At 67.1% G+C, this 57,465-nt stretch carries 48 protein-coding genes and 3 tRNA genes (2 of these 51 only partly in view); 8 read left to right on the forward strand and 43 right to left on the reverse strand.

Annotated elements, in window-relative coordinates; translation table 11 throughout:
- The 21 genes from rimP to ABIA71_RS09855 form a co-directional block, all read right to left on the reverse strand.
- On the reverse strand, positions 1-546 hold the 5' portion of the coding sequence (gene rimP / locus ABIA71_RS09755) for a ribosome maturation factor RimP (protein WP_038687250.1). The gene continues 45 nt to the left of window position 1, outside the view; 546 of the gene's 591 nt are visible here — the first part of the coding sequence; the start codon lies at positions 544-546; its stop codon lies beyond the left edge, outside the window.
- Between the two features lie 994 nt (positions 547-1,540).
- Positions 1,541-1,617: transfer RNA gene (locus ABIA71_RS09760), tRNA-Met, on the reverse strand.
- 182 nt (positions 1,618-1,799) lie between these two features.
- Positions 1,800-1,876: transfer RNA gene (locus tag ABIA71_RS09765), tRNA-Met, on the reverse strand.
- Positions 1,877-2,001: 125 nt separating this feature from the next.
- The gene (nuoN, locus tag ABIA71_RS09770; protein ID WP_128095988.1) at positions 2,002-3,462 is read right to left on the reverse strand and encodes an NADH-quinone oxidoreductase subunit NuoN; all 1,461 of its coding nucleotides are present in this window, start codon (positions 3,460-3,462) and stop codon (positions 2,002-2,004) included.
- A 36-nt stretch (positions 3,463-3,498) separates the two neighbouring features.
- Entirely contained in the window at positions 3,499-5,007 is a 1,509-nt protein-coding gene (locus ABIA71_RS09775) for an NADH-quinone oxidoreductase subunit M (RefSeq protein ID WP_128095987.1), read from the reverse strand.
- A 23-nt stretch (positions 5,008-5,030) separates the two neighbouring features.
- The gene (gene nuoL / locus ABIA71_RS09780) at positions 5,031-7,241 is read right to left on the reverse strand and encodes an NADH-quinone oxidoreductase subunit L (RefSeq protein WP_354285042.1); all 2,211 of its coding nucleotides are present in this window, start codon (positions 7,239-7,241) and stop codon (positions 5,031-5,033) included.
- A gap of 7 nt (positions 7,242-7,248) precedes the next feature.
- A complete protein-coding gene (gene nuoK, locus ABIA71_RS09785; protein ID WP_017355932.1) occupies positions 7,249-7,554 on the reverse strand; it encodes an NADH-quinone oxidoreductase subunit NuoK in 306 nt (101 codons plus the stop codon).
- On the reverse strand, positions 7,551-8,210 hold the full coding sequence (locus tag ABIA71_RS09790) for an NADH-quinone oxidoreductase subunit J (RefSeq protein ID WP_354285043.1): 660 nt from the start codon (positions 8,208-8,210) through the stop codon (positions 7,551-7,553). The genes nuoK and ABIA71_RS09790 overlap by 4 nt, the downstream gene beginning before the upstream one ends.
- A 6-nt stretch (positions 8,211-8,216) precedes the next feature.
- Entirely contained in the window at positions 8,217-8,705 is a 489-nt protein-coding gene (nuoI, locus tag ABIA71_RS09795; RefSeq protein WP_038687244.1) for an NADH-quinone oxidoreductase subunit NuoI, read from the reverse strand.
- A gap of 3 nt (positions 8,706-8,708) precedes the next feature.
- A complete protein-coding gene (gene nuoH, locus ABIA71_RS09800) occupies positions 8,709-9,800 on the reverse strand; it encodes an NADH-quinone oxidoreductase subunit NuoH (RefSeq protein ID WP_128095984.1) in 1,092 nt (363 codons plus the stop codon).
- Complete coding sequence (nuoG, locus tag ABIA71_RS09805) at positions 9,797-12,049, reverse strand: NADH-quinone oxidoreductase subunit NuoG (RefSeq protein ID WP_354285044.1); 2,253 nt, start codon at positions 12,047-12,049, stop codon at positions 9,797-9,799. Before nuoG ends, nuoH begins: the two co-directional genes overlap by 4 nt.
- Complete coding sequence (gene nuoF / locus ABIA71_RS09810) at positions 12,046-13,386, reverse strand: NADH-quinone oxidoreductase subunit NuoF (protein WP_128096409.1); 1,341 nt, start codon at positions 13,384-13,386, stop codon at positions 12,046-12,048. The genes nuoG and nuoF overlap by 4 nt, the downstream gene beginning before the upstream one ends.
- Positions 13,387-13,389: 3 nt before the next feature.
- Entirely contained in the window at positions 13,390-13,917 is a 528-nt protein-coding gene (nuoE, locus tag ABIA71_RS09815; protein ID WP_038687236.1) for an NADH-quinone oxidoreductase subunit NuoE, read from the reverse strand.
- Positions 13,918-14,011: 94 nt separating this feature from the next.
- Positions 14,012-15,241, reverse strand: coding sequence for an NADH-quinone oxidoreductase subunit D (locus tag ABIA71_RS09820; RefSeq protein WP_354285135.1), 1,230 nt, complete (start codon positions 15,239-15,241; stop codon positions 14,012-14,014).
- Positions 15,242-15,330: 89 nt separating this feature from the next.
- Positions 15,331-16,083, reverse strand: a complete 753-nt coding sequence (locus ABIA71_RS09825; RefSeq protein WP_354285045.1) for an NADH-quinone oxidoreductase subunit C — start codon at positions 16,081-16,083, stop codon at positions 15,331-15,333.
- Between the two features lie 32 nt (positions 16,084-16,115).
- A complete protein-coding gene (locus ABIA71_RS09830; protein WP_038687233.1) occupies positions 16,116-16,670 on the reverse strand; it encodes a NuoB/complex I 20 kDa subunit family protein in 555 nt (184 codons plus the stop codon).
- Positions 16,661-17,017, reverse strand: coding sequence for an NADH-quinone oxidoreductase subunit A (locus ABIA71_RS09835; protein ID WP_026069699.1), 357 nt, complete (start codon positions 17,015-17,017; stop codon positions 16,661-16,663). Before ABIA71_RS09835 ends, ABIA71_RS09830 begins: the two co-directional genes overlap by 10 nt.
- A gap of 113 nt (positions 17,018-17,130) precedes the next feature.
- Positions 17,131-17,215 (reverse strand) — tRNA-Leu (locus ABIA71_RS09840).
- Between the two features lie 64 nt (positions 17,216-17,279).
- Complete coding sequence (gene secG, locus ABIA71_RS09845) at positions 17,280-17,720, reverse strand: preprotein translocase subunit SecG (RefSeq protein ID WP_038691966.1); 441 nt, start codon at positions 17,718-17,720, stop codon at positions 17,280-17,282.
- A 55-nt stretch (positions 17,721-17,775) separates the two neighbouring features.
- Positions 17,776-18,531: a triose-phosphate isomerase gene (tpiA, locus tag ABIA71_RS09850; RefSeq protein WP_038687231.1), complete on the reverse strand. Its 756-nt coding sequence runs from the start codon at positions 18,529-18,531 to the stop codon at positions 17,776-17,778.
- A 655-nt stretch (positions 18,532-19,186) separates the two neighbouring features.
- Positions 19,187-20,122: an isopenicillin N synthase family dioxygenase gene (locus ABIA71_RS09855; RefSeq protein WP_128098097.1), complete on the reverse strand. Its 936-nt coding sequence runs from the start codon at positions 20,120-20,122 to the stop codon at positions 19,187-19,189.
- A 196-nt stretch (positions 20,123-20,318) separates the two neighbouring features.
- Between ABIA71_RS09855 and ABIA71_RS09860 the strand changes: the two genes are divergently transcribed.
- The 3 genes from ABIA71_RS09860 to ABIA71_RS09870 are packed head-to-tail and all read left to right on the forward strand — an operon-like array spanning position 20,319 to position 24,224.
- Positions 20,319-22,184: a DUF3413 domain-containing protein gene (locus ABIA71_RS09860; RefSeq protein ID WP_354285046.1), complete on the forward strand. Its 1,866-nt coding sequence runs from the start codon at positions 20,319-20,321 to the stop codon at positions 22,182-22,184.
- 32 nt (positions 22,185-22,216) lie between these two features.
- Positions 22,217-23,383, forward strand: a complete 1,167-nt coding sequence (locus ABIA71_RS09865) for a glycosyltransferase family 4 protein (protein WP_354285047.1) — start codon at positions 22,217-22,219, stop codon at positions 23,381-23,383.
- A complete protein-coding gene (locus ABIA71_RS09870) occupies positions 23,370-24,224 on the forward strand; it encodes a polysaccharide deacetylase family protein (protein WP_354285048.1) in 855 nt (284 codons plus the stop codon). Before ABIA71_RS09865 ends, ABIA71_RS09870 begins: the two co-directional genes overlap by 14 nt.
- Positions 24,225-24,356: 132 nt before the next feature.
- Here the strand turns inward: ABIA71_RS09870 and glmM are convergent, their stop codons facing one another.
- The 5 genes from glmM to trpB all read right to left on the reverse strand — a co-directional run bounded on the left by glmM (position 24,357) and on the right by trpB (position 29,546).
- On the reverse strand, positions 24,357-25,721 hold the full coding sequence (gene glmM, locus ABIA71_RS09875) for a phosphoglucosamine mutase (protein ID WP_354285049.1): 1,365 nt from the start codon (positions 25,719-25,721) through the stop codon (positions 24,357-24,359).
- Entirely contained in the window at positions 25,721-26,605 is an 885-nt protein-coding gene (gene accD / locus ABIA71_RS09880; protein WP_128095396.1) for an acetyl-CoA carboxylase, carboxyltransferase subunit beta, read from the reverse strand. The genes glmM and accD overlap by 1 nt, the downstream gene beginning before the upstream one ends.
- A 220-nt stretch (positions 26,606-26,825) precedes the next feature.
- Positions 26,826-27,641 (reverse strand): tryptophan synthase subunit alpha, encoded by an 816-nt coding sequence (gene trpA, locus ABIA71_RS09885; RefSeq protein ID WP_502961225.1) that lies wholly within the window; start codon positions 27,639-27,641, stop codon positions 26,826-26,828.
- A 1-nt stretch (position 27,642) separates the two neighbouring features.
- Complete coding sequence (locus ABIA71_RS09890; protein WP_354285050.1) at positions 27,643-28,332, reverse strand: hypothetical protein; 690 nt, start codon at positions 28,330-28,332, stop codon at positions 27,643-27,645.
- Complete coding sequence (gene trpB / locus ABIA71_RS09895; RefSeq protein WP_128097114.1) at positions 28,329-29,546, reverse strand: tryptophan synthase subunit beta; 1,218 nt, start codon at positions 29,544-29,546, stop codon at positions 28,329-28,331. The genes ABIA71_RS09890 and trpB overlap by 4 nt, the downstream gene beginning before the upstream one ends.
- 95 nt (positions 29,547-29,641) lie before the next feature.
- Here trpB and ABIA71_RS09900 point away from each other — a divergent pair, with 95 nt between their 5' ends.
- Entirely contained in the window at positions 29,642-30,535 is an 894-nt protein-coding gene (locus ABIA71_RS09900) for a LysR family transcriptional regulator (RefSeq protein ID WP_354285051.1), read from the forward strand.
- A gap of 41 nt (positions 30,536-30,576) precedes the next feature.
- Here the strand turns inward: ABIA71_RS09900 and ABIA71_RS09905 are convergent, their stop codons facing one another.
- The 13 genes from ABIA71_RS09905 to prmB form a co-directional block, all read right to left on the reverse strand.
- Positions 30,577-31,683: a toxic anion resistance protein gene (locus ABIA71_RS09905; RefSeq protein WP_354285052.1), complete on the reverse strand. Its 1,107-nt coding sequence runs from the start codon at positions 31,681-31,683 to the stop codon at positions 30,577-30,579.
- A 53-nt stretch (positions 31,684-31,736) separates the two neighbouring features.
- Positions 31,737-32,459 (reverse strand): hypothetical protein, encoded by a 723-nt coding sequence (locus ABIA71_RS09910; RefSeq protein WP_354285053.1) that lies wholly within the window; start codon positions 32,457-32,459, stop codon positions 31,737-31,739.
- Positions 32,456-37,822: a DNA repair ATPase gene (locus ABIA71_RS09915; protein ID WP_354285054.1), complete on the reverse strand. Its 5,367-nt coding sequence runs from the start codon at positions 37,820-37,822 to the stop codon at positions 32,456-32,458. The genes ABIA71_RS09910 and ABIA71_RS09915 overlap by 4 nt, the downstream gene beginning before the upstream one ends.
- Before the next feature lie 125 nt (positions 37,823-37,947).
- Positions 37,948-39,966 (reverse strand): flotillin family protein, encoded by a 2,019-nt coding sequence (locus ABIA71_RS09920; protein WP_354285055.1) that lies wholly within the window; start codon positions 39,964-39,966, stop codon positions 37,948-37,950.
- Positions 39,963-40,643, reverse strand: a complete 681-nt coding sequence (locus tag ABIA71_RS09925) for a hypothetical protein (protein ID WP_354285056.1) — start codon at positions 40,641-40,643, stop codon at positions 39,963-39,965. Before ABIA71_RS09925 ends, ABIA71_RS09920 begins: the two co-directional genes overlap by 4 nt.
- Before the next feature lie 296 nt (positions 40,644-40,939).
- Entirely contained in the window at positions 40,940-41,596 is a 657-nt protein-coding gene (locus ABIA71_RS09930) for a phosphoribosylanthranilate isomerase (protein WP_038687203.1), read from the reverse strand.
- Complete coding sequence (gene truA / locus ABIA71_RS09935; RefSeq protein WP_354285057.1) at positions 41,593-42,366, reverse strand: tRNA pseudouridine(38-40) synthase TruA; 774 nt, start codon at positions 42,364-42,366, stop codon at positions 41,593-41,595. The genes ABIA71_RS09930 and truA overlap by 4 nt, the downstream gene beginning before the upstream one ends.
- 48 nt (positions 42,367-42,414) lie before the next feature.
- Complete coding sequence (locus ABIA71_RS09940; RefSeq protein WP_354285058.1) at positions 42,415-42,795, reverse strand: VOC family protein; 381 nt, start codon at positions 42,793-42,795, stop codon at positions 42,415-42,417.
- The gene (locus tag ABIA71_RS09945) at positions 42,792-44,780 is read right to left on the reverse strand and encodes a type IV pilus assembly protein FimV (protein ID WP_354285059.1); all 1,989 of its coding nucleotides are present in this window, start codon (positions 44,778-44,780) and stop codon (positions 42,792-42,794) included. The genes ABIA71_RS09940 and ABIA71_RS09945 overlap by 4 nt, the downstream gene beginning before the upstream one ends.
- Before the next feature lie 87 nt (positions 44,781-44,867).
- On the reverse strand, positions 44,868-45,893 hold the full coding sequence (locus ABIA71_RS09950; RefSeq protein ID WP_354285060.1) for an aspartate-semialdehyde dehydrogenase: 1,026 nt from the start codon (positions 45,891-45,893) through the stop codon (positions 44,868-44,870).
- 240 nt (positions 45,894-46,133) lie between these two features.
- Positions 46,134-47,189: a 2-hydroxyacid dehydrogenase gene (locus tag ABIA71_RS09955; protein ID WP_354285061.1), complete on the reverse strand. Its 1,056-nt coding sequence runs from the start codon at positions 47,187-47,189 to the stop codon at positions 46,134-46,136.
- Positions 47,182-48,285, reverse strand: coding sequence for a chorismate synthase (aroC, locus tag ABIA71_RS09960; protein WP_354285062.1), 1,104 nt, complete (start codon positions 48,283-48,285; stop codon positions 47,182-47,184). Before aroC ends, ABIA71_RS09955 begins: the two co-directional genes overlap by 8 nt.
- The gene (gene prmB / locus ABIA71_RS09965; RefSeq protein ID WP_128096363.1) at positions 48,282-49,211 is read right to left on the reverse strand and encodes a 50S ribosomal protein L3 N(5)-glutamine methyltransferase; all 930 of its coding nucleotides are present in this window, start codon (positions 49,209-49,211) and stop codon (positions 48,282-48,284) included. The genes aroC and prmB overlap by 4 nt, the downstream gene beginning before the upstream one ends.
- 862 nt (positions 49,212-50,073) lie before the next feature.
- Between prmB and ABIA71_RS09970 the strand changes: the two genes are divergently transcribed.
- Positions 50,074-50,724, forward strand: a complete 651-nt coding sequence (locus ABIA71_RS09970; protein ID WP_354285063.1) for an SCO family protein — start codon at positions 50,074-50,076, stop codon at positions 50,722-50,724.
- A complete protein-coding gene (gene asd, locus ABIA71_RS09975; protein WP_354285064.1) occupies positions 50,721-51,563 on the forward strand; it encodes an archaetidylserine decarboxylase in 843 nt (280 codons plus the stop codon). Before ABIA71_RS09970 ends, asd begins: the two co-directional genes overlap by 4 nt.
- A 154-nt stretch (positions 51,564-51,717) precedes the next feature.
- Here asd and ABIA71_RS09980 read toward each other — a convergent pair whose 3' ends face one another.
- On the reverse strand, positions 51,718-52,059 hold the full coding sequence (locus ABIA71_RS09980; RefSeq protein ID WP_128098174.1) for a ribonuclease E inhibitor RraB: 342 nt from the start codon (positions 52,057-52,059) through the stop codon (positions 51,718-51,720).
- 85 nt (positions 52,060-52,144) lie between these two features.
- The gene (locus ABIA71_RS09985; RefSeq protein WP_354285065.1) at positions 52,145-53,749 is read right to left on the reverse strand and encodes a transglycosylase SLT domain-containing protein; all 1,605 of its coding nucleotides are present in this window, start codon (positions 53,747-53,749) and stop codon (positions 52,145-52,147) included.
- Between the two features lie 134 nt (positions 53,750-53,883).
- Between ABIA71_RS09985 and ABIA71_RS09990 the strand changes: the two genes are divergently transcribed.
- The gene (locus tag ABIA71_RS09990) at positions 53,884-55,389 is read left to right on the forward strand and encodes a helicase HerA-like domain-containing protein (protein ID WP_354285066.1); all 1,506 of its coding nucleotides are present in this window, start codon (positions 53,884-53,886) and stop codon (positions 55,387-55,389) included.
- 9 nt (positions 55,390-55,398) lie between these two features.
- The gene (gene greB / locus ABIA71_RS09995) at positions 55,399-55,905 is read left to right on the forward strand and encodes a transcription elongation factor GreB (protein WP_354285067.1); all 507 of its coding nucleotides are present in this window, start codon (positions 55,399-55,401) and stop codon (positions 55,903-55,905) included.
- A 315-nt stretch (positions 55,906-56,220) separates the two neighbouring features.
- Here the strand turns inward: greB and ABIA71_RS10000 are convergent, their stop codons facing one another.
- Positions 56,221-57,069, reverse strand: coding sequence for a DUF3025 domain-containing protein (locus ABIA71_RS10000; RefSeq protein WP_354285068.1), 849 nt, complete (start codon positions 57,067-57,069; stop codon positions 56,221-56,223).
- Positions 57,066-57,465: the 3' end of a 30S ribosomal protein S12 methylthiotransferase RimO gene (rimO, locus tag ABIA71_RS10005; RefSeq protein ID WP_354285069.1), read on the reverse strand. Its footprint extends 965 nt past the window's final position; 400 of the gene's 1,365 nt are visible here — the last part of the coding sequence; the start codon falls outside the window, past its right edge; it ends in the stop codon at positions 57,066-57,068. Before rimO ends, ABIA71_RS10000 begins: the two co-directional genes overlap by 4 nt.

The raw sequence follows: 57,465 nt of genomic DNA on the forward strand, positions 1-57,465 counted from the left end.
CTTGTTCGCCTTGCCACCCTGCTTGGGTGCCGGGCCAGTCGGTTTGGTCGGAGCCAGGCCGAGGGCGGCCCAGTCCGGCATGATGCGTGCCTTGTCGATATTCTCGACGTCGGCGGTGAACGGGGCGTTGTCGACCTTGAAGGTGACGGTACCCTGCTCGTTGTCTACAGCGAGAATCTCGCCCTGCAGGCGACGACGGCCGTCCTGCGGGAGCTTGAGCGTGACCTTGGCCGATTCGCCGATGGCACGCTCGAATTGTTCTGCGGTGAACAGCGGGCGATCCACACCGGGAGAGGAAACTTCCAGGGTGTAATTGGCGCTGATCGGGTCTTCGACGTCCAGCTGCGCGGACACTTCGCGGCTCACGCGTTCGCAGTCGTCGATGTTGACGATACGCTCGGGCTGTTCGGCCAGCGGCACGTCGATGTAAAGGCGCAGCGTCGCACCACCCGGGGCAGTGAGATATTCCACGCCCAGCAGCTCGAGACCCAGCGACTGAACGGTGGGGGCGAGCAGATTCGCGATTTCGGTTGCCTTGTCGCTCACAGTCGGCCTTGATTCGTTGAAAGAGATACGGGTTGGCCAGTCACGCTGGCCGGGCTCTACTGAACATGTTCCGGAAACAACAAAGGGCCCGCTGGGCCCCTTGTCCGGTACAACTCCGGTCATGCTGGATTCCGGTAGCGGGAATACACGCGGCGTGTATTCCTGCGAGCCCAGTCTTCCGGGGGGTCACGGCGGCCTGGTTACAGGGTGCCGTTCCTGGAAGCCGGTCGCGGGCCGCATTCACATCCGTTGAAAGGATACGCATGGTCAGTCCGCTAAGCCGCTGATGATAGCCGTTGCACCGCGCTGGTGCAATGGCTTGGGGTCTTTGCGGCGTGGGAATTGGGAAACCTGAACGGGCTGGCGGGGCGTGGCGCGCAGGTCAAAGGCCGGGCTGGACGCTGGCGTCGCGGGCCCCGGCGCGGGTGGATTGGCGGGACACGCCGCAAGTACGTCCCTGTAGGCTCGTTCGCGCCATCCATGGCGCTCTACGGTCCCGCCGACCCACCCGCACCGGCACCTGGATGCAGACGAGCCAGTCGTTGAGATCAAGCAAGGCAGCGCTACGCGCCAGCAGCCAAGCTGGATCCCTACCCCACTCCACCCCAACCCCACACCACCACCCACCCAACAAAACACCCGACCAACACCTCAGCAGCGACACGACACGACGAAAGCAAGCGAAAGCAGAGCCAGCCGTTGATCTTCGTTGCGCACCGACATTCTACGGAGGCGCTGGCATGGGTGGGTTTGCGGGGCCCTCCAGCGCATGGATGCGCTGGCGGAGCTTACACGGACGTACTTGCAGCGTGCCCCGCGGGCCCGCCCATGCCAGCGCCCTCCCAGATGCCGGCACACCGAATTTGATCTTGCTCTGGCTTAAGCCTTTGCTCCGCCCTTGCCTCGAGAAAAAACACCCCCCCCACAACGAAAAAAGCGACCCCGTTTCCGGAATCGCTTTTTCGTCTACTGCATCTGCACTGCAGATTTTCTGTGGTAGCGGGGGCAGGATTTGAACCTGCGACCTTCGGGTTATGAGCCCGACGAGCTGCCAGACTGCTCCACCCCGCAGCAGAAGCGGAATTGTAAGGGAGTTTTCATCCCCGTGCAACCCCTTGGTGAAACTTGGTACATCGCGCCCTGGAAGATTGGCCGACCAACGGTCGGCTCTACCGAGCCTGCAACGAAAAAAGCGACCCCGTTGCCGGCGTCGCTTGATTCGTCCACTGTCTCCGGCTTGCACCGGAGCTATATGGTAGCGGGGGCAGGATTTGAACCTGCGACCTTCGGGTTATGAGCCCGACGAGCTGCCAGACTGCTCCACCCCGCAGCAGAAGCGGATGAGCCGGTGTACCAACCAACGGTGGGTACGTTGCAACGATGTTCTGGCGAAACCGCTGCAGCAACAACTCAGGAAACGAATATTACACGATTTGCGCAGTTTTGTATCGTTTTTTACGCAAGATGTGCAAATGCCTGCTGGCACCACACCATGATCGGGTTCCACGACAGGCCCAGGGCCAGCAGCGCCAAGGCATTCACGCCCAGCACCACGCCCAGCACGCGGTCGTTGTTGGCCGGCAGCGGTTCGCCCACCGGCTCATCGAAGTACATCACCTTGATCACGCGCAGGTAGTAGAAGCAGCCGACCACCGCGCACAGCACGCCCAGGATCGCCAACCACAGCATGCCGCCGTTGATCGCCGCGCCCAGCACGGCCAGCTTGGTCCAGAAGCCCAGGAACGGCGGGATACCGGCCATCGACGCCATGATGCACAGCACCAGGCCGGCCATCCACGGGTTGCGGGCGTTCAGACCCTTGAAGTCGTCGATGTTCTCGGCTTCAAAGCCGCTGCGCGACAACGCGATGATCGCGCCGAAGCCGGCGGTCGACATGATCGCGTAGCTCAGGGCATAGAACAGCGCCGCCGCGTAACCCTGCTCGCCACCGCCAGCAATGCCCAGCAGCAGGAAGCCGATGTGCGACACGGTCGAGTAGGCCAACATGCGCTTGAGGTTGGTCTGCGCGATCGCCATCAGGTTGCCGATCACCAGCGACAGCGCCGCCAGGCCGCCAATCAGGTACTTCCACTCGTCCGACAGCGGGCCCACGCCCACTTCCAGCAGGCGGTAGGCCATGCCGAACGCGGCCAGCTTCGGTGCCGAGCTGATGAACAGCGCGATCGGCGCCGGTGCGCCCTGGTACACGTCGGGCAGCCACATGTGGAACGGTGCCGCGCCCAGCTTGAAGGCCACACCGGCAATCATGAACACCGCGCCGGTCAGCAGCAGCACGCGCTCTTCCGAATGCGGAATGGCGGCGTGGATCGCGTCCAGATGCAGCGAACCGGTCGCGCCGTAGATCAGCGACATGCCGTAGAGCAGCAGGCCCGAGGCCAGCGAACCCAGCACGATGTACTTCATCGCCGCTTCGGAGGCCAAACCGTTCTCACGGTTGCTGGCCACCAGTGCGTAGGAACACAGGGCCAGCAGTTCCAGGCCCAGGTACACCATCAGCAGGCTGCCGGCCGACACCAGGATCATCATGCCGGCGGTGCCGAACAGGATCAGCACCGGAATCTCGCCCTGGTACAGCTTGCGCTCGCGCAGGTAGCTCCAGCCGTAGATCAGGGTCAGGCCACTGCACAGCACGATCACGGTCTTCATCACGTCCGCCGCGGTATCGCGGACGAACATGCCGTGGAAGACCTCGCCCTGCCCGCCCACTCCGGTGGCGAGCATGAACAGCACCGCGGCCAGCGCGGCGACCGACAGCAGGTGGGTCCAGATCTTGTTCTTCTCACTGATGAACAGATCCAGGATCAACAGGGCGAACGCACTACCAATCAGCACCAGCTCGGGAGCGAGCGGCGGCAGGTCGGCGGCGGTCAACGGCAACAGCGGCGAGGTGGTCATCATCAAATCCTGGAATCAATACTCTCGACGGCCCGATTACAGCAGCTTGCTGGATGCGATCTGCATCGCCAGCTTCGCGATCGAGGGCTCCATCAGGTCGGTCAGCGGCTTGGGGTACAGGCCCAGGGCAAGCGTGCCCACGGCAAATACACCCAACACCAGCCACTCGCGACCGTTGATGTCCTTCAGTTCGGCGACATGGGCATTGGCCACTTCACCGAAGAACACGCGCTTGTACAGCCACAACGTATAGGCCGCCGTGATCACCAGGGTGCTTGCCGCACCCAGTGCCAGCCACGGATTGCGCTGGAAGCTGGCCATGATGATCATGAACTCACCGACGAAACCGCTGGTACCCGGCAGGCCGGCATTGGCCATGAAGAACAGCATGGCGAAGGTGGCAAACCACGGCATCACATTGACCACGCCGCCGTAATCGGCGATGCGGCGGCTGTGCATGCGGTCGTAGAGCACGCCGACGCAGGAGAACATCGCACCGGACACGAAGCCGTGCGACACCATCTGCACCATCGCACCCTGCAGGCCCAGGCGGGCCGCGTCTGGGTTGCCGGCATCACGTACCAGCCACAGCGCGATGAAGGTACCCAGGGTGACAAAGCCCATGTGCGCGATCGACGAATAGGCGATCAGCTTCTTCATGTCGTCCTGCACCAGGGCGACCAGGCCGACGTAGATCACTGCGATCAGCGACAGCGTGATCACCAGCCAGGCCCATTCCTGCGATGCGTCCGGGACGATCGGCAGGTTGAAGCGCAGGAAACCGTAGCCACCGATCTTCAGCGCGATGGCCGCCAGGATCACCGAACCGGCAGTCGGCGCCTCCACGTGCGCGTCGGGCAGCCAGGTGTGCACCGGGAACATCGGCACCTTGACCGCGAAGGCGATCAGGAAGGCGAAGAAGATCCAGGTCTGTTCCTTGCCCGACAGCTGCAGCTGGTACAGGTCGGCCAGCTGGAAGCTGCCGCCCTTCAGGTACAGGTAGATCAGGGCCACCAGCATCAGCACCGAGCCGAGGAAGGTGTACAGGAAGAACTTCAGGGCGGCGTAGATGCGACGCGGACCACCCCAGACACCGATGATCAGGAACATCGGGATCAGCATGGCTTCGAAGAACACGTAGAACAGCATCGCGTCGGTGGCAGCGAAGATGCCGACGGTGACGCCTTCCAGGATCAGGAAGGCCGCCACGTACTGGTTGACGCGCTTGTCGATGGCGCTCCAGGCGCCGATCAGGGCCAGCACCGACACCAGGGTGGTCAGCAGGATCAGCGCGATCGCGATGCCGTCCACGCCCAGGTTGTAGCCGATCTTGTAGGCGGGGATCCAGGCGCGGGTTTCGACGAACTGCAGCGCGTCGTTCCCCACGTCGTAGCCGCTGAGCAGCGACAGGCTGGCCACGAAGGTCAGCACCGCTACGCCCAGCGACGCCCAGCGGGCGGTTTGGGCGTCACGGATGGCAAGGATCAAGGCACCGCCGAGGATCGGCAGCCAGATGAGAACACTGAGTAGGGGCCAGTTCGACACGTCTTCTTATTCCGTACAGGTCATCAACGCAGGTAATGCATCAGGACGCCCAGAAGGGCAATCAGGCCGATGATCATCGCGAAGGCGTAGTGATAGAGGAAACCGGATTGGGTGCGACGCAGCAGGTTGGCCGCCAGATCGATCAGGCGAGCCGAACCGTTGACCACCACACCATCGACGATATTCGTGTCGATCGCGCGCGAAACCTTACCCAGCTTGATGCCGCCACCGGCGAAACCGCCGATCCACAGCTTGTCGAAGCCGTACTTGTTCTCCAGCACCGATACCAGCGGCGCGAAGGTCGAACGGGCCTTGCCCGCCAGCTCCGGCTTCCACAGGTAGAACAGCACCGCCAGCAGGAAGCCGGCCACGGTCAGGAAGAAGGCCGGGGCCATCATGCCGTGCAGCGCGAACGCGACCGGACCATGGAACTCTTCGGCCAGCGCACCGATGGTGTCACGGGACGGGTTGTAGAAGTCCACGATGCCGGTGAAGAACGAATGCACCTGGCCCGGGATCGCGTGCTCGGCATGCGCGCCCTTCCAGTCCGTGCCGTACAGCATCGGACCGATACCGAAGAAGCCGATCACGATCGAGGGGATCGCCAGCAGGATCAGCGGCAGCGTCACCACCCACGGGGTTTCGTGCGGCTCATGCGGACCGTGGCCATGGCCGTGGTCATCATGGTGCGCGTCGCCGTGGTGGGCATCGGCGGCATGGGCGTCGACCGCATGCGCGTCGGCAGGGTGATCGTCATGGCCGTGCGCGTGGGCGTGATCGTCATGCGCGTCGCGGAAGCGTTCCTTGCCATGGAAGGTCAGGAACAGCAGGCGGAAGCTGTAGAAGCTGGTCACGATGACGCCGCCCAGCACGGCCCAGTACCCGTAGGTGGCCACCCAGCTGTGCGACACGTGCGCGTGGTGCTGCGCCGCCTCGATGATGGTGTCCTTGGAGTAGAAGCCGGAGAAGAACGGCGTACCGACCAGGGCCAGCGTACCGATCCACATGGTCACGAAGGTGATCGGCATGTACTTGCGCAGGCCGCCCATCTTGCGCATGTCCTGCTCGTGGTGCATCGCGATGATGACCGAGCCGGCACCCAGGAACAGCAGCGCCTTGAAGAAGGCGTGGGTCATCAGGTGGAACACGGCGGCCGAATAGGCCGACACACCCAGCGCCACGGTCATGTAGCCCAGCTGGGACAGCGTGGAGTACGCGACGACGCGCTTGATGTCGTTCTGCACGATGCCGATCAGGCCGGTGAAGAACGCGGTGGTGGCACCGATGAACAGCACGAAGTTCAGCGCGGTCTGCGACAGCTCGAACAGCGGCGACATGCGGGTGACCATGAAGATACCCGCGGTCACCATGGTCGCGGCGTGGATCAGCGCCGAGATCGGGGTCGGGCCTTCCATCGAGTCCGGCAGCCACACGTGCAGCGGCACCTGGGCCGACTTGCCCATTGCACCGATGAACAGGCAGATGCAGATGATGGTGGCGATGGACCAGATCACCGGGGCGTCCAGCACCTGGTACGAGGTGCCGAACAGGGTGATCGCGCCGGACCAGATCTGCATCTGTGCCTGCGGGCTGCCCAGGATCGGCGCATTGGCGAACACGGTGGCGTAGTCCAGCGAGCCGAACACCCACAGCACGCCGGCGATGCCCAGGATGAAGCCGAAGTCACCCACGCGGTTGACCAGGAACGCCTTCATGTTGGCGAAGATCGCGGTCGGGCGCTTGAACCAGAAACCGATCAGCAGGTACGACACCAGGCCCACTGCTTCCCAGCCGAAGAACAGCTGCAGGAAGTTGTTGCTCATCACCAGGGTGAGCATGGAGAAGGTGAACAGCGAGATGTAGCTGAAGAACCGCTGGTAGCCCGGGTCATCCTGCATGTAGCCGATGGTGTACACGTGCACCAGGAACGACACGAAGGTCACCACAACCATCATCATGGCCGTCAGCTTGTCGATCATGAAACCGACATGCGCCGAGTACTGGCCGACTTCGAAGAACGTATAGATGTTCTCGTTGTACGGCTGTGCGCCGCCCCACAGCAGCATGTACAGCACGTAGCTGGACATGAGGCAGCTGGCGCCGACGCCCAGGATGGTGACCGTCTGCGCGCCAAGGCGACCGACCTGCCGGCCGAACAGGCCAGCGATGATGCTGCCGATCAGCGGTGCAAGCACCACTGCGATCAACAGACTCTTGGAGAGAGTGATTTCCATCTACGGATCAGCCCTTCAGCGAGTCGACTTCGCCGACATTGATGGTGCGGCGATTACGGAACAGGGTTACCAGGATCGCAAGACCGATCGCGGCCTCGGCCGCGGCGACGGTGAGGATGAAGAACACGAACAGCTGGCCGGCCGTGTCACCCAGTTCCCGCGAGAACCCGACGAAATTGATGTTGACCGACAGCAGCATCAGCTCGACCGACATCAACAGCACGATGATGTTCTTGCGGTTGAGGAAGATGCCGGCGAGGCTGATGCAGAACAGCAGCGCGCCCAGCGCCAGGATATGGCCGAGGGTGATCATGGCGTTGCCTCCTCGTCGCTGGACGGCTTGGTGTTGGTATGGACCAACGGCTTTTCGGCATCCATCTTGACGATGCGCAGGCGGTCGCTGCCCTTGACCATGGTCTGCTCGGTCGGGTTCTGGGTTTTCAGGCCGGTGCGGCGACGCAGGGTCAGCATCACGGCGGCCACCACGGCCACGGTCAGGATGACGGCGGCGAACTCGAACGGCAGCAGGTACTCGGTGAACAGGCTGCGGGCCAGCCAGGTGATGTTGGAGCTGTCGGCGGCCACTGCGGCGGCGTTGTCGGCCGGGAACGGGTTGACCGCCCTGCCCTTCACCCCGATCAGCACCAGCATCTGCACCAGCATGGTGACCGCGACCACCAGGCCGATCGGCAGGTAACGCACCCAGCCTTCGCGCAGGTTGGTGGCATCGATGTCGAGCATCATCACCACGAACAGGAACAACACCATGACCGCGCCCACGTACACCAGCACCAGGGCCACGCCGAGGAACTCAGCGCCGACCAGGATCCAGATGCAGGCCACGGAGAAGAAGGTCAGGATCAGGCACAACACGGCATAGACCGGATTGCGCACGCTGATCACCGCCGCGGCGGAGATGCCCGCCACGATGGAGAAGACCCAGAAACTGATATTTACCCAATCCATCATTCGACCTCAGCGGAAAGCGGCATCGGCGGCGCGACGCTCGGCGATCTCGGCTTCAAGCCGATCCCCGATGGCCAGCAGCTGCGGCTTGGTAACGATGTTCTCGCCACGATTCTCGAAGTGGTACTCGAGGATGTGGGTCTCGACGATCGAGTCCACCGGGCAGCTTTCTTCACAGAAGCCGCAGAAGATGCACTTGAACAGATCGATGTCGTAACGGGTGGTACGGCGGCTGCCGTCCTCGCGCTTGGCCGAATCGATGGTGATGGCCAGTGCCGGGCACACCGCTTCGCACAGCTTGCAGGCGATGCAGCGCTCTTCCCCGTTGGGGTAGCGACGCAGCGCGTGCAGGCCACGGAAACGCGGCGACTGCGGGAACTTCTCCATCGGGTACATCAGCGTGTACTTGGGCTTGAAGGCGTACTTCAGGGTCAGCCACAGACCACCGAGCAGCTCGAGCAGCAGCAGGCTTTTGAAGTAATGGGTAATTCGATTCATCACTTAGACGCCCTTCTGGATCACGCCGTAGAACACCATCACCGCCGTCACTGCGATCCAGAAGATGGTGAGGGGAATGAAGACCTTCCAGCCCAGACGCATGATCTGGTCATAACGGAAGCGCGGGAAGCTGGCACGGAACCAGATGTAGGCGCTGGCGAAGAAGAACACCTTCAGCAGCAGCCACGGCCAACCACCCTTCCACAGCCAGTCGATCCACGGCGAGATGTCCGCGTTGACCCAGCCCTGGATCGGGCTCAGCCAGCCACCGAGGAAGAAGATCGAGATCAGGAAGCTGATCAGGATCATGTTGGCGTATTCGGCCAGGAAGAACAGCGCGAACGCACCGCCGGAGTATTCGACCATGTGGCCGGCCACGATTTCCGATTCACCTTCCACCACGTCGAACGGCGCGCGGTTGGTTTCGGCCACGCCGGACACCCAGTACACGATGAACAACGGGAACAGCGGCAGCAGGAACCAGTCGAAGAAGCCGGAGCTGCCGGCCTGGGCCATCACGATGTTGCTCAGGTTCAAGCTGCCCGAGGCGATCATCACGCCGACCAGGGCAAAGCCCATCGCGATTTCGTAGCTGATCATCTGCGCCGAGGCGCGCATCGCACCCAGGAAGGCGTACTTGGAGTTGGAGGCCCAGCCCGCCAGGATGATGCCGTACACGCCCAGCGAGGTCATCGCCAGCAGGTACAGCAGGCCGGCGTTGGCGTTGGACAGCACGATCTTGGCGTCGAAGGGAATCACCGACCAGGCCGCGAAGGCCGGGCCGAGCGTGATCAGCGGCGCAAGGATGAACATCGCCTTGTGCGAGCTGGCCGGCTGGATGATTTCCTTGAACAGCAGTTTGAAGACGTCGGCGAAGGCCTGGAAGATGCCCATGCCGACATACATCGGACCATGGCGGACATGCATCCAGCCGATCAGCTTGCGTTCCCAGACCACGAAGAACGCCACCGAGATGATCACCGGCATGGCGATCACCAGGATCTTCAGGATGATCCAGAGCAGCGCGCCGATGTCGCCCAGTGACAGCAGCCACTGGTGCAGCGGATCGACCGCGTTCAACAGCAATTCGTTCATGCAGCCACCACCGTTACGCGAGCGGCACCCAGCGGTGCGGTTGCACCGTGGCCCGATTCAATCCAGACCGAACCCGCGGCGACGCGGGCGTCGACCACCACCGGCAGGGTGGCGCGGCCGGCATCGGTGCCGACCTTGGCCATCTGCCCTTCGGTCAACTGCAGGCGGGCGGCATCGGCGGTGTTGAGCACGATGCGCGGCGCGGTGTTGAGCGGATGCGACTGCAGCGCCTGGGCGCGACGGACCACCGCATCGGTGCGGTAGATCGCGGCGGTCGAGGTCACTTCCAGCCCCTCGCCTGCCAGCGGCGTTGCGGCCGAGGTCGACACGGTGACACTGACCGGGGCCAGGCTGGCACGCAGGCCGGCCAGGTCGATGAACTCGAAACCGGCCAGGGCCAGCTCGCCGCCCAGTGCACGCAGCACACGCCAGCCTTCACGCGCCTCGCCCGGCAGCTTGCCGCCGGCACGGGCCGACTGCTCGCGACCATCGAGGTTGGTCAGGGTGGCATCCACTTCCGGCAGCGCGCCGATCGGCAGGATCACGTCGGCCACGTCGCGGGTGGAGGCACAGGCGAACTGGCTGAAGGCCACCACCTGCGCACCGGCCAGTGCCTTGCGGGCAGCGGCGGCGTCGGCGAAGTCCAGGCCCGGCTCGATGCCGTACAGGGCATAGGCCTTGCGCGGCTGGGCCAGCATGGCGTTGACGTCCTTGCCGGCCGGCAGCACGCCAGCGCGGGACAGGCCCACGGCATTGGCACCCTGCGGGATACGGCACAGCTTGGCACCGGTAGCGGCGGCGAAATCGCGCGCGGCGGCGCGGATCGCAGCAGCCTGCGGGTGGTTTTCGGCGATGCCACCCACGATCAGCACGGCGTTGCCGGCCGAGGCGCTGACGGCATCACGCAGTGCGGCAGAGCCCAACGCGTCGATGAAGGCCGACGGCGCGACGATCTGCTTGCTGGCCAGCTTGAACGCGAAGTCGAAGTCCACCGGGTTGACGGCGTGGATCTTGGCGTTGCGCGTGGTCTGCGCCTTGCGCAGGCGGGCATGCAGCAGCGGCAGTTCGTGGCGGATGTTGCTGCCCAGCACGACGATGCTGTCCGCGCCTTCGATCTCGGCCAGCGGCAGGCCGAAGACTTCGGCGGTGGCGGCGTCGGAGAAGTCGCGGTTGTTGATGCGGTGATCGATGTTGGTGGTGCCCAGACCGGTGGCGAGACGGGCCAGCAGGGCGCCCTCCTCGTTCGAGGCCGACGGGTGCACCAGCACGCCCAGGTCATCGCCCTTGTTCGCGGCGAAGATGTCGCGGGCCGCGGCCAGGCCTTCGGCCCAGCTCACTTCCTTCCACTCGCCGTTGACCTTGCGCAGCGGCTTGACCGCACGGTCTTCGCTGTACAGGCCCTGGTGCGAATAGCGGTCACGGTCGGACAGCCAGCATTCGTTGACCGACTCGTTGTCGCGCGGCACCGCGCGCAGCACTTCGCCGCGACGCACGTGCAGGAACAGGTTCGAGCCCATCGCGTCGTGGTAACCCAGCGACTCGCGCGCGGTCAGTTCCCACGGACGGGCGCGGAACTGGAACACCTTGTTGGTCAGCGCGCCGACCGGGCACACGTCGACGACGTTGCCGGACAGCTCGGTGGTCAGCGGCTTGCCGTCGTAGGTGCCGATCTGCAGGTTCTCACCGCGGTACATGCCACCCAGTTCGTAAGTACCGGCAACGTCGGCGGTGAAGCGGACGCAGCGGGTGCACTGGATGCAGCGGGTCATTTCGGTGGCCACCAGCGGACCGATGTCCTCGTCGGGCACCACGCGCTTGCGCTCGTTGAAGCGGCTGACCGAACGGCCATAGCCCAGCGACACGTCCTGCAGCTCGCACTCGCCGCCCTGATCGCAGATCGGGCAATCCAGCGGGTGGTTGATCAGCAGGAATTCCATCACCGAGCGCTGGAACTTCAGCGCCTTTTCACTGCGGGTGGCGACCTTCATGCCATCCATGACCGGCGTGGCGCAGGCCGGTGCCGGCTTGGGCGACTTTTCCACGTCGACCAGGCACATGCGGCAGTTGGCCGCGATCGGCAGCTTCTCGTGGTAGCAGAAGCGCGGGATCGGGATGCCGGCCTTGTCGGCGGCCTGGATGATCATCGAGCCCTTGGGCACGACCAGGGACTGACCGTCGATTTCGACGGTGACATGTCCCTCGGGCACCACGGCCGGCGTCACGCCCGGATTGTTGGGTTGCGCGCTCATGCAGCGGCTGCCTCCACCTTCTTGCCGTCAACCATCGAATGACCGTTGACGATGTAGTACTCGAATTCGTCCCAGAACTGGCGCAGGAAGCCCTGGATGGGCCATGCCGCCGCTTCACCGAACGCGCAGATGGTGTGGCCTTCGATCTGGCCGGCCACCGTCTTCAACTGATGCAGGTCTTCCATGGTGGCCTTGCCGGCGACGATGCGCTCAAGCACGCGGTGCATCCAGCCGGTGCCTTCACGGCACGGGGTGCACTGGCCACAGGATTCCTTGTGGAAGAACTGGCTGATGCGGCAGGCGAACTTGACGCAGCAGACGCTGTCGTCCAGCACCACGATGGCGCCCGACCCCAGACCGGTGCCCAGGGCACGCAGGGTGTCGTAGTCCATCTGCAGGCCCTTGAGCTCGTCGGCCTTCAGTACCGGCATCGAGACGCCGCCCGGGACGGCACCCTTGAGGGTACGGCCCGGCTTCAGGCCACCGGCCATCTCCAGCAGCTCGTCGAAGGTGGTGCCCAGCGGCACTTCGAAGTTGCCGCCCTTCTGCACGCAGCCGGAGACCGAGAATATCTTCGGACCGCCGTTCTTGGTCAGGCTCAGGCCCTGGAACCACTCCGGACCGTTGCGGATGATCGCCGGCACCGAGGCATAGGTCTCGGTGTTGTTGATCGTCGACGGCTTGCCGTACAGGCCGAAGTTGGCCGGGAACGGCGGCTTGTAGCGCGGCTGGCCCTTCTTGCCTTCCAGCGATTCCATCAGCGCGGTTTCTTCGCCGCAGATGTAGGCGCCGGCGCCCAGCGCGCCGTAGATGTCGATGTCCACGCCGCTGCCAAGGATGTCCTTGCCCAGCCAGCCGTTCGCGTACGCGTCGGCCAGGGCCTGCTCGAAGTTCTCGAACGGCTCGTGGTGGAACTCGCCACGCAGGTAGTTGTAGCCCACGGTCGAGCCGGTGGCGTAGCAGGCGATCGCCATGCCTTCCACGACCGAATGCGGGTTGTAACGCAGGATGTCGCGGTCCTTGCAGGTCCCCGGCTCGGATTCATCCGAATTGCACAGGATGTACTTCTGCATCGTGCCCTTGGGCATGAAGGACCACTTCAGACCGGTCGGGAAGCCGGCGCCACCGCGGCCGCGCAGGTTGGACTGCTTGACCATCTCGATGACCTGCTCCGGCGAGATCTTCTCTTCGAGGATCTTGCGCAGGGCGGCGTAGCCACCGGTCTTGAGGTAGCTTTCATACGACCACGGGGTGTCGTAATGCAGGGTGGTGTAGACCACCTGGTGCGGCAACGGTGCGGGACCGACCGGACCACTGGGTGCGTGATGATGTGCCATGTCTTACTCCAACCCGTCCAGCAGCTCGTCGACTTTCTCGACGGTCAGGCGCTCGTGGTAATGGCCATTGATGACCATCATCGGCGCACCGGCGCAACCGGCCAGGCATTCTTCTTCACGCTTGAGGTAGACGCGGCCGTCGGCGGTGGACTGACCGGTCTTGCAGCCGAGCTTCTTCTCGGCGTGCGCGACCAGATCCTCGGCGCCGTTCAGCCAGCAGCTGATGTTGGTGCAGAAGGCAACGTTGTGGCGGCCGACCTTCTCCAACTCGAACATCGAGTAGAAGCTGGCCACTTCGTAGGCCCACACCGGCGGCAGGTCCAGGTACTTGGCGACGCCGGCGATCAACTCGTCGGTCAGCCAGCCTGCGTTCTGCTCCTGTGCGGCGTGCAGGCCCTGCAGGACAGCCGAGCGCTTGCGATCCGGCGGGAACTTGGCCAGCCAGTGATCGATGTGCGCACGGGTCTTGTCATTCAAGACCACCATCGGGTCGACGTCGCGCGCCGCCTCGAAATTACCTGTCGCCTTCATCGGCCGACCTCAGCGAATACGAAATCGTTAAGAACCAGAACCTGCAGCGCCGGCAGCAGCCGGCGAGTGTCAGGCATCGTGCAAGCGGATGCGATCACCGGTCCACCTCGCCGAACACCAGATCGTAGGTGCCGATCATGGCCACCACGTCGGCGAGCATGTGCCCGCGCACGATCGAGTCGATCGAGGACAGATGGGCAAAGCCCGGCGCGCGAAGGTGCACGCGGAACGGCTTGTTGGCGCCATCGGACATCAGGTAGCAGCCGAACTCGCCCTTGGGCGCTTCGACGGCGGCGTAGGTTTCGCCGGCCGGGACGCAGTAGCCTTCACTGAACAGCTTGAAGTGATGGATCAGCGCTTCCATGTCGTCCTTCATGTCTTCCCGGCTGGGCGGGGCGACCTTGAAGTTCTTCACCATCACCGGGCCCGGGTTGGCCTTCAGCCACGCCACGCACTGCTTGATGATGCGGTTGGATTCGCGCATTTCCGCCACGCGGCACAGGTAACGATCGTAGCAATCGCCTTCCTTGCCCAGCGGGATGTCGAAATCGACGGCGTCGTACTTGGCATACGGCTGCTTCTTGCGCAGATCCCAGGCAATGCCCGAGCCGCGCAGCATCACGCCGGTCATGCCCCATGCGTGCGCCAGTTCGGGGGTGACCACGCCGATGCCGACGGTACGCTGCTTCCAGATGCGGTTGTCGGTGAGCAGGGTTTCGTACTCGTCGACACGCTTCGGGAATTCAACGGTGAAATTCTCGAGGAAATCGAGCAGCGAACCTTCGCGCGCGGCGTTGAGGTTCTTCAGGGCCTTGCCCTTGTGCCAGCGCGATTCGGTGTACTTGGGCATGCGGTCCGGCAGGTCGCGGTAAACGCCGCCCGGGCGGTAGTACGCTGCGTGCATGCGCGCGCCGGAGACTGCTTCGTAGCAGTCCATCAGCTCTTCGCGTTCGCGGAAGGCGTACAGCATGACCGCCATCGCGCCCAGATCGAGCGCGTTGGAGCCCAGCCACATCAGGTGGTTCAGGATGCGGGTGATTTCGTCGAACAGGGTGCGGATGTACTGCGCACGCTCCGGCGCCTCGATCCCCATCAGGGTTTCGATCGCGCGTACGTAGGCGTGCTCGTTGCACATCATCGACACGTAATCCAGGCGATCCATGTAGCCGATCGACTGGTTGAACGGCTTGGACTCGGCCAGCTTTTCGGTACCACGGTGCAGCAGGCCCACGTGAGGGTCTGCACGCATGATGGTTTCGCCGTCCATTTCCAGGATCAGGCGCAGCACACCGTGCGCGGCCGGATGCTGGGGACCGAAGTTCATCGTGTAGTTGCGGATTTCCTGGCGCAGTTCCGCCGGGTTGCTCGCAAAGGCCTGGTGGGCCTGGGGTTCACGCTTGCTCAGATCAGCACTCACTTTACTGCCTCCGTCTGCGCGCTTTCGCCGGCAGCGGTCTGGAAACGGGCATCGTCACGGATCACGCGCGGCACGCCGACGCGCGGCTCCACCGAGGTGACCGGTTCGTAGATCACGCGCTTCTTTTCTTCGTCGTAGCGCACTTCGACGTTGCCGATCAGCGGGAAATCCTTGCGGAACGGATGGCCGACGAAACCGTAGTCGGTCAGGATCCGGCGCAGGTCCGGGTGGCCTTCGAAGATCACGCCGAACAGGTCGAACGCTTCGCGCTCGAACCAGTTCAGGCCCGGCCACACATCGGTCAGCGAGGTGACCACCGGCAGTTCCTCATTCGGCGCAAAGCAACGGATGCGCATGGTGAGGTTGTGCTGGTAGGAACGCAGCTGGGCGACCACGGCGAAACGCTGCAACGGAATCGGCTGCGGCTGGGCGCCATCGCTGGTTTCGCGGGTGGGGAATTCACCCCAGGCGAAACGGCCGACGGACTTGCCCTCGACGCCACGGCTGAAGCCCTGGGACGACACATCGGCCGTATCCCATTCGTCGCTGCCGTAGCCGAGGTAGTCCAGGCCGCACAGATCGACGGCCTGCTCGAAACCGAATACGTCGCGCAGCGCCACAGCGGTGGCATGCCAGTCAGCGGCGGGCACTTCCAGCGTCACTTCGCCGCGGGGTTCGACCACGAAGACCTGCGCACCAGCAAAGTGTGCGGAGAGTCGGTCGATGAAGGAAGGTGCTTGCTCTGCCATGGGGGCTTGGCGTGCTCTAGTCAGGAGGGAGGTCAGCGGGCGATGGTCTGCGTACGCCAGATCTTCTTCTGCAACTGCAGGATCCCGTACACCAGCGCTTCGGCGGTTGGCGGGCAACCGGGGACATAGATGTCCACCGGCACCACGCGGTCACAGCCACGAACCACTGCATAGGAGTAGTGGTAGTAGCCGCCACCGTTGGCGCAGCTGCCCATGGAGATGACCCACTTGGGGTCCGGCATCTGGTCGTAGACCTTGCGCAGGGCCGGGGCCATCTTGTTGACCAGGGTACCGGCCACGATCATCACGTCGGACTGACGCGGCGACGGGCGGAACACCACACCGTAGCGGTCAAGGTCCAGGCGCGCGGCGCCGGCATGCATCATTTCGACCGCGCAGCAGGCCAGACCGAAGGTCATGGGCCACATCGAACCGGTACGGGCCCAGTTCAACAGCGCGTCGACGCTGGTGGTCAGGTAACCCTTTTCCAGCAGCGGGTTGTCGCCTTCGGGGCGCAGGATGTCGTCGACCCGCCCTTCCGGGACCGGGTTGTTCATCAGGCCGTCGAGCGTCTGAATCACTCCCATTCCAGCGCTCCCTTCTTCCAGACGTAAATGAAACCGAGGAAAAGCATGCCTACGAAGAGGCCCATCGTGACCAGCGAACGTGCGCCCAGCTCCATGAAGACCTGGGTCCACGGCACGATGAAGATGATTTCCAAGTCAAATACGATGAACTGGATCGCGATCAGGTAGTAGCGCACATCGAACTTCATGCGCGCGTCCTCGAAAGCCTCGAAGCCGCATTCGTACGGCGAGAGCTTTTTCAGATCAGGACGTCGTGGACCGAGGAATCGGCCAACCAGCATCAGCGCAACGCCGATACCGGTGGCAACGATCAGAAACAGCAGAGACGGCAAATATTCGGCCAGCACAGCGATTCTCTCTTGCCTCTGCCGCGACGCCTGCAGGCGTGTTGGCATGGGGGAGTGGACGGATACCGCTACCTGGCGCTTTGCGCGCCAGACGAACCCGCTTACAAACAAAATGGTGCCCAAGAGGGGACTCGAACCCCTACGACCTAAGTCGCTACCACCTCAAGGTAGTGCGTCTACCAATTCCGCCACCTGGGCTTACGTTCGCAAGGAGGGGTTTCCCTATCGGATTCCCTCAGTGCGCCGCATATTGTAACCGTCTTCAGCGAGTCTGGGTGCCTTCCGAAGGCTTTTCTTCACCAGATTTCGGCGTTTCCGCCTGAGCCGGCACAGTAGCCTGCGGAACCGACTGCTGCACAGCGGTTTCCGGGGCTTTGGGCACGGCCGGCAGCTCGCCCGCCGGGGCGGCCGGGGTCGTTGCGACCGGGGCCGACATCAAACCAAGATCCTGCTGGGTGGCCGGGCGCGAGCCATGGCTGGCGTACCAGGCCATGAACAGGCTGATGCCGAAGAACACCACGGCCAGCCACTTGGTCGACTTGGACAGGAAGTTGGACGCGCCACGCGCGCCAAACACCGTACCCGAGGCGCCGGCACCGAAACCCGAGCCTGCGGCGGCACCGGAACCACGCTGCATCAGGATGAGCGCGATCATGGCGACGGCCACCAGCACGTAGACCACATTGAGGATCAACATCAGCATTTCGAATCCGTCCTCGGACATGTTCGTGCCGACGGTTGGCCGGCAACATTACTAATTAGCGCCCGGCCGCCGCAGTGGCGATGGCCAGGAAGTCCGCGGCGACCAACGAGGCGCCGCCCACCAGCCCACCATCGACATCGGGCTGCGCGAACAGTTCCCCTGCGTTGTCGGGCTTCACGCTGCCGCCGTACAGGATCGGCAACGAATCGGCGATTCTAGCATCCAGCTTGGCCACTTCGCCACGGATGAACGCATGGACCTGCTGGGCCTGCTCCTTGGAGGCGGTACGGCCGGTGCCGATGGCCCAGACCGGCTCATAGGCGACGACGGCGTGCTGGAAGCCGGCCGGGCCCACCAGGGCAAGCACCGGGGCAAGCTGGGCGGCGATGACCTGTTCGGTCTGGCCCGCCTCGCGCTGTTCCAGGGTTTCGCCCACGCACAACACCGGGGCGAGGCCGGCATGCAGGGCGGCGGCGAACTTGCGGGCGACCAGTTCACTGGTTTCGTTGTGGTACTGGCGGCGCTCGGAGTGGCCGACCAGGCCGAACCGGGCGCCGACCTCGGCCAGCATGGCGGCGGAGACTTCGCCGGTGTAGGCGCCCTTTTCGTTGGAGCTGACATCCTGCGAGCCGAAGGCGATGGCCCGGCCCTCAAAGGCTTCAACCAGTTCGCCCAGGTACGGCAGCGGGGGCAGGATCACCACCTCGACGCCGTCGACCGGCAGGCTGGCGACCAGGTCGCTGACCAGGTCGGTGGCGAATTGGCGGCTGCCGTGCAGCTTCCAGTTACCGGCGACGATCTTGCGGCGCATGCGGTGCTCCTTTGGGTATCAGCCGGCAATGATACCGGATGAAACGAATGGGCGTGGTTGCGAAAACGCTTACATTTCAAATGGATATTGTTGGCAGATGCGAAAAGCGAGGGATTCCGGTGCTATCGGGATGGGCTGGCGCGGGTGGGTTGGCGGGACACGCCGTAAATCCGTCCCTGGAGGCTCGTGAGCGCCATCCATGGCGCCCAACGGTCCCGCCAACCCACCCACGCCAGCCCCCGACAGTTGGCCGGTTCGCATGGGAGGGCGGTGGAGCGTGCCGACCGACGGTCGGCACCTACCCATCCCCACCCCATCCCCATCCCCATCCCTACCCCATCACCCATCACCCATCACCCATCAGCAATCAGCAATCACCCGTAGCCTCACCCATCCGCAGACCCAAAGCGCCAGCAGCAAGCCTGCCCCCTGCCCTCGGTTCCGGTCGCAGCACTCTGTGAGGTCGGGCGCTGCCATGCCCCGCCGGGACCTTAGGCAACATGGATGTTGCCTAAGAGCCCCCATGGACGGGTTCACGGCGTGTCCCGGCGGGGCATGGCAGCGCCCGGCCAGCCGATACGAACCGAACAGCCGGCCGTTGCCGTTGAAGTTGACCTTAAAAGAAGAAGGCCGCCTTCCGGCGGCCCTCCCAACATCACTTCAGCTTGATCTCGCGCAGACGCTCTTCCAGGAAGCCATGCGCCGTGATCGGCTCCGGATAGCGGCTCGGGTTTTCCGGCGTGATGCAGGTCGGCAGCACATCGATCAGGAAGTCCGGGTTCGGGTGCAGGAAGAACGGCACCGAATAGCGCGGCTGGCGCGCCTGCTCGCCCGGAGGATTGACCACCCGGTGAATCGTCGACGGATACACATGGTTGGTCAGACGCTGCAGCATGTCCCCGATGTTCACCACGATCGTGTCCGCGTCCGAGGTGAACGGCACCCACTTGCCCTCGTGCGACTGCACCTCCAGCCCGGCCGCGCTCGCCCCCACCAGCAGCGTGATGAAGTTGATGTCGCCGTGTGCACCGGCGCGCACGTTCGGAATGTTCTCGGCGGTGATCGGCGGGTAGTGGATCGGACGCAGGATCGAATTGCCGTTGTTGGTCTTGTCCGCGAAGAAATCTTCCGGCAGCCCGATGTGCAGCGCCAGCGCCGACAGCACCCGCGAACCCAGCTGGTCCAGCGCCTGGTACAGCGCATACCCGCGCTCGCGGAAGTTCGGGACCTCGGCCGGCCACAGGTTCGGGGCCATCACGTCACGGTACTTCGAGTCGTCCGGGATCTCGCGGCCGATGTGCCAGAACTCCTTCAGATCGAAGTGCTGCGAGCCCTTGGCCGTCTCCACGCCGAAGGCCGTATAGCCACGCGCCCCGCCGCTGCCCGGCACGTGGTACTGGCGCTTGGTCTCTTCCGGCAGCGCGAAGAAGGCCTTGAACACCTCGTAGGCGGCGTCGATGTCGGCCTGCGGGATGCCGTGGTTGCGGATACCTGCGAATCCCCATTCGCGGTAGGCCGCGCCCAGCTCGGCAACGAAGGCGTCGCGGTCACTGTCGAAACGGGTGATGTCGAGGGTCGGGATCTGGCTCACAGCGGTTCCTGGCTTGTTCGGATGGGTCGCAGGCCATCTCAGTGGCCCGGCTGAACATTGTGCCAGATCCGTCCGGCGGCACTGCCGACACAAAGATACAAACCGATACAATGCGCCCGCCCTGTTGCGATCTGCGGGGTGCCGACGCAGCTGCCGCCACGTCCCCACCCCTTCCACTGCGCCGCCGACCCGCTCCATGCCCCTTTCCCTGCCCGCCGATACCCCCTCCCCGTCCACGCGCTGGCAGCGCCTGGCCTGGTTGAGCCTGTTCACCGCCCTCAATGCCGGCGTCGCGATCCTCATCGCACTGGGCAACACCCCGGTGGGCGACAACCCCGGTGGCAGGCTTGGGCTGGCCTACCTGAGCGTTGCCCTGCCTGGCCATTTCCTGGCGCTGGGCGCGGTGGTCTCGCTGCTGCCGCTGCTGCTGGGGCTGGGCCTGCGCGCACCGCGCGGCCTGGTGGTCAGCGCCGTGGCGTTGCAGACCCTGTGGCTGTGCCTGCTGCTGGTCGATGCCAAGGTGTTTGCCCTGTATCGCTTCCACCTCAATGCCATGGTGCTCAACATGGTGTTCGGCGGCGCGTTGCAGGACCAGGTGGCGCTGTCCTGGCAGACGTGGCTGCAGGCCGGGGCCGTGCTGGCGGCCGTGGTGATGGCCGAAGTGCTGCTGGCCTGGGCCTGCTGGCGGCTGGTACCGGGGGCGGCGCGGCGCGGCCCGCTGCTGCTGGCCTGGGCCGCCGGCCTGGTGCTGATGGCCTGCGGCCAGGTCGCCACCGCGTATTACGACGCCCGCGGCGAACGCGCGGTGACCAGCCAGTGGGCCTACCTGCCCTGGGCGCAGCCGATCACCGCCAAGCGCCACATGCACCGGCTGGGCGTGCAGAGCCTGCCGCAGGCCAGCCTGCCGGACCCGCGCCACAGCCAGTTGCAGTACCCGCTGCACCCGTTGCGCTGCCAGAGCAACGTGCAGCCCAACGTGCTGGTGGTGGTGATGGAATCGCTGCGGCATGACGCACTGGACGCCACCACCATGCCCAACACATGGGCGCTGGCGGCGCAGTCGGAGCAGTTCACCGCCCACTACAGCAGCGGCAATGCCACCCGCTATGGCCTGTTCGGGCTGCTGTACGGGCTGCCCGGCGGCTACTGGGACAGCATGCTCAGCGAGCAGCGCGGCTCGCAGTTGTTCGACGTGCTCCAGCAACAGGGGTACGACCTGCACCTGTACGGCAGCGCGCCGCTGCACAGCCCGGAATTCGACCGCACCGTGTTTGCCCAGGTGCGCAACCAGCTGCACACCGCGCCGTCGGCGCTGCCAGTGGCCGCGCGCGACCGGCACATCGTCGACGCACTGCGCGCCGACATCGCGCGGCCCGGCAAGGGCCACTGGTTCGGGTTTGCGTTCCTGGACAGCACCCACGCGCCCTACCACCTGCCCAAGGACTACCCACCGCTGGCCACCCCGATGGCGACCCACATCGACTTCCTTGCGCTGGACGAGGACCACGTGCCGGTGCCCGAACGCAACCGCTACCGCACCGCCGTGCACTACGCCGATGGCCTGCTCGGCGAGCTGCTGCAGACCCTGCGCGACAGCGGCCAGGCCGACAACACCATCGTGCTGGTGACCGGCGACCACGCCGAGGAATTCAACGACCTCGGCCTGAACTACTGGGGCCACAACGGCAACTTCTCCGACTACCAGATGCGCGTGCCGTTCGTGCTGCATTGGCCCGGCCGCGCGCCCGCCCGGCACACCGGCAACACCAGTCACGAAGACTGGGTGCCCACCCTGATGCGCCACGGCCTGGGGTGCGAGAACGCGCTGGCCGATTTCAGTACCGGCCGCGACCTGTTCGACCCCGTGCCGGCCGACCGGGCCCTGCTGGTGGAAAGCTGGTCGCAGCGTGGCATCCGCCATGGCGAGCGTACCTACGTGTTCGACAAGTTCGGCAACGCCACCACCCTGGACCGCCAGTACCTGCCGGTGGCCGACCAGCAACCCGATGCCGCGGCGGTACGCGCGGCATGGGATGCGCTCACCCATTTCCGCCGGCCATGAGCCGGCCGCTCCCCCGCCTGGAACGTTCATCGATGAACATGCCTTCCACTACCCCGCCCCTGAAGATCCTGCACACGGAGGCCGCCAAGGGATTCGGCGGACAGGAGATCTACATCTACCGCCACATGCTGGCCATGCGCGAGCGTGGCCATGACGTGTCGCTGCTGTGCCAGCCCGGTGCGCGCCTGGGCGCGATCGCACGCGAGGCCGGCTTCACCGTGCATGACCTGAAAATGGGCGGCCTGCTGCGCCTGGTGCGCGGGATCTGGTCGGTGCGGCGGCTGGTGCGCCGCCATGGCTTCGACGTGGTCAATACCACCAGCCGCCGCGACAGCCTGATCGCCGCCGCCGGCGCGCGGCTGGGGCGCACGCCGCTGGTGGTGCGCTCACGCCACCTGATGAGCCCGGTCAACTCGTTGCTCACCTATACCGGCCTGCCGCACCGGGTGATGACGGTCAGCAGCTTCGTCAAACAGCTGCTGGTGGCGCGCGGGGTGGATGATCGCCACGTCGGCATCGTGCCGCCGATCGCGGTGCCGCCGGAGTGGTCGAAGATCGATTGCGATGATCCGTGGCAATGCGTCCAGGACACCCGCGCCGAGGTGCGTCGCGAGCTGGGCTTTGCCGACGACCAGATCGTGGTCGGCTGCGTGGCGGTGCTGCGCGAACCGAAGGGCCATGTGGACCTGCTGCGCGCCATTGCGCCGCTGTGCCGCCAGCACCCCAACCTGCAGCTGGTGATTGTCGGTGACGGGCAGCCGGTGATGGGCCGGCTGGAGGCGCTGCGCAGCGAACTGGGCGTGGCCGCGCAGGTCCACCTGCTTGGCTACCGGCCCGGCGCGTGCCGCCTGATGGCCGGCTTCGACATCTTCGCCCTGGCCACGCACAAGGAAGCGGCCGGCACGGTGTTCCTGGAGGCGGCGCACGTGGGCGTGCCGGTAGTGGCCACGCGCGTGGGCGGGGTGCCGGAAATGGTGCTGGAAGGCAGCAATGCTATTCTCGCCCCATTGGGCGACCAGGCGGCCCTGACCCAGGCGTTGCAGACCCTGGTTGAAGATCCCGCGCAGCGCCGGCGCATGGGCCGTGCCGGCTGGGAATGGATGCGCAGCGCGCAGCGCTTCACCCCCTCGGGGCATACCGAAGCGACCGAACACTATTACCACCAGTGGTTGAAGGAACTGGGCCATGGCCAACGCTAGATCCGTGCCGGTATTGATGCACCACCACGTCTCGCCGTCGCCGGGGATGATCACGGTGTCGCCGGAGAACTTCGAAAGCCAGATCGCGTGGTTGGCCAACAACGGCTGGACGTCGCTGACGCTGGCGCAGTACGCCGACTTCCTGGCCGGCAAGCCGGTCCCGCGCAAATCGATCGTGATCACCTTCGACGACGGCTACCTGGACAACTGGGTGTACGCGCACCCGATCCTGCTCAAGTACGGCATGCACGCGGTGGTGTTCGTGGTCACCGGCTGGATGGGCGAAGGCCCGGTCCGCCCGCACGCCGGGCAGCCGGGGGTGACGCTGCCGCCCACGCCGGACCATCGCGGGTGCGAAGCGGCGATCCTGCGTGACGACCGCACCGATGACGTGATGATGCGCTGGAGCGAGGCGCGCGCCATGATCGCAGCGGGCACCTTCGAAGTGCATTGCCACACCCACTCGCATACGCGCTGGCTGAAGCAGGACATCACCCGCGAGCAGAAGTGCGAGGGCATCACCCGCGACCTGTCGATGGCGCGGCTGGTGCTGCAGCAGCAGCTGGGCGAGGTGTCGGACACGCTGTGCTGGCCCTACGGCGATTTCGACGCGGACTACCTGCCGATCGCGCGGGCACAGGGCTTCAAGTACCTGCACACCACGCACCCGTTCGGGCGCAACGTGGTGGGCGGCAATCCGGAGCACATCTACCGGTTCGCGATCCGCAACCGCCCGGCCAGCTGGCTGCGCAAGCGCATCGCGTGGAGTTACAACCCGTTGATCGCGCCGCTGTTCAACCGCTTCAAGGCGAAGCAGAAAAAGATGGTGCCGGGGCCGTAAGGCGGCCGGGGCTGTAACGCCATGTGGTAGAGCCGACCGTTGGTCGGCTGCTCCAGCACGGTGCACATCAACGCAGCCCACCGGCGGTGGAAAAGCCGACCAACGGTCGGCTCGACCGCGCGGTGGCCGTTCTCAGGCCGCCGCCGCCTTCACCGCACTGGACAGGTTGTCCAGCGTGGACTGCATCAACTCGGCGGTATCGGCCTCGACGGTGACCCGCACCACCGGCTCGGTGCCGGACGGTCGCAGGAACGCGCGACCGCGGCCCTTCACCGCCGCCTGCGCGGCCACCAGCGCCGCCTGCACGGTATCGGCCTGCACGATGGCCTTGGCCGAGACGTCGCCCAGCCGTACGTTCACGGTCTTCTGCGGCACCCGGCTCAGGTCCTGCAGCGAGGCGCGCAGGGTGCGGCCTTCGCGGCGCAGCACTTCCAGCACCTGCAGCGCACTGACGATGGCATCGCCGGTGGTGGCACGGTCCAGGCACAGCAGGTGGCCGGAGGCTTCGCCGCCCAGCACGCCGCCGCCTTCGACCAGCGCCTGGTGCACGTAGCGGTCGCCCACGTTGCTGCGCACGAACGGCAGGCCGAGGCGCTCCAGCGCCTGTTCCAGGCCGAAGTTGGTCATCAGCGTACCCACCACCGGACCGCGCAGGCGGCCATTGCCCTGCCAGGACGCCGCCAGCACATAGAGCAGGTCATCGCCGTCGACCGGGTTGCCCTGGTCGTCGGCCATCAGCACGCGGTCGCCATCGCCGTCGAAGGCGATGCCAAGATCGGCACCGACCTCACGCACCTTGTTGGCCAGGTTGTCGATGTGCATCGAGCCGACGCCATCGTTGATGTTCACCCCATTGGGTTCAGCACCGATGGTGACCACGTCCGCGCCCAGCTCGCGGAACAGCAGCGGGGCGATGTGGTAGGTGGCACCGTGCGCGCAGTCGAGCACGATCTTCAGCCCGCGCAGGTCGAAACTGCGCGGCACGCTGGCCTTGCAGAATTCGATGTAGCGGCCGACCGCATCGCGCGCGCGCATGGCCTTGCCGAGGCGGTCGGATTCGGCGGTGGTGAAGGCGCTGTCCAGCGCCGCTTCCAGGGCCAGCTCGGTGGCGTCGTCGAGCTTTTCGCCATCGGCGGAGAAGAACTTGATGCCGTTGTCGTAGTGCGGGTTGTGCGAGGCGCTGATGACGATGCCGGCGTCCGCGCCCAGGGTGCGGGTGAGGAACGCCACGGCCGGGGTCGGCATCGGGCCGAGCAGTTGCACGTCCACGCCGCCGGCGACCAGGCCCGCTTCCAGCGCGGCTTCGAACATGTAGCCGGAAATGCGCGTGTCCTTGCCGATCACCACCACCGGGCGGTGCCCGGGGCGGTGGCCGTTACGTTCGGTCAGTACGCGGCCAAGCGCATTGCCCAGGCGCAGCACGAAATCGGCGGAGATCACCCCTTGGCCCACGCGGCCACGAATGCCGTCGGTGCCGAAATACCGGCGCGCACCCATCAGGCGACCTCGTCGGCAACCGGCGCCGGCTGACGGCCGAGCATGGCCAGCAGGTCGGACAGGCGCTCACGCATTTCGCGGCGGTCGCAGATCTGGTCGATGGCCCCGTGCTCGAGCAGGAACTCCGAGCGCTGGAAGCCTTCCGGCAGCTTTTCGCGCACGGTCTGTTCGATCACGCGCGGGCCGGCGAAGCCGATCAGTGCCTGCGGTTCGGCGATGTTGATGTCGCCCAGCATCGCAAACGAGGCCGAGACGCCGCCCGTGGTCGGGTGGGTCAGGACCGAGATGTACGGCAGGCCGGCCTCACGCAGTTTGCCCAGCGCGGCCGAGGTCTTGGCCATCTGCATGAGCGAGAACAGGCCTTCCTGCATGCGTGCGCCGCCGCTGGCGGAGAAGCAGACATACGGGGCGCCGATTTCGACGGCCTTTTCAGCGGCCAGCGAGAAGCGCTCGCCGACGACCGAGCCCATCGAGCCGCCCATGAAGGCGAAGTCGAACGCGGACGCGACCAGCGGGCGGCCCTTCATCAGGCCCTGCATGGCGATCAGGGCGTCGTACTCGCCCGTGTTCTTCTGCGAGGCCTTGATGCGCTCGATGTACTTTTTCTGGTCCTTGAACTTGAGCAGGTCGGTCGGTCCCAGGCGCGCACCGATTTCGGTGGTGCTGTCGGCGTCGAACAGGGCGGCCAGGCGCGCACGCGCGCGGATCGCCATGTGATGGCCGCACTTGGGGCAGACTTCCAGGTTCTCTTCCAGCTCAGGTCCGTACAGTGCGCTGCCGCAGTTGCTGCACTTCTCCCACAGGCCCTCGGGGACGCTGCGCTTCTTGCTGGGGACGTTGTCGGTGCGGATGCCAGACGGCATCAACTTGCTGAGCCAACTCATGCGGGATGCTACTTCCGTTCAGGGCGGCCCGAAGGCCGCAAAGGCGGACAGTCTAGCTCAGGCCCTCCCCACCCGTGCACCCCCTGCCGGGTGCGGCGGCGAACGGTAAAACCGTGCTATGACGTATGTTTACGTGCAGATCCGTAGCGCCGGGCTCTGCCCGGCGAAGGCGCCAAGGTGCGAATGCCGGGCAGAGCCCGGCGCTACGGGTGGGCTCGCGTCAGGTTCCGCTGTCCAATGCCTTGCGCAGCGGCGCGAGGAAGTGCTGCGCGGTCTGTGCGGCAGCGCCTGCATCGGCCGCTTCACCCAGCGCGGCGACCAGGGCGCTGCCGACCACGACGCCGTCGGCTTCGACGGCCATGGCCGCGGCGCTGGACGCGTCCTTGATGCCGAAGCCGGCCACGACGGGGACGGTGGAGCGGCTGCGCAGGTCGCGCAGGCGGGCGCTGGCGGCGCTGCTGTCCAGGCGTTCGGACGCGCCGGTGACGCCGGCGAAGCTGACGTAGTAGAGGTAGCCCTGGGCCATGGCTGACAGGGTGTCCAGGCGGGTGTCGGCGGTGGTTGGGGAGGCCAGCAGGATCAGGGCCAGGCCGGCGGCGGTGAAGATGGCGCGGGTTTCGGCGGCCTCTTCCGGCGGCAGGTCGACCAGCAGCACGCCGTCCACGCCCGCGGCGATGGCCGCGTCGGCGAAGCGGGCGGTGCCGTGGATCTCGACCGGGTTCAGGTAGCCCATCAGCACCACCGGGGTGGTGGCGTCGTCGCGGCGGAAGGCGGCCACGGTTTCCAGCACGTAGCGCAGCCCTGCCCCACGCGCCAGCGCGCGCTCGGAGCTGCGCTGGATGGTGGGGCCGTCGGCCATCGGGTCGGAAAACGGCACGCCCAGTTCGATCACGTCCGCGCCGGCGGCGGCGAGTGCGTGCATCACCGGCACGGTGGCGTCCAGGCCCGGATCACCGGCGGTGATGAAGGGAATCAGGGCCTTGCGGCCCTCGGCGCGCAGGCGGGCAAAACAGGCATCGATACGGTCCACGGACATTTCAGGCACATCCTTCAATCAATTCAACGGCGCCGCTGGCGCCCCAGTACAGCGTCGAAATCACCCCGTCGAAGATCTCCAGCCGGATCGCCAGATCCGAGCCGGGGTCCTGCCAGGTCAGGTATTCACCCGTTTCAGGGTCGTAGGCGTGCGGCTGCGCAAGGCTGCCCTTGGGCAGGCGCTTGAGCGCGGCGTCACGCGTCATGCCCAGGCGCAGCCCGAACGGGCCGGCCTGGGTGATGGTCTCATCGGTGCCATCCAGCGGCGCCAGTTCGAAGCGCTGCACGTGGTCGTCGTCGACCATCATCGAGATGCCCTCCGGCAGGCTGCCGCGCTCGTAGTACTCGCAGCTGCCGGCCTGCCCGCCTTCGCTCAGACCGGCCGAATGCCAGGTGGCATCGGCATCGGCGGCGGTGAAGCGCTGCCCGATGACGATGTCGCCGGCATGGTCCAGGGCAACGGAGACCACCGCCGGCGCGGGCGCCGCGTCGGTGGCCGGGGCCGGCGGTTCCGGGTCGTCCTCGATCGGGCGGTTGGCCAGGTCGTCATCGTTGCTCGCCGGTACCTGCGCCGGTGCGATGGCCGCCGGTGCCGACGGCGCCGCAGGCAGCAACGGCGGGTCCGGCGGGGTGCAGGCAGTCAGGCCGACCACGATCAGCAGCGCACTTCCCTGGCGCAGCAGTGGGTTCACAGCATCAAGCCCTCGCGTGCGGCGATGGTGTGCACGTCCTTGTCGCCACGACCGGACAGGTTGCACAGCACCAGTTTGTCGCGGGGCAGGTCACGCGCGATCTTGATGGCCTGGGCCACGGCGTGGCTGGATTCCAGCGCGGCCAGGATGCCTTCGCTGTGGGCCAGCTGGTGGAACGCGGCCAGCGCTTCCTCGTCGGTGATGCCCACATATTCGGCGCGCCCGGCATCGGCCAGGAACGCATGCTCCGGGCCGACGCCCGGGTAGTCCAGGCCGGCCGACACCGAGTGGGTTTCGGTGATCTGGCCGTCGTCGTCGCAGATCACATAGGTGCGGTTGCCGTGCAGCACGCCCGGGCGGCCCGCGGCGATGGAGGCGGCATGGCGTCCGGTCTCGATGCCATCACCGGCCGCTTCAGCGCCGACGATGCGCACGTCGCGATCGTTGAGGAAGGCATGGAACAGGCCGATGGCATTGCTGCCGCCGCCAACGCAGGCGGTGATCGCATCGGGCAGGCGGCCGTAGTCGGTGAGCATCTGCGCACGCGCCTCGCGGCCGACGATGGCGTTGAAGTCACGCACCATGCGCGGGTACGGGTCCGGCCCGGCGACGGTGCCGATGATGTAGAAGGTGTCGCGCACGTTGGTGACCCAGTCGCGCATGGCTTCGTTGAGCGCGTCCTTGAGCGTGGCCGAGCCGGAGGTGACCGGTACCACCGTGGCCCCGAGCAGCTTCATGCGGTAGACGTTGATCTTCTGCCGTTCGATGTCGGTGGCGCCCATGTAGACCACGCATTCCAGGCCCAGACGGGCGGCCACGGTGGCGCTGGCCACGCCGTGCTGGCCGGCGCCGGTCTCGGCGATGATGCGGGTCTTGCCCATCCGCGCGGCCAGCAGGGCCTGGCCGATGGTGTTGTTGATCTTGTGCGCGCCGGTGTGGTTCAGGTCTTCGCGCTTGAGCAGGATCTGCGCCCCGCCCACCTGCTGGCTGAGCCGTTCGGCGTGGTAGATCGGGCTGGGCCGGCCCACGTAATGGGTGAGGTCTTTGTCGTAGGCGGCGATGAAGGCCGGATCGCGGCGCGCCTCATCGTAGGCCGCCGCCAGCTCCTGCAGCGGACCGATCAGCGTTTCAGCAACGAAACTGCCGCCGTAGCGGCCGAAATGGCCCTGGGCATCGGGGTAGGCGTGGAAATCGGTGATGGGGGATGCGGACATGGCGCGACAACCGGTGGAGACAGGGGGCCAATTTAACGCACATGTCATGACAGGAATATCGATAATATCTGCGACAACCCGTCAGGAAAACTCACATGAGCGACCTTCCCCTGCCGCCGCTCAACGCCCTGCGCAGTTTCGAGGCCGCCGCCCGCCTGGGTGGGGTGGGCCGCGCCGCGGAGGCCCTGCACGTCACCCATGGCGCGATCAGCCGGCAGCTGCGGGTGCTGGAGGATCACCTGGGCGTGGCGCTGTTTGAACGCGACGGGCGCGGACTGCGCCTGACCCGGGCCGGGGCCGAGCTGCAGGGCGCCTGCGAGGGCGCGTTCGGGCAGATCCGCGAGGCCGTGGGCGCGCTCAAGCGCCAGCAGCGGCCCGACGCGCTGGTGCTGGGCTGCAGCGGCAGCATCCTGGCGCGCTGGATGATTCCGCACCTGCCGGCGCTGCAGCGCGACCTGCCGCAGCTGGCGCTGCATTGGTCGGCGCAGGACGGGAGCTTCACCGACGCCCAGCGCGGCCTGGATGCGGTGCTGCTGCTGGCCCAGCCCCCGTGGCCCCGGGGGTGGCAGGTGCGCGAACTGGCGCCGGAACGGGTGGGCGTGGTGGTCAGCCCGCAGCACCCGGCGGCGGCGCGGTTGCGCCAGCGGCCGCCGACCGCCCTGCTCGGCGAAGCGTTGCTGCATACCGCCTCGCGCCCGCAGGCATGGCCGGCGTGGGCGCTGGCGCATGGGCTGGACCCGGCGCAGCTGCAATTGGGTAGCGGGTTCGAGCACCTGTACTACCTGCTGGAGGCAGCGGTGGCCGGGCTGGGCGTGGCGATCGCACCCGAGCCGCTGGTGGCCGACGAGCTGGCCGCCGGCCGCCTGTTGGCGCCGTGGGGATTTGGCGCCACCGGCGGGTTCTGGGTGCTGGCCACACCCGACGGGGCGGTGGATGCACGGGTGGACGTGCTGGCCGGGTGGCTGCAGCAGCAGTTGGCGGGGGCGTAGGTCCCCACCGCTGGTGGGGACGATGCCGGGGCGCGCGCCGGTCAGGCGGCGGTCGGCGCTGCCAGGCGTTGCTGCACGTCGTCGCGCAGGCGCGCCAGTTCCACTTCGGCCTGCTGGCGCTGCTGCATGCCCTCGCGGTGGATGGTGCGCACTTCTTCCACCGTGGCGATCAGCTGCTCGTGCACGTGGCGCAGCGTGGCCACGTCGATCACCGCGCGCTGGTTGGCCTTGGCCGTTTCCACGGTGGTCTGGCGCAGCAGGTCGGCATTGCGCCGCATCATCTCGTTGGTGGCATCGTCGATCGCGTTGGACAACGCCACCGCGTTCTTCTGCTCATTGAGCGACAACTGGATCGCGAACTGGCGCTTCCACGACGGAATGGTGATGTCGCGGACGGTGTTGAACTTCTCGATCAGCAGGATCGCGTTGGCCTGGATCAGCCGGATCATCGGCAAGGACTGGTCGGCCGCGTGCTGCATGACCAGCAGGTCGCCCACGCGCTTGTCGAGCAGCCGGATCGCGTTGTCCAGCTCGCCCTGGCGGATCCGCTGCTGCGGATCGTCCTGGCCCTGCCCGGCCAGCTGTTCGCTGCGCAGCGAGGCGATCCGGCGCTTGCCGGCGGCGATGTGCAGGCCCAGGCCGTGGCGTTCTTCGCGGACGATCTCGTGCATGCGGTCGAACTCGACCACGCGCTGGCCCATCAGCGCCTGTTGGCTGCCCACGTCGCCCATCAACTGCTCGATCTGGCGATTGGTGTCGCTGAATTTCTGCACCAGCTCGCCCTTGGACGCGCGCAGTTTGTCGATCAACCCACCGATCACCGGCACCTTCGAGCGTTCGGCCAGCCCGTCAAGCTTCAGCGCGCGCGCGATGCGCACCACCTCGCCCAGCTTGTCGCCGCTGGCATCGAGGTCGCGGTTGCGTACCTGGTCGAGCAGCTGGCTGGAAAACGCCGCCGTCTTGGCCGCCGCGTCGCGCCCGAACACCTGCAGGTTGCCCGGCCGGATGTCGTCCAGGCTGCGCCCGATCTCGGCGATTTTCGGCAGGTCGTCCCGGCCCAGGCCCAGCGCCTGCAATGCATTGTCATCGATGACATCCACGCTGACCTCCACCGGGAGGGACGCGTTCGGCTGGGAATCCTGGGTCATCGGTGCATCTCCATTCTGAAGGGCGGCCGGAGCGCCGGCACGGGTCAGTGTACTCAGGGAAGTCTAGCGTGCGCCGCGGCGACCTCGGCGCGGATCTGGCCCAGCAGTTGCGCGGCCTGCTCGTTCTGCCGTGCATGCGTCCGGGTGCGGCCGGCACGGACGGCCTGCTGCCACGCCGGCACCAGCACCTCGGCGATGCGCTGGAAGTGGTCCAGCAGGGCCGCGTCCTGGGCCTGCAGCAGCTGTGTCTGGCCAGCCTGCATGCGTTTGAGCGAGGCCAGCGTGCGCAGGTGCACCACGCGCTGGTGCAACGTGCCCTGCGCAGCGGTGGGCAGACCCGCACCCAGCACCGTTCCGGCATCGGCCCACTGCTCCAGCGCCTGCGCGCCGTGCAGATCCGCCGCGGCCGCGTGCGTGCCCGCCTCGACCGCGGCGCCCAGCCGGTGAGCATGCGCCTGGGCATTGAGCAGCAGGACGCCGCACTGCGCCTGCAACGCGTCGGCGTCGGCCTGGCGCTCCACGTCGCGCCCCAGCAGCCGCCCCCACCAACCGGTCTGGCGGCGCAACCGGGCCGGATTGCCCGCCTGCAGGGCCAGCGCAAGCCGCGACAGCGCCTCGACCAGATCGCTGCGCGGCTCCTCCTCGCACCCACCGGCAACCGGCGCGCGCGGGGCCATCGCCTGCACCAGCACCTCGCCGTAGCGCGACAGCACCGCTGCGTCGGCGACGAGGGTGGCCGGCGGCGCCGGCAGCGCAGGCAACGACGGCGCGGTCATGCAGGTGCATCACCGCCGTCGCGTTCCCAGCGCGGCGGCAGGCTCGATTCGCCGTAGAAGTGGCGCATCAATGCCTCATCCAGGGCGCGCTCCTCGGGCGTGGAAGCGCGCCTGGGGCGGGCACCGACGCGCGGGGCCGGCCCGCTCTCCATCTGCTGGCGCACCCAGCCAGCCAGCAAGGCCAGCGTTTCGCCGGTGCGCACCTGTTGCTGGTGCGAATCGCCGAGCAGCTGCAACAGCGGGGCCAGCCCGGCCTGCAAGCCACTGGCCAGCGGTTCGGCCAGCGGCGGTGCCGCCACCGGCGCAGCAGGAGGGGCGGCGACCGTTACCGGCTCGGCGCGTGCGGCCGACAGCCGCTCCAGCGCCGACAACAACGCCGGCCAGGGCGCGGGCTCGACCTCGGCCACGGCCGCTGGGGGCGGCAACTGCAACGCGCTGGCGATGTCGGCCAGCTGCGCTACCACGCGCCCGCCGACATCGGCGTCGTCGGCACCCATGGCTTTGTTGCGCAGGAAGTCACGCTTGATCTGCTGCCAGCGCTCCAGCTCGGCGCCCTGCAGCAGGCCCCGCAGTTCGGCCAGCTTGAGCAGGTTTTCCTCGGCCCCGGTGGTGAGCAGCTGCGCCTCGCCCTGGTAGTGGTCGGACACCAGCTGCTGCAGCTCGGCGTCGTTCATCACCGGCGAGATCTTCTCCGACAGCTTGTTCATGTTGCGGTAGCTGCCCTGCAGCCGGAACGCCGGCTCGGTGCGGTAGCGGTCGTCCTGCGCCGCACTGGCGATGTACTGCTGGTTGACCCGGTAGACCACGTCGCGCACGCGCAGCATGCGCTGCAGGGTGGCGACGATCTCGTTGACCTCCGCGCCGCTGTAGGCGTGGCTGAGCGCGTTGGTGGACACCTCCTTGCCCATCGCCCGCTCCACCAGCAGGTAGAGGTCGGCCATGTCGCGCGTGGCCAGCGGCGCCAGCACCGGATTGGAGGTCAGGCTGTTTTCGATGTAGCTCAGGGTGAAGGCATCTTCCATGCCGCCCAGCACGTCACCCAGGTTGTAGATGTCGGCGCGGTTGGCGAGCATGTCCGGAATCTTGAACACCTCGCCGGACTCGGTATACGGGTTGCCGGCCATCACCACGCAGAATTTCTTGCCGCGCATGTCGTAGGTGCGGGTGCGCCCGCGCCACACGCCTTCGATGCGGCGCGTGCCGTCGCACAACGAGATGAACTTCTGCAGGAATTCCGGGTGGGTGTGCTGGATGTCATCGACATACAACATGGTGTTGTTGCCCATTTCCAGCGCCAGATTGAGCTTTTCCAGCTCCTGGCGCGAGGTGGCGTCCGGCGCCTGGGCCGGGTCCAGCGAGCGCACCTCGTGGCCCAGCGCCGGGCCGTTGATCTTCATGAAGACCAGGCCGAGGCGGTGCGCCACGTATTCCATCAGCGTGGTTTTGCCGTAGCCGGGCGGCGAGATCATCATCAGCAGGCCCATCAGGTCGCTGCGCTTGTTTTCGCCCACCGTGCCCATCTGCTTGGCCAGGTTGTCGCCGATCACGCCGAGGTAGACGTCGTTGATCAGCTTGTTGCGCACGAACGAGGACAGCGGCCGCGCCTTGAACTCGGACAGGCGCAGGGTGTCGCGTTCGCGCGTGACGATGCGCTGGCGGACCGCCTGGTAGGCATGGAACGCAGGCACGAACACGCCGGTGTGGTGCTGCAGGCGCGCCAGGAAATCATCCAGCGACAGGGTCATGTGGCCCTGCACGATGCGCGGGTGTTCGCCCAGCAGGCCGTCCACGCTGACCAGCAGCACCACATCGCTGGCGCGGGTGCGCAGCGCGCGCTGCACCAGCAGCAGGGCAGCCGCCTCGTCGGCATAGCCGGCGTGGTCGGTGAACGCCGGGGTGCGGCACAGGGCGCGCAGCCACTGCCCCGCCAGCGCCCAGCGCGCGCCCAGGCCGTCCTGCTCGCGCTGCAGGGCGCGCTCCAGCGCCTCGCGCTGGCCGGCCGCCTGCAGCTGTTGGCCCAGTGCCTCCAGCAACGCCAGCGCATAGCGGCTGCTGGTGAACACCGGTTCGCCGGCCGACAGTTCGTCGGCGAGGTAGGCGGCGGCCGCCAGGTGGTCGGCGGCCGTGAACGGCAGCGCGTGTTCGTCATTGAACGCGGCCAGGGCCTGTGTCATCTCCGCGCGTAGTGCCTGGCGGCCCTCATCGGAGCCGAACAGGCGCGCGATCGCATCGGCGCCAGCCTGGCGTGCCGGCCACTGGGCCACGTCTTCGCGGCGCTGCCGTGCGGCCCAGAACAGCATCGCCAGCGCGCGCACGCGCGGCGCGTGCAACAGGGTGCCGGCCGCCTGCTGCAGCGGCAGCAGCGCGCGCAGGATCACGGTGGCGTCGTGGTCATGGATGCCGCGTTCGTAGCCTTCCCGGTAACGCGGCGCGGCGAAATCACGCACGGTACGGTCCAGCGCCTCCGGCTCGGCGGCGCTGTGCTGCAACCCGGCCAGGTCGAGCCCGTCACGGTTTTCCATGGCTGCACGCAGCACGCTGCCGGCCAGGTACTCGCCGCGGTACAGCGTGTCCGATTCCGAATCCAGGCTGAGCTGCCAGTACGGCTTGAGTTCGGCCAGTTCGGGATCGTGCAGCGGCTCCAGGAAGTCGGTGCCGGTGAGGTGGATGGCCAACGCGTCGCCGCGCGGCAGGATGGTCAGGTCCAGCGCCTGGGTGTTCACGCTGAAGCGGTGCCGCGGGCCAAGGCGCACGACGTTGCCGCCGGCCTCGAACAGGTCGCTGCGGTCGCGCAACGCGCGCACGGCCTGGTCGCGCACGCCTTTCAGGCGTGATTCGATGTCGTCGGCCTTGACGCTGTCACGCAGGCCGCGCAGGCGTTCGGCCAGTTCGCGCAGCTTGAGGATCAGCGGGTCGCCGGCGAAGAAGGCGTTGAGCTCGTCGGCGCTGGCGAAGCGCTCGGTGCGCTTGGCCAGGCCGTCGAGGATGCGGGTGGCCGCGTCCAGCACCGAGCGCGCCTTGCGCTGGCGCTCGTCCAGCAGCGCCTGCTTGTGGGCCTCGAAGGCATCGATCAGTTCTTCGCGCTTGGCCAGGATGTCGCCCAGGAACTGCTCGTGTTCGCCGAACTGGCTTTCCAGTTCCTCCAGCTGCACCAGCAGCCGCGACATCTGTTCGTCGGCACGTTCGGGATCGGTGGCCATCGCCAGCGCGCTGGTGATGGCCTGCGAGAACAGCGCGAACTGCGCGGCGAACTGCGCCACCGCTTCGGCCGACCCCAGGCTGCGGCGGCGCTGTTCGGCGCGCGCGCGGGTCTGGTTGAGGCGCGCGTAGATGGCCGAGATCGCCTCGACCACGCGGGTGCGCGCGGTGGCGTCGTCGACCTTCAGCCCGGCCATCAGCTCGGACAGCATGTCCAGGTCGGCCGACATGGCGCGCAGGCCGGCCAGCTGTTCGTCCAGCACCCGCGCGCTTTCGGCCTGCTGCGCGGCCTCGTCCAGCGCCTGCAGGCGCTCGCCGAGCGGGGCCAGCGCGGCGTCGCCGGCCAGGAACGCGCCGGTGGCCGCGCCGATGGCCTCATGCGCCTGCTGCAGCGCGGCGGTCATCGCATCGATCAGGTCGGTGTCGATGTAGCGGTAGTCGCGGATGGTGAGCAGGTGCCCACGCTGCGCCGAGATCGCATTGAGCGCCTCGACGAAGGACTGCACGTCTTTCCAGTTCTCCGGCTGCAGGCGGGCCAGCAACGCCTTCTGCGTGTTCTGCGCCTGGGCCATGGCCTGCGCGGACTGCGCGCGGATCGACTGCACTTTCTCGTATTCGTCCAGCACCGACTCGCCGGTGCTGCTGACCTCGCGCAGCAGGCTGACCGCGCCCCCGCATTGCGCGTCGTCCAGCCAGTGGTGGGCGTCGAACAGGCGCCGGGTGTCCTGCACCAGGCGCTGGTAGCGCTGCACCGACACGTCGTCGCCTTCGATGGTGCGGGCCAGGTCGAACAGGTTGGAAATGCCGCGCACCAGCTCGGCATTGCCGATGCGGCCCATGAAAGTGTTGCCGGGCGGGCGGCTGGCGGCGAACTCGTCGCTGCTGAATGGCGTTTGCCAGACCTGCATGGCGTGGATGCGGGTCGGCTCGCTGCCTTCGGCATGGAACAGCACCATGCGTCCGTCGTGCATGAAGGCATAGCCGTGGCCGAACACCGGGTTCTGCAGCACGCGCTGGATGGTGTTGTAGACAAACAGCGCCGAGCGCCCGCCTTCGCGCTCGTAGAAGATGTAGAGCACGTCTTCGCCGTTGGGCGAGCGGATGGCGCGCTTGAACTGCATGCCGTCCATCGCCGTGTCGAACGCCTTGTGCTCGCCGCTCTGCAGGTAGTAGCCGCCCGGGAAGATGATGCCGTGGTCTTCGGGCAGCTGTACGCAGGCCTGCACGATGGCATCGTTGCGGATGATGTTGCCGGTGAGCGTGTTGTAGATCAGGCCCCGCCACACGGTTTCGCGATACGGCAGTACCTTGAGCAGGATCAGCGAGCCGACCCGGGCGAAGTCGAACTGCGCGTCGTCCAGCGACTGCGTGCTGTCCTCGACCGGTTCGCTGTAGACGCCCTGGCCGCTCTCGGTGTTGTTCTCGACCTTGATGGTGAGGTCGCCACCGGTGGTTTCCACGAACAGGCTGTCGAGGATGTTCAGGTGCGCATGGCGACCGGTAACGGCCATGTCGCGGGTGGCGCGGGTCCATTCGAAGTCGAACGGCGGCGGCAGTGCGATGTCGCGCTCGCCACGGGCGTCCAGGTAGGTCAGTGCGCCGTCACGGGCCAGCGCCCAGCGGAACACGCGCACGTCGCTGCTGCGCTCGCCGATCTGGAACGAGGCCAGCAGCTTGTCGCCGACCACGATCAGCTGCAGCAGGCGGGCGTGCTTGTAATAGGCGTAGAGCTCGCCGAAGTCGTGCACGAACGCCGGCTGGGCCAGGAAGCTGCCCTTGGCGTCCACCGGCACCACGTCGTAGCCGTCGTTGGCCTGGACCAGCCGGTACAGCCCGAACACGTCTTCGACGCGGGTCTGGGTCTTGAGCCCGATGTACACGTTGTAGCCGAACAGCAGCAGGTCCGGACCGACCTGGACGATGTCGCGGCCAACGCAGTTGTTTTCGCTGCGGATGCGGAAGCGGCCGGTGACCTCCAGCCGGCTGTCGCCGAACTCGGCCAGGCGCTGCGTGTTGAGGGCATCGGCGACGCTGCGCAGGCGGCTGCCCTGCTCGGCCAGGCGGCGGCGCAGCACTTCATAGGCGCCGCCCTGGGCAACGGCCTGGTCGACGCTGGCGGTGGCTTCCGGCGCGGACGGCTCGGGACGGTTGGCGGTATCGGACATCGGCTTCCTTCCGGCTCACGGACAACCGGCCGGGCGAGCCGGCCGGGAAAGACGGGGCGGCGGCATCACGGCCACCGCCGGGGTGCCGGACACGCCACCCCAGGGCGGCGCGCCGGCGGTGCGGCTCAGCGGGTTTCGACCACGGTGGCGGTCACGCTGGGCACCGCTTCAACCGCGTCTTCGCTGATCTGGCGCGGCGCGGATTCGCGCGGGCCCACGCCCAGGTAGCGCTGCATCAGCTCCTGCACGATCGGGCTCTTGTCGGCCAGGCCTTCGATGGACTTGCCCAGCGACACGGCCTTGATCAGGTTCTCGAACATGCCGCCGTCGCCGCCCACCAGGTCGATGTCGGCGTTGCGCAGCGCGCTGGCGATGACGCCGGCGTTCTCGCGCGAGACTTCCTTGCCGGCATCGATCGAGGCCAGTGCCTGCTTGAGGCTGTTGTCGAGCATCATGCGGAACTCTTCGTGGCCGCGCGCGGTGTCGCTGAGCGAACCGATCGCCTCGAACTTGCGGACCAGGCCTTCGGCCTCGGCCAGCAGCTTCTTCTGCACCACGCCGGCCTCGGCGCCGCCGATGGACTCGGTCGCGGTGGCGCGGGCACGGCCCATCTGCTCTTCACCATGGGCCTGGGCCTGCAGGTTCTCAGCCAGCACGCGGGCCTCGTTGGTGCCCTGCTTGAGGTTGGCTTCGGCCTTGGCTTCGATCACGCGGGCTTCGGCGATGCCGACCTTTTCGATGGCCAGCGCCGAGGCTTCGCGCACCTGCGCCTCGGCCAGGCCGGGGGCGGCCTGTTCGGCCCGGGTACCGTCGGCCAACAGGCGCTTGGCATCGGCCTGCTTGCCGGCCGCTTCGTGCTGGGCCTGGGCCAGGGTGGTGATTTCCACGGCACGGTGCTTGGCCGAGGTTTCGGCCGCCTGTGCCTCCTTGACCTGGCGCACCAGCAGTTCCTGCGCCTTGCCTTCGGCCTCCAGGATCAGCACCTGCTTCTGGCGATCGGCTTCGGACACCTCACGCACTTCCTTGATGCGCTCTTCTTCCTGGGCCACGGTCTTGTCGATGGCGATGCGTTCGCGGGTGATGTTGGCCACGTCCATCTTGCCGGACTCGACCACCTTGTCGCGCTCCACGCCCTGCAGCTGCACTTCGCGCTGGGTGGTGACCTGCTCCAGCTGGCGCGCGCGCTCGACGCGCTCGGATTCGATGGCCACCGCGCGCTGGCGGTTCTGCTCGGCCACTTCCACTTCGCGCATGCGGTTCTGTTCGCGGATGTCGATGACTTCCTGCGCTTCGATGCGCGCCTGCTCGGACAGCTGGCGCTGCTCTTCCTGGACCTTGGCGGTCTCGGCTTCCTCACGCGCGCGGATGGTTTCGATCTCGCGCTTCTGGCGGGCTTCGGCTTCGGCCTGCTGGCGTTCCAACGCCAGCAGCGCTTCACGCGCTTCGACGTTCTTCTTGGTGATCGCCAGCTTTTCGTTCTGTTCCAGCTCGTTGGTGACCACGTTGTGGGTGGCGGTCAGCTCGGTGATCTTGCGGATGCCCTGGGCGTCGAGAATGTTGTTCTGGTCCAGCAGCAGCTTGGGGGTCTGCTCCAGGTAGTCGATGGCGACGTCTTCCAGCGCATAGCCGTTCAGGTCGTTGCCGATCACGGCAATGATCTCGTCGCGGAATTCCTGGCGCTTTTCGAACAGTTCGGTGAACTCGAACTTCTTGCCCACCGTCTTCAGCGCTTCGGAGAACTTGGCGTTGAACAGTTCATCGACCGCATGCTTGTCCGAGGCGCGGTCGGCACCGATCGCCTTGGCCACGCGCAGCACGTCGGCCTGCGTTTCGTTGACGCGCAGGTAGAAGGCCACGGCGATGTCGGCGCGCATGTTGTCGCGGCAGATCAGGCCTTCCTTGCCGCGGCGGTCGATCTGCAGGGTGATCAGGCTGATCCGCATCAGCTCGGCGCGGTACAGCACCGGAATGATCAGCGCACCGGTGAAGTGCACCTTGGGCTGCGAACTCATGTCGTTGACGATCAGGGCCACGCCCTGGTCCACCTTGCGGTAGAACGCTTTGAACAGGCCAGCCAGGCCAAGCAGCAGGACCAGCAGGATGCCCACCCCGATCACGAACGGGGCCAAGGTCGCAAAACTCATCGATGGAACTCCTTATCGCCCGCAATCAGGCTGTCTTGGATGGAAAGCGCGGGGTGGGCGTTCTCACGCACCACCAGGTAATGGTTGTGGTCGGCCAGGTAGTCGAGCAGGACCACGCGGTCGCCGCGTGCGAGCACGCTGCCGTCCTGCGAGCGTACCTGCAGGATCAACCCCGCGCCGCCGTCGTCGACGTTGGCATGTCCCATGGTGGCGGTGACCTGCGGCGAGGCGACCACGCCGACGCGCCCCAGCAGCGACGCCTGGGGCACCGGGCGCAGGCGCAGCAGCAGGCGCCGGATCGGGCGCAGCACCACCACGCTGAGCGGCACGGCGGGAACGAGTGCAAGCACGGCGGTAACGCTGCCGGCCAGCCAGCGCACCGGGGTGGGCAGGGGCTGCAGCAGGAACAGGTGGACGAAGTAGGTGACGGTCCAGCCGAAGAAGGCCAGCAGCGCGATCACCAGCATCACCGGGGCGCCGCCCAGGCCCAGGCGCGCGAACATGCCGGAAATGCCGTGCAGGCCGTCATCGCCCAGGTGCAGGTCCAGGCCGTCATGGGCGATGCCGTCATCGACCACGCCGAAGGCGGCCAGCAGCCAATACAGCACGGCGAACGCCAGCACGATGCTGTACGGCAGCGTGGGGAAACTCAACGCGACAGTGAGGAACTCGTCCATTCCATGCCTTCCCTGTGATGGCGGCCAACCGCTTCCCCGGCCGCCGCGTGTGGGAAGCGCTCCGGCTTCCCGCGATTACGCGCCGTGTCGGCCGCGTCATGTCCTGTCGATGCTACGTGAAATTCGCCGCTGCGCCCATAGCAACGCCACCGCGCCCTGGCTGGCGTGGTGGATGGGTTGTCGGCAATGGCCGCGTCGGGATCGCGGGGGGTGTCCCGACCAACGGTCGGGACCTACCGGGCTTCACGTGTCCCCTGACCCGTACCGGGATTCACGGTCGGGACCCGGCGTCGGCGTCAGTCGGCCTCGTGGCAGTCGGCGCGGCGGACTTCTTCGACGAACTTGCGCATCTTGTAGCCGTCCTTGATGCCCGGCTCGGATTCGATTCCGCTGGACACGTCCACGCCCCACGGCAGCGTGGCCACGATCGCATCGAACACGTTGTCCGGGGTGATCCCGCCGGCCAGCAGGAACGGCCGATGCAGGCCGGTGGGCAGGCGGGTCCAGTCGAAGGCCACGCCGGTGCCGCCGCCGCCGCCGGGCGCGTGGCTGTCGAACAGGAACCCGGCTGCGCTGGGGTACCGCAGCTGCAGCTGGCGCGCGTTGACGTCCTCGCGGCCGCCCATTGCCACGGCCTTCAGGTAAGGCATGTTGAAGCTGCGGCAGAACGACTCGTCTTCCTCGCCATGGAACTGCAGCAGGGTCGGCCGCACCGTGCGCAGCACCTCGCGCACTTCTTCCTTGCTGTTGTCGCGGAACAGGGCCACCACGTCCACCATCGGCGCGATCGCCTGGCGCATTGCGCGGGCTTCGGCCGGCGCCACGCGGCGCTTGCTCTCCCGGGCGAAGATGAAGCCGACTGCATCCACGCCCAGTTCCCCGGCCAGGCGGACGTCGCCGGCGCGGGTCATGCCGCAGAACTTGATACGGGTGCGATAGAAAGAGCGGCTCATAGAGTCACCTCGGCGGGCAGTTGCCAGTTGTCGGGGTACAGGGGTCCAACGAACACCAAACCCTGCGGCGGTGCGGTCGGCCCGGCCACGGTGCGGTCCTTTCCGGCCAGCAGCTCACCCAGCCACGACACCGGCTTGTCCCCGCACCCGACCAGGATCAATGAACCGACGATATTGCGCACCATGTGATGAAGGAATGCATTGGCCTGAACACAGACCTCCAGCACCTCGCCATCGCGGGTCACGCTGATCGCCTGCAGCTCGCGGCGGGCATGCAGGGCCTCGCAATTGACGCTGCGGAAGGCGCTGAAGTCGTTTTCGCCCAACAATGCCTGTGCCGCGGCGTGCATCAGCGTGGCATCCAGCGGCCGCCGCTCCCAGCTCAGGCTCTGCCGGTTCAGCGCCGGGCGCACCTGCCGGTTGAGCAGGCGGTAGCGATAGCGCCGGGCGCGGGCGGAGAAGCGTGCATGGAAATCATCGGCCACCGGCTGGCACCAGCGCACCGCGATGGCAGGCGGCAGGCGGGTGGTGGTGCCCAGGGTCCAGCCGCGCGCGTTGCGGATCACGTCGGTGTCGAAATGCACCACCTGGCAGTGGCCGTGCACGCCGGCATCGGTGCGCCCGGCACACATCACCTTGATGGGCGCATCGGCCACCGAGGACAGCGCCTCCTGCAGGCTGGCCTGCACGCTGGGACGACCGCTCTCGCCCAGCTGCTGCCAGCCCTTGAATTCACTGCCATCGTATTCCACGCCCATTGCGTAGCGCATGGTCAACCTCTGTAAGTCGGTAAGAACCGGCCAGGGCCGGTCGGGGCATCAGGCCGGATCGCGCTCGGACCACACGGCAAGTTCATTGCCGCCGGGTTCGACGAACTGGAAGCGGCAGCCCCCGGGAAAGGAAAACACGGGCTTGACCACCTGCCCGCCGTGGGCGGCCACCGCCTCGGCCATCGGGGCAAGGTCATCGGCGTAGATCACCAGCAACGCCGCGCCCGCGGCGGTGGTGGCCGGGCTGCCGCGGAAGAAGCCGCCCTGCAGGCGACCGTCATCGAAGGCGGTGTAGTCCGGGCCGTAATCAACGAACGTCCAGCCGAACACCGTCGAGAAAAAGCGGCGGCTGGCGGCCGGATCGGTGGAGGCGAACTCCACGTAATCCAGCCGGCGCTCGCGCGGCGAAGGCAAGACAGGGCTGCTCATCCCAGCCGCGCCAGCAGTTCCCGGGCCTGCGCCTGGCTGTGCGGGTCTGCCGCAACGGCGACTTCCTGCAGCAGGGTGCGCGCGGTTTCGGCATCGCCGAGGTCCAGGTAGGCAATCGCCAGTTCGAGCCGGTCGCGGCCGGCGGCGGGCGCGATGGAGTCGTGGTCATGGTCGGACCCGGCCCCGTGCGACGCTGCCGGGTCGGTGTCGGTGTCGGTGTCGGTGTCGGCCGCAGTGTGATCGCCGGCGGCGGTGTCATCGGGGAACTCGAACACCCCGCGGTAGGACGGCTGCGCCGCGGCCTCCAGGGCATGCGCCGGCGGCGTGTAGACGTCGACGTCGCGCGGCGCGGGCGTCCCAATGGTCGGGTCCCGCCCGTCTTCTGCCGCGTCCTCGAGCGCAGCGTCAGCCGCCGCCTCAACGTCGGCAACGGGCTGGCCCGGTTCGGGCTCCAGGCGGAACACCGGCTCACGGCGCACGCTGTCGCCCAGATGTTCAGCCGGTGCATCCAGTTCTTCATTGGCCTGGTCGCGTGCTTCATCCAGGCGGGCATCCAGGGCGTCGTCCTGCTGGGCGGCCAGCTCGTCGATGTAATCGGCGGCAGGCACGGCGGCGGCCAGGGCAGTGGCATCCAGGCCGTCGCGGCGCAGCGGGGGCAACGGCGACGGCTTGCGACGGCGGGCCACGGCCCACCCGCCCACCACCAGCAACAGCACCACCAGACCCAGCCAGTACCAGCCGCTACCGCCGGCGTCACGCGTGGCCGGGGCCTGGCCCAGGCGCTGCTGCGCGGCCGCCAGGTCGCTGTCCTTCATCGCGATCAGCGTCTGCTGCTGCTTCTGCAGCTTTTCCAGGTCGGCGACGCGGCCGCGCAGCTCCTGGATCTCGGCGTCGCGGGTGGCGACATCTTCCTTGGCCTGACGCAGTTGTTCGTTGCCCAGCATGTCGCCCTCACTGCCGGCGGCGGTGCCGGTGGTTGTGCCTGCATTGTTGTCGGTGGCGGCGACCGCCGGCGCGATCTCCAGGCGTGCGCCGCTGGCCGCAGCCGCAGCCGCTGCCACCGGCTTGACGGCCGGGCCCGGCGTGGCGGCAACGCCGCTGCTGGCCGGCTGCGGGATGGCCGCGCGCGATTGCCGCCATTGTGCGGCGTGCTCACGCACGATCGCGGCCGCTTCACTGGCGTCGATCGGCGTGGGCGAGTCGGTGGGGCTGCGCAGCACCGCGCCCTGCTTGAGCAGGTTGACGTTGCCGCGGATGAAGGCCTCCGGGTTGGCCCGCAGCAGCGCGACCATCGCCTGGTTGCGGTTGATGCCCTGTTCGCGGGCAACTGCGGCGGCGATCTGGGACAGGGTCTGGCCGCGTTGCACGGTGACGCCGCCGGCGGTGCTTGCCGGTGCGGGCGCTGCGCCGCGCGGTGGAGCGGTGCGTGGCGGCTGCGCGGCCGTGCGTGCAGGCTGGGTCTCTGCCGGGGGCGCAGCCGCGGCCGCGGGGGCCGGCTCACGCACGATGGCATTGGACATCGCACCGGCCGGCGCGACGATCTCCGGTTCGGCCACGGCCAGCGCACTGTTGGGTGCATCGACCAGCGCCGAGTATTCGCGGACCAGGCGCCCCTGGCCCCAGTCGGCTTCGATCAGGAAATTCAGCGACGGGGTGGTGACCGGGGTCTGGGTGCTGACCCGCACCACCGCCCTGCCCTGCGCGTTGCGGGTCAGTTCGAACTGCAGCTCACTGACCAGGCCCGCCGGTGCGTCCAGCCCGACCCGGGCAAAGGTGCCCGGCGAGGCCAGCGCCACCCGCAGGTTCTGCAGCTCGGCCGGGTCGGCCGAGATCACCGGAATTTCGGCCAGCAGCGGCTGGCCGGGCTTGGACAGCACCCGGATATCGCCCAGGCCCAGGGCCAGGGCGGAGCTGCTGGCCAGGGCCAGCAGCAGAGTGGACACATACTTGAGCGGGCGCAGGGCGCCCCGGGTCCGGTTGTTCATGGCGGCCAATATAGCGGCTCCCCCCGTGATCGGCGATGGTTGAATTGCAGCCGCCGATGGCATCCCCATGCCATCGGCGGTGCACGATCAGCCTTCGGCGGCGACCAGCTCGGCCAGCTGCACGGCATTGAGCGCGGCGCCCTTGCGGATGTTGTCCGACACAATCCACAGGTTCAGACCGTTGGGGTGCGAGAGATCCTCGCGGATACGGCCGACATACACCGCATCGTTGCCCGACGCATGGGTCACCGGGGTCGGATAGCCACCGGCTTCATGCTTGTCCACCACTTCCACGCCCGGCGAGCGCGACAGCAGTTCACGCGCGGCCGCCACGGTGACCTTGTCGCGGGTTTCGATGGTGACCGCTTCGGAGTGGCCGTAGAACACCGGCACGCGCACCGCGGTGGGGTTCACCAGGATGCTGTCGTCGCCGAGGATCTTCTTGGTTTCCCAGACCAGCTTCATCTCTTCCTTGGTGAAGCCGCTTTCCAGGAAGTCGTCGATGTGCGGGATCAGGTTGAAGGCGATCTGCACCGGGAACCGCTGCGGGTCGATCTGCTGGAAGCTGAGCAGCTGGCCGGTCTGCTTGCCCAGTTCTTCCAGCGCCGAACGACCGCCACCGGACACGGACTGGTAGGTGGCCACGTTGATGCGCGTGATGCCGTACTGGCGGTGCAGCGGCGCCAGCGCCACCAGCATCTGCATGGTGGAGCAGTTCGGGTTGGCGATGATGCCGCGCGGGCGGTTCTTCAGCGCCTCCGGGTTCACTTCGGACACCACCAGCGGCACGTCGTCGTCGTAACGGAAGGCCGACGAGTTGTCGATCACCACCGCACCGGCGGCGGCGAACTTGGGGCCGAACTCCTTGGACACGCTGCCACCGGCGGAGAACAGCGCGATGTCCACGCCCTTGGGGTCGAAGTCGGCCAGGTCCTGGACCTTGATCTTTTCGCCGCGGTAGTCGATTTCACCGCCGGCCGAGCGCGAGGACGCGAGCAGGCTCAGCGAGGCGATCGGGAAGTCGCGCTCGGCGAGGATGGACAACATGGTTTCGCCGACGGCGCCGGTGGCACCGACGACAGCGACGTGGAAACGACGATCTGCATTGCTCATGGGGGAACCTCGTGTTGGGTGCACCGACCTGCGGTCGGTACCTGCCGTGTGTTGGAGATCTGTACCGACCAACGGTCGGTACCTACCGTGCTTTGTATACCGACCCGCGGTCGGTACGTGCCGTGTCTGGAGGATGTGTGCCGACCAACGATCGGTACCTGCCGTGCCTTGGGGATGCGTACCGACCCACGGTCGGTAGCTGCCGGTTCGGGAACCTCGCCTGTTGGCCGGGGAGGTTCCCTATCGTTTTGCGTCGTCGATTTTTTTGCCGCCCACGGTCGCGCGGCCGGTGTTCGCGGCGGCCACAGCGTCGGCGTTGATCGCGCTTGGCGGGTGGCCGGCGTTCGGCCCCAGCCCCAGCGCGGCGATGAGGTTGTCCACGGCCAGCTGCACCATCGCCCGGCGCGTGGCCTGGCTGGCGCTGCCGATATGCGGGGTCAGCACGATGTTGTGCAGGGCCAGCAGTTCCGGGCGCACCGTGGGCTCGCCTTCGAACACGTCCAAGCCGGCAGCGGCGAGGCGACCGTTGGCCAGTGCGTCGGCCAGCGCGACCTCGTCGACGATGCCGCCGCGGGCGATGTTCACCAGGGTGGCGGTCGGCTTCATCTTCGCCAGCGCGCCGGCGTCGATGATGTGGTGCGAGGACGCGCTGTAGGGCAGCACCAGTACCAGGTGGTCGGCCTGGGCCAGCAGCGTGTCGAGGTCGACGTACTGCGCGCCTACCTCGGCTTCGGTGGCGTCGGGCAGGCGCGAGCGGTTGTGGTACAGCACGCGCATGCCGAACCCGAGCGCGCCGCGGCGGGCGATGCCCTGGCCGATGCGGCCCATGCCAAGGATGCCCAGCGTACTGCCGTGGACGTCCGCGCCCAGCAGGGTCTGGAACGACCATTGGCCCCACTGCCCATCGCGCAGCCAGCGCTCGGCTTCGGTGATGCGGCGGGCGGTGGCCATCAGCAGCGCGAAGCCGAGGTCGGCGGTGGTTTCGGTCAGGACGTCGGGGGTGTTGCTGGCCAGGATGCCGGCCGCGCTGAGCGCGTCCACGTCCAGGTTGTTGTAGCCCACGCCGACGTTGGCGATCGCACGCAGCTGCGGCGCGTTGGCAATCTCGGCCGGTCCGATGCGCTCGTTGAGGGTGATCAGGGCACCCTCGACGCGGGCCAACTGCGCGGCCAGCATCTGCGGGGTGTAGCGGGTGACCTCGCCGGTCATGGTCAGCTCGACATGCTGCCCGAGCTGTTCGACCACATCGTCGAACAGCGGCTGGCTGACCCAGACCCGGGGGCGGCGATCAGCCATCGATCGTGCCCGGGATGCGCGGGGTGATGGTGCCGACGTCGCCGCACTGCGCGCGGTGGCGCAGGGCCTGGTCCATCAGCACCAGCGCCATCATCGCCTCGGCGATGGGGGTGGCGCGGATGCCGACGCACGGGTCGTGGCGACCGGTGGTGATCACATCGACCGCGTTGCCGTCGGCATCCACCGTGGCACCGGGCAGGCGCAGGCTGGAGGTGGGCTTGAGCACGATCGAGGCGGTGACCTGCTGGCCGGTGGAGATACCACCGAGGATGCCGCCGGCATGGTTGCTGGCGAAACCCTGCGGGGTGATCAGGTCACGGTGTTCGGTGCCCAGCTGGGCAGCGCTGGCAAAGCCGTCGCCGATCTCCACGCCCTTGACCGCGTTGATGCTCATCAGCGCGGCGGCCAGTTCACCGTCGAGCTTGCCGTAGATGGGCTCGCCCCAGCCGGGCGGGACGCCGTCGGCGACCACGTTGACGCGCGCGCCGACCGAGTCGCCGGACTTGCGCAGCGCGTCCATGTAGCTTTCCAGCGCGGGCACCTGCTCGGCAACCGGCCAGAAGAACGGGTTGTCTTCCACCGCCGACCAGTCATGCCCGGTGGGGGTGATGGCGCCGAGCTGGGAGAGGTAGCCACGCACGGTTACGCCATGGCGCTGCTGAAGCCACTTCTTGGCGATGACGCCGGCGGCCACGCGCATGGTGGTTTCGCGCGCCGACGAACGGCCGCCACCGCGCGGGTCGCGGATGCCGTACTTCTGCCAGTAGCTGTAGTCGGCATGGCCAGGGCGGAACTGCTGGGCGATGGCGGTGTAATCCTTGCTGCGCTGGTCGGTGTTGCGGATCAGCAGGGCAATGGGCGTACCCGTGGTGCGGCCTTCGTAGACGCCGGACAGGATCTCGACGTCGTCGGCTTCGCGGCGCGCCGAGGTATGCCGGCTCTTGCCGGTGGCGCGACGCTGCAGGTCGTGGTCGAACTCACCGGCGCTGATTTCCAGCCCCGGCGGGCAGCCATCGATCACGCAGCCGATCGCCGGACCGTGCGATTCGCCGAAGGTGGTGACGGTCAGCAATGTGCCGAAGCTGTTGGAACTCACGGCCGCTGCGCTGCCAGTTCGGTGATGCGCGCGCTGTGGGCGATCAGTTCACGGCATTCGACGGCGAAGATGCCCATCTGGCCGACCTTGAATTCGATCCAGGCAAAGTCGACTTCGGGCAGGAGCTTGATGAGATGCTGTTCGGACTCGCCTACTTCGCAGATCAGCAGGCCGTCTTCGCTGAGGTGCAGCGGGGCGTCGCGCAGGATCTTGAGGACCAGGTCGAGGCCGTCGGGGCCGGCCCGCAGGCCCATGTCCGGCTCGTAGGAATATTCCTGCGGCAGGGCATCGGTTTCGTCGTTGGTGACGTAGGGCGGGTTGGTGACGATGAGGTCGTAGTGGCGGCCGGTGAGGCCGGTGAACAGGTCGGACTTGATCAGGGTGACGTTGTGCGCCTGCAGGCGGTCCTTGTTTTCATGCGCCAGGGCCAGGGCATCGTCGCTGAGGTCGACGCCGTCCACTTCCCAGTTGGGGTAGTAGTGGCCGATGGCGATGGCGATGCAGCCCGAGCCGGTGCACAGGTCGAGGGCGCGATGGACGTCGCGGCCGGCCAGCCAGGGTTCGAAGCCGGTTTCGATGAGTTCGGCGATGGGCGAGCGCGGGACCAGGGCGCGGCTGTCACTCTTGAAGCTGAGGCCGGCAAACCAGGCTTCGCCGGTAAGGTAGGCGGCGGGCAGGCGCTCGTTGATGCGACGTTCGAACAGGGCGAGCACCTCCGCCTTTTCGGGCGTGGTGACGCGGGCGGCGCCGTAGGCGGGGCCGAGGTCGTGCGGGAGGTGCAGGCTGTGCAGGACGAGCTGGGTAGCCTCGTCCAGGGCGTTGTCGTAGCTGTGTCCGAAGGTGAGGCCTGCGGCATTGAAACGGCTGGTGCCGTAGCGGATCAGGTCGATGATCGTGTGGAGTTCGGCGGCCGTTTCGGCAGTCATGGCAAGGCAACAGACAGTGTGGCCCCCGATTATAGGCGACCCCATGCCCCCCGGCATCCGTTGCAGTCGAAAGTGGTTGGTGTTGGGGTTGGAGGCCTGGAGCCAGGTCAAGGTCAAGGTCAAGGTCAACTTCAAGAGCAGCGCCGCTTTGTTTGCGGGCTGGGTCGGGGGGGGGGGGGGGGGGGGGGGGGGGGGGCGGGCGGGGCGGGGGGGGGGGGGGGGGGGGCGGCGCGGCCCCCCCCCCCCCCCCCCCCCCCCCCCCCCCCGCCCCCCCCCCCCCCCCCCCCCCCCCCCCCCCCCCGCCCCCCGACACACCCTCGGTGCCGCATTGAGAGCAAGGTCAAGAACCAGAGCAGCCTCCTGCGCCCGCACGGGTGGAGGAGTAGTGCCGAGCCTTGCTCGGCACCTCCCTACCCTCACCCATGACCTGCCCCCCTCCCCGCGCACCCATCGCAACCGCCCTGCCAGTGCCATGCACTGGCCCCGCCTCATCTTGCCCTTGCCTTGGCCCTGGCCTTGGTCATTGCCCTTACCCAAGGGGCACCAGCCAACTGTCGAGCGTCGGCGCGGGTGGGGTTGCGGGGCCCTGAGGCGCATGGATGCGCCGACGGAGCTTACAAGGACGTACTTGCAGCGTGCCCCGCAACCCCACCCGTGCCGGCGCCGCCCCCGATCGCGGCACACCAAGGCTCCGGCTCCAAAGCTCCGGCTCCGGCTCTGGCTCTGGCTCCGGCTCCGGCTCCAGATTTCGCCTCTGCTTCAGACTTACCGCTCTTAAAAAGAAACCCCAACCAACCCCAAAAGACCCAACAGCGCCGCCACCACCCCTATCATGGTGGCCCCTTCCGGGAACGGGCTTTCCATGTTCAATCGCAACGTCGGCATCATCCTGCTCATCGCCCTGGCCGCCGGCCTGGGCCTGGTCGCCGCGCAGAAAGTGTTCGCGCCCACGCCGGCCAGCGACCGCCCCGCTACCGAATCGATCACCTTCTACCCCCAGCCCCGGCCCCTGCCTGACTTCAACCTCAGCCAGTCCGACGGCACCCGCCTCATTCCCGGCGAGCTCAAAGGCCACTGGACCCTCGTATTCCTGGGCTTCACCTTCTGCCCCGACGTCTGCCCCACCACCCTGGCCGACCTTGCCCAGGCCCAGAAACAGTGGGAAGCCCAGCCCGAAACCCTCCGCCCCCGCCTGGTCTTCATCTCCGTGGATCCCGAACGTGACACCCCTGCCCGCCTAGGCGAGTACGTGCACGCCTTCCACAAGGACACCCTGGCCGCCACCGCCGACGTCCCCTCGCTCGAACGCTTTGCCACCTCGCTCGGCTTCGTGTTCCATAAAGTGCCCGGCAAAGACTTCGATGAAAATCCCCAGGATTACACCCTCGAACACTCGGCCAGCCTGGCCGTGCTCGACCCAAACGGCAAACTTGCCGGCCTGATCCGCCCCCCTTTCAATGCGCAGGCCATTGCCCGCGACCTGCAGACGCTGACCGAGAAAACCGCACCATGAGCCTGACCACCACGCTGAGCTACGTCCTGCCCCACCGCCTGCTGTCCTCGATGGCGCGGCGCCTGGCGTATTCCAGCAACCCGCGGATCTCGCGCTGGCTGATCGACACCGTGACCGAGAAGTTCGGCGTCAACCTGGCCGAAGCCGCCAATCCCGACCCCCGCAGCTACGCCACCTTCAACCAGTTCTTCACCCGCGCGCTCAAGCCCGGCGCCCGCGTGGCCGCGCCCGACCCGCGCACCCTGGTGATGCCCGCCGATGGCCGCATCAGCCAGCTTGGCGCCATCGAGGACGGCCGCATCTTCCAGGCCAAGGGCCAGTCGTTCACCGCCGCCGAACTGCTGGGCGACGCCAAGGATGCGGAGGTCTTCCATCACGGCCTGTTCGCCACCGTGTACCTGTCGCCCAAGGACTACCACCGCGTGCACATGCCGTGGACCGGCACCCTGCGCGAAACCGTGCACGTGCCCGGCCGTCTGTTCAGCGTGGGCCCGGCCGCGGTCAACAACGTACCCGGCCTGTTTGCCCGCAACGAGCGCCTGGTCTGCCATTTCGATACCGACTTCGGCCCGATGGTGTCGGTGATGGTGGGCGCGCTGCTGGTGTCCGGCGTGGAAACCGTGTGGGGCGGTGAAGAGATCCCGGCCTACGGCGACACGATTACCCGCAAGGACTATCGCGGCAAGGGGATCACGCTGGAGCGCTTCGCGGAGATGGCACGCTTCAACTACGGCTCCACCGTGATCATCCTGCTGCCGCCGGGCGTGGCCGAGTTCGCCCCGCACCTGGATGCCGAGCATGCCGTGCAGTTGGGGCAGGCGCTGGCTACCCTGAAGTGACGGTGGTGCCGGCCGCTGGTCGGTATCTCGGGTATTTCAGGTATCCCGGGGAGCCGGCCAGCGGCCGGCACTACCTGGGTCGAGGGCGTGATCGGCGCCCACAAAAAAACGCCCCGGGAAACCGGGGCGTTTTTTTGTGCGCGATCCGCTGCGGTCAGATCTCGACCGGACCGACGTCCATGCCGTCGTAGTCTTCCACGCCATTGGCTTCGGCCAGCGCCTGAAGCTCCTGGTTGCGGGCGTCCAGCGAGGCTTCGCTGTGCACCTCGGCGCGCTCCACGTGCAGCACGTGGTACGGCGCCTCGCCCTCTTCCAGGTCCGGCTCGAAGATCTCGACCAGGCTGTAGCCCATGCCGACCAGCTTCTCGCCCAGGCCGCTCAACGGCTCGGGGGTGGTGTTGACGAAGAAATAGCCCCACAGCATCGGGCCATTGAGGTCCCAATCGGTGTTTTCGCGGATGTTGGCGAACATCTCGTTGATTGCGGTGATATCCATCGTCTTGTCCTGTATGCGTGACCCGGTGGCCGAAAGGGAGTGGCCGCGGGCGTGATGCCGGCAGCCTACTCCATTGGGCGTGTGCTTACTTGCCGCAACCCTGCAGCTTGAGCACCTGCCCCTGCCTGAGCGCATAGGCCGGGGCCTTGAGGCCGTTGGCGCGGGCCAGTTCACGCACGTCGCACTGGAACTTGTCGGCGATCGCCCCCAGGGTCTGGCCCTTGCCCACTTTGTGGCTGCGGACCGGCTTGGCCTTGGGCTTTGCCGCCGGGGTGGCCACCGGGGCGACCGGGGTAGCGGCCACTGCGCTGGCCTGCACCTGTGCCACCGGCACCACGCTGCCCACGGCCACGTTACCGGTGTAGCTGGCCGCGGCGGGGCGCACGATCGCCGCGTTGAGATCGGCGGTGATCAGGGTGCGTGCCAGGTCCGCGCGCGGGCCGCTCACGCAGTAGCGGTTGTACAGCCCGGCGATGCGGGTGGTGGCGTTGATCGTGGTACCGGCCGGAATCCAGCCGTCGGCCTCATAGCGCGGGTTGAGGTTGCGCAGCGCGCGCATGTAACCGTCGCGGGTGCCGGCACTGCCCAGACAGATGGTCAACTCGTAGATGGTGGTGGACTTGGCCAGCCGGATCGTCGCCGGCTGCGCGCTGATCTTCGGGAACTCCACGCCGTACTGCTGCGGGTGCAGGAAGATCCAGGCCGCGGCGATCACCATCGGCACGTAGTCCTTGGTCTCACCGGGGAACTGGTTGTACACGCTGTCCACCCAGAAGCCCTGGCCGCCGCTCTGCTTGAACACGCGCACGGCGCGGCCTTCGCCGCCGTTGTAGCCGGCCAGCGACAGCTCGACGCTGCCATTGAGTTCACGCATGCGCTCGTTGAGATAGGTGGCGCTGGCCTCGGCCGCGCTGCGCGCATCGAAGCGGGTATCGAAGCCGGTGCCATCCGGACCCAGCCCGAAGCGGCGGCCGGTAGCCGGCATGAACTGCATCAGGCCCGCGGCACCGGCGCGCGAGGAGGCGTGCACGCGGCCATTGGATTCCTTGGCCATGATCCCGAACAGCAGCGCCTCGGGCAGGCCGCGCTTCTCCCACTCGGGCCACATCACCTGGCGCAGGTTCTGGTAGTTCTCGTAGGTGGTCATCAGGGCCGGGCGCATGTCGGTGAGCCAGCGGCGGATGCCGGCCTGCACCGCCGGGTTGTACTCGACCATGTTGTCGAAGGCGTGGCGCTTGTCGTTGAGCAGCGCCGCCGCACGCGCCGCTTCGGGCACGTCGGCCGACAGCGGGCCGATGTGGTCCGGGTCGGCTTCCAGCAGGCCGCCGTCGCTGGCCAGTTCGTCGCCCTCGCCATCGCGGGTGTCGGCGTTGTCCTTTAGCAGGCGTTTGTAGGCCGGCAGCATGTTGCTGACCTGGCAGCCCTTCTGGGCGACACAGGCGCTGATCACATCCTCCATGTCCTCCAGCGCGGCGTCGCCTTCGTTCTTGCCCTTGGGATCGGCATTGGCCACCAGCACCAGCGCGGCACGGTAGCGCTTCTCGGCGGCCGCCATGCGCTGGTCCAGCGCATCGATCTTCACCCGGTCACGGGCCGAAACCCGCTGTGCATGGGCCTCCGGCACGAACGAGAGCATTGCAGCGAGCGCCAACAGCGGCCAACCACGGACAAGCAAGACAGGAACGGGCATTTTTGGCACTGTGTGCGAAAGATGGGGCAGAGTAGCCGCGCCGCTTGCATCGGGGCAACCCGGTTGGCCCGGCAAGCTGCGCCGACGTTTAGAATCCCGCCCATTCACACAGCACCAGCACAAGCGAGTTGACCATGGATCCGATCCTGCTCGGCAAAGGCATCACCGACGATATCGCCGTGACCCTGCAACCCCGCCTGGGCAATCGCCATGGTCTGGTGGCCGGGGCCACGGGCACCGGCAAGACCGTCACCCTGATGACCCTGGCAGAAGGCTTTTCACGGATCGGCGTGCCGGTGTTCCTGGCCGATGTGAAGGGCGACGTATCCGGCCTGGCCGTGGCCGGTGCGGGTACCGAGGCCTTGCTGCAACGGGCGCGGGAGATCGGCGTGGCCGACTACGCCCCCGCCGCCAGCCCGACGATCTTCTGGGATCTGTACGGCAAGCTGGGGCACCCGGTGCGCACCACCGTGAGCGAGATGGGCCCCACCCTGCTGGCCCGCATCCTGGAGCTCAACGACACCCAGTCCGGCGTGCTCGACATCGTGTTCAAGCTGGCCGACGACCGCGGCCTGCTGCTGCTGGACCTGGATGACCTGCGCGCCCTGCTCGGCCTGGTGGCCGACGAACGCAAGGACATCTCCACCGAATATGGCCTGGTCAGCGCGCAGACGGTGGCGGCGATCCAGCGCTCGCTGCTGCGCCTGTCGCAGGACGGCGGCGAAGCCTTCTTCGGCGAGCCGGCGCTGGAACTGGCCGACATCATGCGGGTCAACCATGACGGCCGTGGCGTGATCGGCATTCTGGCCGCCGACCAGCTGGTCCTCAAGCCCAAACTGTATTCGACGTTCCTGCTGTGGCTGCTGTCGGAACTGTTTGAAACCCTGCCCGAAGTGGGTGACCTGGACAAACCCAAGCTGGTCTTCATTTTCGACGAGGCGCATCTGCTGTTCGACGATGCGCCCGCGGCGCTGGTGCAGCGCATCGAGCAGGTGGTGCGGCTGATCCGCTCCAAGGGCGTGGGCGTGTACTTCTGCTCGCAGTTCCCCGACGACGTGCCGGCCAACATCCTGGGGCAGCTCGGCAACCGCGTGCAGCATGCGCTGCGCGCCTTCACCCCGCGCGACCAGAAGGCGGTGAAGACTGCTGCCGAAACGTTCGTGCCCAATCCCAAGCTGGACGTGGCGGCCGTGCTGGCCAAGCTCGGCACCGGCGAGGCGTTGGTGTCCACGCTGCAGGACAAGGGCATTCCCTCGCCCGTGCAGCAGACCCAGATCGCCCCGCCGCGTTGCCGGATGGGCGCCATCACCGAGGCCGAACGCGCCCAGGTGCGCGCCGGCAGCCCGGTGGGCAGCCGCTACGACACCGCGATCAACCGCGAGTCGGCCGCCGAACTGCTGGCCCAGCGCGCGCAGAAGGTGGTCGCGCAGGCCGATACCCCCAAGGCCCGCACGCGCGAGCAGGACGAACAGCAGGAAGGCGGCTTCGGCCAGTCGATCAAGGACGCCATCTTCGGCACCAAGCGCCGCCAGGGCATGATCGAAACCATGGCCAAGCAGACCACCCGGACCGTGGGCAGCAAGCTGGGCAACCAGATCGTGCGCGGCATCCTGGGCGGGCTGTTTGGCGGCAAGCGCTGAGCGATACCGATGTCGCGTTGGCGTCCCCCGGCGGAAAAGAGTACGGCCCTGATCACCGCACAGGGCCACCAGCGGTTGAAGGCCGAATTGGACGATCTGTGGCGCGTGCGCCGGCCGGAGGTGGTCAAGGCCCTGGCCGCGGCAGCCGCCGAGGGCGATCGTTCGGAAAACGCCGAATACACCTACCGCAAGAAGCAGCTGGGCGAGATCGACCGGCGCGTGCGCTACCTGACCAAGCGGCTGGAATCGCTGCGCGTGGTCGACACCACCCCGACCGATCCGCAGGCGGTGTTCTTTGGCGCCTGGGTGGAACTGGAGAACGTGGACAGTGGCGATACCAGCCGCTACCGCATCGTGGGCCCCGACGAGACCGACGCCGCCACTGGCTGGATCAGCATCGATTCGCCGCTGGCCCGCGCGCTGCTGAAAAAGCGCGTGGACGACGAGTTCGAAGTGGAACTGCCCAGTGGTCGCACGGGGTTTGCGATCCTGGCGGTGGAGTACGGCGTGGGTTGAGGCGGTTGCGCCGTTCAATGCATGGCGTTACCGGGTGTTGCACCGCTATCGGCGGTTGTTTGGGAACCAACCCTACCTTGCGTGCTGGCCTTGTGCTTGGGGCGGTCGGGGAACGCGGGGTGCGCGTGCGGACCAGACATCAGGGAATACCGGCGCTGGCAGGGTCGCATCCCGATCGACTGCCATGGAGAACGCCGCGTCCGGTGTCGGCATGAACGCCGGCGACGTAGGCGGTTGCGCCGTTCAATGCATGGCGTTATCGGGTGTTGCGGCGCTATCGGCGGTTGGTTGGGACCCGCCCGCACCGGGCGCACCTCACCGGTGTTGCGGGTCGTACGCTGCCTGCGGCGCGGGATAGCACCTGCCCGCGCGCAGCGGCCGGAAGTAGTCGGCCTGGCGATAAAACGCCGCGTCCTGCTGCGGATGCCAGCCGGGAATGCCCATCAGCGGCAACGGCCGCAACTCCAGCGGGTCGCTGAGGCCGCGCCCGCTCTGGATCATCTGCGCGGCCTGCGCCACGGCGCGCGCATCCTCGTCGGCGCACACCACCACGCACTTTCCCACCAGCAGACGCCCTGGCAACAACGCCTGTTCCATCAAGGCGTGGCCGATCACCGCCGCCACGGCGATCTCGCCGCTGCACCACCGCCCTGCCCCGTCCATGAACAGCGCCGTCCAGTCATGCCGATCCCAGGCCTGCACCACCGCCGGATCGCGCACCCGCACGATCACGCCGGTTTCGTCGAACTGGGTCAGCGCGGCCTGCGCACGGTTGCGCTGCTGCGGACCGTGGCAGCCGATATGCAGGCATTGGCGCGCGTTGAGCGCGTTCTTGATGGCCGGATGGCGCGCCCACACCAGCGCGTTGAACAGGTCGTGCCAGTTCGCCGCGCGGGTGGCAATGCGGCCCTGGGCAATCCGCTGCTCGTAGTGCAGGCCGTCGGCCAGCAGCGCCTCGTCCTGCTCGACCAGGTGCCGGGCCGACAACGCCAGGCGGGCATCCAGCGCCGCGACGGTCGGCCAGTCGGCCGCCGTCATCAGATCGGCGTAGCGGGAGTATCCGGCAAACAGCGGCTGGGCGAAGACGTCCGCCGCCACTACGCCACGCGGCGGCGCGATGAAACGGCGGCGCGTGCCACCGGCATCGGCCGCCGTTGTCGTCACAGCACCTGCAGGTCGAACGGCTTGCGCGCAGCGTCCACGATCAACGCATCGCCATACAGGTCGTGCTCGTCGCTTTCGGTGATCTCCACGTCGACGAACTGGCCCACGCGCAGACGGGCTTCCTCGGCATTCTGGATGTGCACCAGGCCATCGATCTCCGGCGCATCGGCCTTCGAACGGGCTACGGCGATGCCGTCTTCAATCGCGTCGACCAGGCACTGCTGCACGGTGCCGATCTTGGCTTCCAGACGGGCCGCGGAAATCTCCGCCTGGCGTGCCATGAAGCGTGCAAGGCGCTCCTGCTTCACTTCCTCCGGCACGGCATCGGGCAGGTCGTTGGCCGTGGCACCGGTCACCGGCGAGTAGGCGAATGCGCCCACCCGGTCCAGCTGCGCC

This window comes from Stenotrophomonas sp. 2619 (genome assembly GCF_040548725.1).
Taxonomy (GTDB): domain Bacteria; phylum Pseudomonadota; class Gammaproteobacteria; order Xanthomonadales; family Xanthomonadaceae; genus Stenotrophomonas; species Stenotrophomonas maltophilia_AP.

What these genes read in the sequence shown, in the direction of transcription:
- ABIA71_RS09930 (WP_038687203.1), bottom strand. Translation starts at nt 41,596, where the DNA reads ATGAGCCGCTCTTTCTATCGCACCCGTATCAAGTTCTGCGGCATGACC.
- ABIA71_RS09915 (WP_354285054.1), bottom strand. Translation starts at nt 37,822, where the DNA reads ATGTCCGATACCGCCAACCGTCCCGAGCCGTCCGCGCCGGAAGCCACC.
- ABIA71_RS09820 (WP_354285135.1), bottom strand. Translation starts at nt 15,241, where the DNA reads ATGAACTTCGGTCCCCAGCATCCGGCCGCGCACGGTGTGCTGCGCCTG.
- ABIA71_RS09940 (WP_354285058.1), bottom strand. Translation starts at nt 42,795, where the DNA reads ATGAGCAGCCCTGTCTTGCCTTCGCCGCGCGAGCGCCGGCTGGATTAC.
- ABIA71_RS09920 (WP_354285055.1), bottom strand. Translation starts at nt 39,966, where the DNA reads ATGAGTTTTGCGACCTTGGCCCCGTTCGTGATCGGGGTGGGCATCCTG.
- ABIA71_RS09860 (WP_354285046.1), top strand. Translation starts at nt 20,319, where the DNA reads ATGCCCCTTTCCCTGCCCGCCGATACCCCCTCCCCGTCCACGCGCTGG.
- ABIA71_RS09925 (WP_354285056.1), bottom strand. Translation starts at nt 40,643, where the DNA reads ATGGACGAGTTCCTCACTGTCGCGTTGAGTTTCCCCACGCTGCCGTAC.
- ABIA71_RS09950 (WP_354285060.1), bottom strand. Translation starts at nt 45,893, where the DNA reads ATGAGCAATGCAGATCGTCGTTTCCACGTCGCTGTCGTCGGTGCCACC.
- accD (WP_128095396.1), bottom strand. Translation starts at nt 26,605, where the DNA reads ATGAGTTGGCTCAGCAAGTTGATGCCGTCTGGCATCCGCACCGACAAC.
- glmM (WP_354285049.1), bottom strand. Translation starts at nt 25,721, where the DNA reads ATGGGTGCGCGCCGGTATTTCGGCACCGACGGCATTCGTGGCCGCGTG.
- greB (WP_354285067.1), top strand. Translation starts at nt 55,399, where the DNA reads ATGTCGCGTTGGCGTCCCCCGGCGGAAAAGAGTACGGCCCTGATCACC.
- nuoH (WP_128095984.1), bottom strand. Translation starts at nt 9,800, where the DNA reads ATGAACGAATTGCTGTTGAACGCGGTCGATCCGCTGCACCAGTGGCTG.
- nuoE (WP_038687236.1), bottom strand. Translation starts at nt 13,917, where the DNA reads ATGAAGGCGACAGGTAATTTCGAGGCGGCGCGCGACGTCGACCCGATG.
- ABIA71_RS09900 (WP_354285051.1), top strand. Translation starts at nt 29,642, where the DNA reads ATGAGCGACCTTCCCCTGCCGCCGCTCAACGCCCTGCGCAGTTTCGAG.
- ABIA71_RS09830 (WP_038687233.1), bottom strand. Translation starts at nt 16,670, where the DNA reads ATGGGAGTGATTCAGACGCTCGACGGCCTGATGAACAACCCGGTCCCG.
- ABIA71_RS09870 (WP_354285048.1), top strand. Translation starts at nt 23,370, where the DNA reads ATGGCCAACGCTAGATCCGTGCCGGTATTGATGCACCACCACGTCTCG.
- truA (WP_354285057.1), bottom strand. Translation starts at nt 42,366, where the DNA reads ATGCGCTACGCAATGGGCGTGGAATACGATGGCAGTGAATTCAAGGGC.
- ABIA71_RS09985 (WP_354285065.1), bottom strand. Translation starts at nt 53,749, where the DNA reads ATGCCCGTTCCTGTCTTGCTTGTCCGTGGTTGGCCGCTGTTGGCGCTC.
- secG (WP_038691966.1), bottom strand. Translation starts at nt 17,720, where the DNA reads ATGCTGATGTTGATCCTCAATGTGGTCTACGTGCTGGTGGCCGTCGCC.
- ABIA71_RS09865 (WP_354285047.1), top strand. Translation starts at nt 22,217, where the DNA reads ATGAACATGCCTTCCACTACCCCGCCCCTGAAGATCCTGCACACGGAG.
- nuoI (WP_038687244.1), bottom strand. Translation starts at nt 8,705, where the DNA reads ATGAATCGAATTACCCATTACTTCAAAAGCCTGCTGCTGCTCGAGCTG.
- nuoG (WP_354285044.1), bottom strand. Translation starts at nt 12,049, where the DNA reads ATGAGCGCGCAACCCAACAATCCGGGCGTGACGCCGGCCGTGGTGCCC.
- prmB (WP_128096363.1), bottom strand. Translation starts at nt 49,211, where the DNA reads ATGACTGCCGAAACGGCCGCCGAACTCCACACGATCATCGACCTGATC.
- ABIA71_RS09905 (WP_354285052.1), bottom strand. Translation starts at nt 31,683, where the DNA reads ATGACCCAGGATTCCCAGCCGAACGCGTCCCTCCCGGTGGAGGTCAGC.
- nuoK (WP_017355932.1), bottom strand. Translation starts at nt 7,554, where the DNA reads ATGATCACCCTCGGCCATATCCTGGCGCTGGGCGCGCTGCTGTTCTGC.
- ABIA71_RS09990 (WP_354285066.1), top strand. Translation starts at nt 53,884, where the DNA reads ATGGATCCGATCCTGCTCGGCAAAGGCATCACCGACGATATCGCCGTG.
- nuoF (WP_128096409.1), bottom strand. Translation starts at nt 13,386, where the DNA reads ATGGCACATCATCACGCACCCAGTGGTCCGGTCGGTCCCGCACCGTTG.
- asd (WP_354285064.1), top strand. Translation starts at nt 50,721, where the DNA reads ATGAGCCTGACCACCACGCTGAGCTACGTCCTGCCCCACCGCCTGCTG.
- trpA (WP_502961225.1), bottom strand. Translation starts at nt 27,641, where the DNA reads ATGTCCGTGGACCGTATCGATGCCTGTTTTGCCCGCCTGCGCGCCGAG.
- ABIA71_RS09825 (WP_354285045.1), bottom strand. Translation starts at nt 16,083, where the DNA reads ATGGCAGAGCAAGCACCTTCCTTCATCGACCGACTCTCCGCACACTTT.
- nuoN (WP_128095988.1), bottom strand. Translation starts at nt 3,462, where the DNA reads ATGACCACCTCGCCGCTGTTGCCGTTGACCGCCGCCGACCTGCCGCCG.
- nuoL (WP_354285042.1), bottom strand. Translation starts at nt 7,241, where the DNA reads ATGGAAATCACTCTCTCCAAGAGTCTGTTGATCGCAGTGGTGCTTGCA.
- ABIA71_RS09945 (WP_354285059.1), bottom strand. Translation starts at nt 44,780, where the DNA reads ATGAACAACCGGACCCGGGGCGCCCTGCGCCCGCTCAAGTATGTGTCC.
- tpiA (WP_038687231.1), bottom strand. Translation starts at nt 18,531, where the DNA reads ATGCGCCGCAAGATCGTCGCCGGTAACTGGAAGCTGCACGGCAGCCGC.
- ABIA71_RS09790 (WP_354285043.1), bottom strand. Translation starts at nt 8,210, where the DNA reads ATGATGGATTGGGTAAATATCAGTTTCTGGGTCTTCTCCATCGTGGCG.
- ABIA71_RS09970 (WP_354285063.1), top strand. Translation starts at nt 50,074, where the DNA reads ATGTTCAATCGCAACGTCGGCATCATCCTGCTCATCGCCCTGGCCGCC.
- ABIA71_RS09910 (WP_354285053.1), bottom strand. Translation starts at nt 32,459, where the DNA reads ATGACCGCGCCGTCGTTGCCTGCGCTGCCGGCGCCGCCGGCCACCCTC.
- ABIA71_RS09980 (WP_128098174.1), bottom strand. Translation starts at nt 52,059, where the DNA reads ATGGATATCACCGCAATCAACGAGATGTTCGCCAACATCCGCGAAAAC.
- ABIA71_RS09955 (WP_354285061.1), bottom strand. Translation starts at nt 47,189, where the DNA reads ATGGCTGATCGCCGCCCCCGGGTCTGGGTCAGCCAGCCGCTGTTCGAC.
- trpB (WP_128097114.1), bottom strand. Translation starts at nt 29,546, where the DNA reads ATGTCCGCATCCCCCATCACCGATTTCCACGCCTACCCCGATGCCCAG.